The organism is Mesorhizobium sp. J8 (assembly GCF_016591715.1).
In the GTDB taxonomy this organism is placed as follows: Bacteria; Pseudomonadota; Alphaproteobacteria; order Rhizobiales; family Rhizobiaceae; genus Mesorhizobium.
Genome location: NZ_AP024109.1, coordinates 5,460,570 through 5,517,921, shown reverse-complemented (window position 1 = coordinate 5,517,921; position 57,352 = coordinate 5,460,570). Strand labels below are relative to the sequence as shown.

The window sequence follows — 57,352 nt, the reverse complement described above, 5'->3', positions numbered from 1 at the left end:
ATGAGCAGGCCCGCGGATGTCTGCCAGCCATTGCGGCTGACGGCGGCGTTGAGGGCGCAGAGCGCGAAGCCGGCAAAGGCCATGCGCACCATCACCTCGCTCGACAGCAACTGCCTGAGCCGCACGCTGATCAGCGCGCCGCCGACCGCGCCGATGCCGAAGGCGCCGAGCATGATGCCGTAGGTCAGCGCATCGCCCTTGACGACGTCGCGCGCCACCAGGGGAAGAAGCGCCAGCACCGCGCCGGCGCTGAAGCCGAAGGCCAAGCCGCGGACCAGCACCTTGGCGATGTTGGGCGACATGGCGACGTAGCGCAGGCCGGCGCCCATCGCGGCACCGAGCGACTCGCGCGGCAGGGTTTGCTCGGGCAGTGCCGGCTTCCAGCGGGCCAGCACCACGATCAGGCCGATATAGCTGATCGCGTTCGCGGCGAAGGCGGCAGCCGCACCCGCGGCGGCGACGATGACGCCGCCGATGGCCGGGCCGACGCTGCGGGTGATGTTGAAGCCGAGCGAATTGAGCGCGACCGCCGCCGGCACCTTGGCGCGCGGCACCATGTCGCCGACCGAGGCCTGCCATGACGGGCTGTTCAGCGCCGTGCCGCTGTCGATCAGGAAGGTGAAGGCCAGCAGCGTCCAGGGCGTCATCCAGCCTTGCCAGGTGAACAAGGTGAGCAGCGCCGAGACGACCAGCATGAAGGTCTGCGCCACCAGCATCACCTTGCGGCGGTTGAAGCTGTCGGCAATCGCGCCGGCGACGAGCGCGAACAGCATGATCGGCAAGGTTGTCGAGGACTGGACCAGCGCCACCTGGTAGGGCGATGTGGCGATCGTGGTCATCATCCAGGCGGCGCCGACGCCCTGGATCAGGCCGCCGAAATTCGACACCAGGCTGGCCGACCAGACGGCGCGGAAGATGCCGTGCCGGAACGGCGCCAGCGCGGAGACGCGTTCGCTTTCCGGCTCGTCGTCGATCATGGTTGCGCCTTCGTCCGCTTAGAGGCTTGCCGCGCCCGCAGGGACGGCGACTCGCCAAAGAGTGCGACCCAACAACAAGATGGCAAAGGCGAAAATGCGTCGGCGAAGCTTTAAACCAAGCATCTCGCCCGTCTGGACCAAAATTTCGCTTTTCGCAGCTTCAACGCCAGCCAGACCTGGGCCTCGCCGCTCCTGCAAAGCCCAAGCGCATGGTGACGAGGCCTCAGAAACCGTGTTCGATGCGCTCGAAGATGACGTTGGTGAAGGCCGAGATCTGGCTGCCGATGAACGGGCCGGTCAGCGCCACCACAAGCATGATGGCGACGATCTTCGGCACGAAGGTCAGCGTGATTTCCTGGATCTGGGTCAACGCCTGGATCAGCGCGATGCCGATGCCGACCACCATCGCCACGAGCACCACCGGCGCTGACGCGGTGAGGACCGTCCACACCGCGTACTGGACGATATCGAGGGCGTCGGCCTCGTTCATGGCTGCAGCTGCGCGAAACCGGTTACGCGGCCGGCTTGATCGACACGCCGGCGCCGACCGGGACCTGGGTGCCGTCCTGCAGCACGGCGATCAGGCCGCTGCTGGAGAGCGTCACCGAAGCCACCGTGCCGGTGGTCTTGCCGTCGGCCGAGGTGATCGAGCGGCCGATCAGCGCGTCGGCCTGCGACAAGGCCGAGGACTGCATGATCTGGTCGAGCTTGGTGTTGGTCTGCACCGACTGCTCGACCTGTGAGAAGGTCGCGAGCTGAGCGACGTATTGCGTCGAATCCATCGGCTTGGTCGGATCCTGGTTCTTCATCTCGGCGATCAGGAGCTTCAGGAACGACTGGTAGTCCACCGCCGTCTTCGAGGTCTGCTGGCTGGCCTGGTTGGCGCCAACCGGGATCGTTGTCGTCATGTCGACGGCCATCTTATGCTCCTACAGCCAGTGCGCGCGGCACTTCGGGAATGTCGTCATTGCCTTCGAGCGCCTTGCGCTCGAGCGGATAAAGCGCGCGGATCGCTTTCAGCGCCTCATAGATCTCGTCCTCGCCAACCATGCGGTCGATCTGCTTCAGGCTGTTGCAGATATCCTGGTTGTCGAAGCTCGCGATCAGCATCGGCAGCGAGCGGCGGAACATGTCACGCGCCTCCGCGGCCCCCGCCGGGTTGATCAGCATGATCTGCACGATGAAATAAAGCTGCCTGAGCGGCGTCGAGGCCTGGTCGGCCTGGATGACGTGGCTTTCGAGCAGGAACTGCACATCGTTCATCAGCTCGATGGTGACCTTGCGGTCGACGCGGATGACCGCGCCGTTGATGTAGATCTTCTCGTTGGGCTTCAGCGAGATCTTCAGCGTGTTGGTCATTGGATGCCATCTCGGATGATCTGGGAGACCTCGATCAATCCTTCGAAATTGTTGGTGCGACCCTGGCGGATGTCCTCCGTCTCGCGCAGCAGCCACAAGCCGATGGAGATCAGGTTGGCGCGCAGCTCCTTGGGCAGCGCGTTGTCGCTGGAGCCGAGATCCTCGACGAAGGTGGTCCAGATGCGGTTGGTGAAATGCAGCGCTTCGACCGCCTCCATCGAATCGGTGCCGACAGCGGCTGCCGCCGCCAGCATGTCGATCGAGCGGGTGAGCAGCTGCCGCTCCCGGTCCTTGGCATCGGCGACGGAGTCGGTCTGGATGTCGGCGTAGGAGAATTGATACATCGTCGGCGCTCTGGCGTTCCGGTTTGCGAGTTCAAGTCAGATAGTTGAGCAGGCTGAGCTGCTGCAGACGCGCGGTCAAGGCGAAGGACGTCTCGATATGCTGCGTCAGATCGGCGACGCGGGTCGCGGCTTCCGCCGGATCGACGCCCTCGAGATCGACGATATGCTTCTCGAAGAGGTCGACTTGGGTCTTCATCCGGTCGCTCGCATCGGACACGCGCTGCTGGGCGATGCCTGTCTCGGCCCGCAGCTGGGTGATGCCGCCGACGGCTTCGCCGACCAGCGTCTGGGCGCGGCTGACGACCGCGTTCTGCGCGGCCTCGCTGATGCTGCCGGTCATCATGCTGCTGACCATGGCGGCCGCCATGGCGAGCTTGCGGATGCCTTGCTCGTTGGCGCTGACCGAGGTCTGGGTGGTCTCGTTGAGCGAGATGCGGCTGGTGATCTGCTCGTCGGTGGCGCTCGACCAGTTGGTCTGCCAGCCGGCGCCCAGGAATTGCGGCTCGACCTTTGTGGTGATGAAGTCGTCCATCTGCGCGGCGGTGATGTTGGCTGCCGCCGGATCCGTCTGGGTAAATCCGAAATAGCTCGAAAAGGCGGCATCGAAGGCAGCCTTGGCCGGCGAGCCGGCCGCGTTGAAGTCGTCGATCGGCTTGACGTCGGTGTTGGTGCCGGCAAACAGATATTCGCCGTTGACGCTGGTGTTGAGGATGCCCGTCATCTGCTGCAGCGCCGAGGCGCCGGCGGTCTGCAGGATGCTGGTCGAGGAGTCGCCCGAAACGCCGCTGGTCAGCGCCGACAGGAAGCTCTGGGCGGTGTCGGCGATCTGGCCGAGCGAATCCTGGGTCGATGTCAGGCGCGCCGAGACGAGCGCGTTGGAATCGACGATGCCGTTCAGCCGGTCGAGATCGCGCTGGAAGGTGACGGCCTGGGTCGTGCGGCTGCCGAGCGCCAGGCCGACATCCGCGACCGTGCCGGTGTCGGATTCCTTCGTCGCCTTAACGAGCTCCGCCTGCATCTTCGCCTGCTGGTAACGCAGCGCGTTGGAAATGGCGGCCGAGGAAACGCCTGTCGCTTTCATGAATTATCCCACCGCGCTCATCAGGGCGTCCAGCATGTCGCTTACCGTCTTCATCATATGCGCCGAGGCCTGGTAGGTGTGCTCGAGGTCGAGGAGCAGGGACATCTCCTGGTCGACATTGACCCCGGTGTCATTGGACAGCGCCTCGGCCGTGCGCGCCGCGAGCGCCTGCTTGCTGTCGGCATTGGTCGAGGCCTGCTGGCGCACGCCTTCGAACCAGCCGATGGCATTGGCCGCATAGTCGGAGACGCCCGAGCTGACGGTGATGCCGGCCGAGCTGTCGAAAGCCATCGGCTGATCGAGCTTGTTGCCGTAGCCGATCAGAAGGTCGGCATAGGATGCTCCACCGCCGGTGTTGGCGACATAGGCCACGCCGTTGGCGCCGCCGTCGCGCAGCAGCGCGGGATTGCCGCCGGCGCTCGGATCGAAGGCGGCGTTGATGCTGATCGTGCCGGCGAGTCCGTCGACCAGCGTGCCGGCAGCCGGAATCGCCGGAGCGCCGGACCATGTGAACAGGCCTGTCGCATTGGGCTGCGACGACGAGGTTTCGGCAAACGCTGTAATGAGGCCGCGTGCGATCTCGTCGAGCTGGCTCTGCATGGTCGAGGCGACGCCGTCGCGCAGCTTCAGAAGGCCCGCAAGCTTGCCGTCGGCGGTGGTGTTGTCGACAGTGCCGGCCGAGACCGGCACGTTGTCGATGTAGATCGTGTTGCCGGCGGTGCCGGCCGAATAGCCGGACGACGGCGTGAAGGTAACCGAGCGCGGCACGGTCTCGAACAGCGTCGTGCCGTCCTTGGTGGTGATGACCATGTCGTTGTCGCCGCGCGTGAAGGTCGAGACCGGGACATATTCCGATATCTTCTTCAAAATAGCGTCGCGCTGATCGAGCGCGTCGGAGACGTCGGTGCCGGAACGGGTGCCCGAGATGACCGCCTTGTCGGCGTCCTGGAACTGGCTGAGAAGAGAGTTGAGATCGTCGACGGCGGTGGCGATCTGGCTGTCCGCTTGGGTGCGGAAATCCTGGATCGCCTGGGTGCCGCTGTTCAGCGAATTCACCACCTGCTTGGCGGCGTCGACGACGCTGGTGCCGAGGTTCTGGTTCGACGGCGTGGTGGCGTAGAGCTGCAAGGCTTTCTGCAGGTTGGCGATCGCGGTGGAGGGGGACGACGCATTGTCGACCCCGTTCACCGACAGATCGAGCTGATCCATGCCGTCGTAAAGCGCGCTCTGGCCGCTCCATGCCGACAGCGCCGACAGGTTCTGCCGGAACAGGAGGTCATTGGCGGCGCGCTGGATTTCCACCGCCCGGGCGCCAGGCGCCGTGCTGGTCACCACGGCGATGCGGCGGGTGTAGTCCGGGTTCGACGCATCGGCCACATTGCGCGATACGACGCTTGTTTGCTTGGACGTGGCCAGAAGCGCCGACTGGGCAATGCTTAGTGCGGAGGAAAGCGACATGCTGATCTTTCACGGGCCGCGCCCGTCGTTTATCTCTTCAGGTTGACGAGGACGTCCATCAGGTCCGAACCGGTCTGGAAGACCTTGGAATTGGCGGTGTAGCTGCGCTGCGCCGCAATCATGTTGGTCAGTTCCTCGGCGATGTCGACATTGGAGTTCTCAAGTGCGCCGGAGACGATGGAGCCGAGCTTGCCCTCGTTGGCAAAGCCGATGTGAACGGCGCCGGAGTCGGTGCTCTCCACATAGACATTGCCGGGCATGGCTGTGAGGTTGTCAGGGCTCTGAACGTCGGCGAGCGGGATCTTGTAAAGCGCCTTGGTCGAGCCGTCCGCGAACTGCGCGTAGATGACGCCGTCCTGACCGATCTGCACCTTCTGGATGGAACTCGGCGCGTTGCCGTTGACCTTGGCGTCGGCGACAGTGAAGCCGGTGCCGAGCTGGGTCACCTTGGAAAGATCGAGGTTCAGCGTCGAGCCGCCCGGCACGGTGAAGGAGATGCTGTCGGTCGCGCCGGTGAGCTTGCCGGTGGTGGTGTCGAAGGTGAGGTTCGTCGATGCGAGCGCGCCGCCGGCGTAGGGGAAGGAGGTGCCGGGCGTCGCCTTCGACTGATCGAAGACCGAGACTTCCCAGGTGCCGGCGCCGGTGTTGGTGAAATAGACGTCGAGCAGCTTCTTGTTGCCGAGATTGTCATAGGCGACCAGCGAGGTCTTGGACGTGTACTCGGCCGAAGCGCTGTTGGTGGAGGGCAGGCTGCCGGCAGCGACCGGAGTGGCGCCTGCCGGCAGGTTGCCGCTGAAGATACCTTCCGTGCTTGGCGCCGCCGTCATCTCCTGGTCGGAGATCTGCACCGGCACCAGGCCTTCGAAGCCGTTGGCGGTCGCGGCCGGATCGCCATTGGCGTAGCTGTAGGCCATGAGCTGGTAGCCGGCGGCATTGACCAGCCGACCTTGCGCATCCGGGACGAAGGAGCCGGCGCGGGTCAGATAGGGCGTGCCGCTGGCGTCCTGAACGACGAAGAAGCCATCGCCGTTGACTGCAAGATCCGACACCGAGGTGGTGTAGGTCATGACGCCTTGCGTGCTGATGGCCGAGCGGATCGTCGTCGTCACGCCGCCGGAATTATAGGCGCCGCCGGTACCGGGCATGATCAGTGACGAGAACTCGGCCGAAGAGCGCTTGTAGCCGGTGGTGTCAGAGTTGGCGATGTTGTCGGCTACCGCGGACAAGCGGTTGGCCTGCGCGTTCATACCGGAAACGCCGGTCCGCATCATTCCGTAGAGGCTCATCGATGGATCTCCGCAGTGCCTGGGTAGGAGGCCATGAAATTATGCCTCGTGTCTTGTGCGAGGCTGGCGCGGGATGTGCCTTTCGAGTCCCATCAAAACACCAGCCGGTAGCCGAGGAACCTCTTGGAATCGATCGGGTCGTGGCCGAGCTTCTCACGCAGCTTCTTGCGCAGCTTCGAGATGTGGCTCTCCACCACGTTCTCCTCGACCTCTTCGTCGAAGATGCCGTAGATGGCGTTGAAGACCTGCGTCTTGGTCACGCGCCGGCCGCGGTTGCTGGCCAGATATTCCAGAATGCGCCGCTCGCGCCGCGGCAGCGGCAGCGGTTCGCCGTCGATCTCCGGATCGCGGCCGTCCATGAAGATGCGCATCGCGCCAACCTCGGTGTAGGCGGCTTCTTCGGAGCCGCGGCGGCGGATGGCGGTGATGCGGGCGAGAATCTCGCGGATATGGACAGGCTTGCGGACGACATCGTCGACGCCGCTTTCGAACAGCCGCAACGTATGTTCGAGCGAGTGCTGTTCGCTGAGCGCGATCACCGGCGCGCCGGTGCGGTCGCGGATCTGGCGCGGTGATATCGCGCCGTCGCGGCAGTCGCCGATGAGAAAGGCCCTGACGGATCTGAGATCGGTGTCGGCGGCGGAACTCACCCATTCGCCGAATTCGCCTGGCGCGAAGCCGGCCGTGGCCACTCCCTCGCGATCGAAAAGTGAGGAGTAGCCCTCTGTCACGAGCTCTCGCTCGTCAACGATCACGATCATCGGCCCGCCCTCCGAATCAAATTCACTTGCCCCGTGCGGAAAGGGGTACCCGGCCGGGCGAATCCTGAAAAACCATCATTTCTTGTAGCTATTTTCTTGGGAGTTTTTCGGGAGGCGTAATAAAGGCGGTTGAGCAGGTGTATTCGCGCCGATCTGTCGGCTGACGATATTGGCACCGGAGCGTATGTCGGCCACGGTCGATCGGCGTTTGAGCGCGCTCAACTACTGATTGCAGAAAGCGCTGGCATTCGGCGTCCATTTACCGAAGCCGGTGGCGACCATGTTGGCGATGACGCGGCAGACATAGACCTTCTGCGCCGGGTCGTTGTCGGGGCCGGCATGATAGCGGGCGACGGCCATCGACCAGGTCATGTGCCTGGCATGCAGGCTTGCCAGGAAGCGTGCCGCGTAGTCGACATTTTGATGCGGGTCGAGCATGTCCTCGACGCTGCGGAAATGATCGCCATGATAGTGTTGGTTGATCTGCATGCAGCCGAGATCGATCAGTACCTTGCCTTCACGACGGGCATTCTCGAAGGTCGCCAGAGCCTCGTCGCGGCTATGCGGGAAGACAGCTTTCCCTTCTATGTTCAATGCGTTAGGCTGAAGGCTGCCTTTCTTTCCGGTCTCTGTCAGGCCGACCGCATAAAGAATGCCGGCCGGCACGCCGTAGCGGTCCGCGGCGCGCAGGATCTCCGGCTCGCAGGGATTGCCGGCGGCGCCGGCCGCTCCGACGGCAAGGCTAGATATACATATCGTCGTCAGCACGCTCGCGAAGAGGCGAAGCGGCGCGAGCGAATTCCTGTGCGCCATGGCCATCGTTCCTTCCCGGTTGCCGCTCGCCGCCAGCGCTGTTGCCGCCCGAGTTCCCGGGCTGGAATGAAGGCTGGTCGCGGCCAGTCGACATCGGCATGGCGCTGGTCGCGTCGGTGCGGCCGGCCGCATGTACTGCTATCGAGGGTTGCAGGATCGTCACCTTGTCGACATCGAAGCCGAGGCTGCGCATGGACTTGACGATGGCGTCGCTGTCGGCGGTGAGACGGCGGTATGCCTCGTGTGTCTCGGGCTTCATCTCAATCGAAAGTTGCTCGCCCGAGAGTCGCAGGCTGGCGGTGACCGATCCAAGCTCGGAAGGGTGGAGCTCGATCTTCAGCACATGTGTCGGAACGGCAACAGAATTGGTCGTCTGCAAGCCCGCCGAGGCGCTTGCAAAGGCCTGCTGAACACTCTTGTCGGAGGCAAGCGCTTCAATCAGCGCCGATGCCGTCTGGCCGATCGGGTTCTGCGCCGGAGCCGGGTAGCTCTGCTGGCTGACGACCTCCATGCGTGGAGCGGAAGAAGACGGCTTGGCCGGCGTCTGCTGCGTGGCCTGCGATTGTTGCGAAGCCTTGGAGGCGGAAGCCGGCCGCCAGCCTCGCGGCGCTTCCGGGCTGTCGGTCCGCGGTTCATTCCCTTGCGTCGGCACGATTTTGGTATCGCTGCGGTTCGGCATGCCGAGCGCCGCGTCGGCCCTTACCGGCTTCTGCCCGAAGTCAGGACCGCCGTTCTCAGCCGCCGCCGAACGGTCGGATCGCGGCTGCGGCTCGCCGGAACCGTCGGGCGCCGCGCGCTTGCCCGGACGCAGCGACAATTGCAGCGATCCGCGCCCGCCGGCGCCATCTTTACCGTCGGCGGCCTTGCCGTCGGCGCCCGAAGTCTGCGCGAAGTGCTTCATGTCGCTCAGCGCCATCAGGAGCGGCAAACGGTCTTGCAGCGGCGCCGAATCCCCGGTTTGCGCTGTGGTATCTTCGTCCGTCCCTGGCTTGGTGTCCGCAACCTGGGCACCGCTCCTCGCGGCCTTTCCCGCGGTCCCTTTCGACGGAGCGGTTTTCTCCCCCGGCTCCTCTTTGCCCGAGGCAGATGAGCGCTTTGCGGGATGCGCGTCCGGCCCTACCGGTCCGGCGGCATGTCTATCCCGCGGCCGACCGGGCTTTTCCGCGCCTTGCACCATCTCACCGAAATTCTGATCCTTGTCCTTGCCGCCGGCAGCGTGCTGCCGAGGCTGCGACTGGGTCGAAGCAAGGCCTTGCAGGGTCGGGTTGACGCTGGTCATTTGGGAGCTGCTCCGAGCAATTGGTCGATCTGGTCGAGCTGACGCCGCGTGCTGGTCACCGCCGCATCGATCGGGTCTTGCGCATCGGGCGTCGCCGCCGGCGCGGATGCCTGCACCATCGGGGCCGCGTCAGCCGATACTGAGGCCGGCGGCGTCTCGGCCGTTGCCTGCGCCGGCTGCGGGGCGGGTGACGGCGAAGCCGTGGGCGCGTCTTTCACCGGATCGCGCTCCGCGACCGGTGGATCGCTTGATGCGACAGCTGGCTGGTCGGGCATCGCTCCTTCCACCGGAGGCAGGTCCGCATTGGCCGGATCGGCCGCGGCCTCAGCCGCGGATTTCGGGTCGTCGCCTTGTGCGGCGGCCGGCGGCGCAGCTTTTGCCTTGGCGGCCGCTTTCACCGGAGCCACCACCTCGCCAGCGACAGCCTGCGCCGCATCAAGCAGGTCGCGGTCGCCTTGCGAAAGCTGGCTGCGGTCGATCTTGCCGAGCTTGGCGCGCACCTCGTCGACACTGGCCGATGTCATGGTGGAAAGGCCTGAATAGAGTTGAGTGCGCGGGTCATCCTGGTTGCCGTTGCCGTTGCGGCCCAGCTCCGCCTTGGCCGAGGCGAAGGCTGAGAGCTCCGTCATGCCGTCGATCGCGGCGTGGCGCGCGATCCGCAGGTAGATCACCTTCTCGCGCTCGGGATCCATCATCGAGGTGATGTCGGCGATCTTGTCCTGGCTGATCGCCATGTGGAGCGTGATGACGCCGGAAACGAAGGCATCGGCGAACTGGCTGGCGTAAGGCGAATAGAGATAGGACGCGACATACTGGGTCGAGGCCAGCGCGAAGCGGGCAGCGTCGCCCCGCGCGGCCGCGATGCCGACGGAGCGGCGCAGTGCGGCCTCCTCGACCAGCGTGCCGGGGCTGAGCAGGCGCGCTTCGTCGAGCAGCCCAAGCGCCGTTGCGGGGTCATCGGTTGCAAGCAGCGAGCCCTTGACCAGCCCTAGGAAGGCGCCGATGTCGGCGGGCACGCTCATCGGATCGATCGGCTTCAGCAAGTCGATCGCCTCGGCCGGCCGGCCGTTCAGATAGGCGACGACGCCCTTGGCGATGGCGAGGCTTTGCGGGTCGGTCACCGCGCGCGAAGCCGCCGCCGCGACCGTCACCGGATTGCCGCCGCTCATGCCGTAGACCAGCAAGGCGCGGAAATTCTTCGGCTCCTTGAAATCCTCGGCACTGGCGCTGCGCATCCGCGTGTCGATCATCTCGAGGAGCTTCGCCTGCATCGGCAGCGCGGCATGATCGCCGCCGGCAATGCGGTCCTGGATCAGCTGCAGCGAACGCACCAGCTGATAGGGCTGCAGCGCGTCCTGCGCGAAGGCCGCCGATGGCGACCCTGCCGCGAGCAATAGCAGCGCTATCGCGCCGCCGATGGCGCTCCTGCCTTTCATCCGCCGGCCGTCATCAGGATTTCGATGCGCCGGTTCGCGGCCGCCATCGGATCGGATGCGATCTTGGGCTGCCGGTCCGCGAAGCCCGCGACCTCGGTGATGCGGCTTTCGTCGACGCCGCCGCGCACCAGCATGTAGTAGGCCGAATGGGCGCGCGCGGTGGACAGCCGCCAGTTGTCGTATGTGTCGCTGCGGAACGGTCGCGCGTCAGTATGGCCGCTGATGGTGATGGTGCCCTTCCTCTCGTTGATGATGCGGCCGATCTTTTCCATCGCCAGCACCAACTCGCGGCGCGGCATGGCCGAGCCGATCTCGAACATGCCGAAATCGAGCTGGTCGGTGATCGAAATCACGACACCCTTGTCGGTGGCCTCGACCGAGACGCCGTCGGCGAGCTTCTCGCCGGGCAGGAATGCCTTGGCGAGTTCCTTCTTGATATCAGCCGCTTCCTGGAGGGCGGCTTTGCTTGGCGTCTTATCGCTCTCGGTGGTCTGCCCTTGTTCGGCCTTTTTCGCCTCCGCCGCCTCGGCCTTGGCGTCGCCGGCCGCTGCCTCGCGCTTGTCGGCTTGTGCTTTCCGATCCTGTGCCTTGTCGCTCCCGGACGCTTCGTTCGACGGCTTCTCGGCCTTGCCCGACGCTGTGTTTTGCCCGCTCCTGGCGTCGGTGCCTTCCGGGGTCGCCAGCGGCTCCAGCGGCGCGGCCGTGAGCGCAGGTGCAGCCGGAACGGCCTTCACCTTCGGCACCGCGACGGTGGCGACTTTCTCGCCGGGCTTGGCCGGATCACCGTCGATCCTGGCGCGCTCGGCGGTTGCCTCGGCGTCGGGCGCCGCCACCTGCTGCGACCAGAAATCCGGCGCGAAGGGATCGCGGTAGGATTCGCCGCCGGAGGCGCCGGTCGCCGGACCGGCCGTCTGGGCGCCGCCTTCGCCCTTGGCGCTGACATTCTGCATCACGCCCGTATCGGCGGCGATCTCCGCCAGCACCGCGTAGGGATCCGCAAACAGCTTCTCATCGGACAGTTGGGCATCCTGCGCCCCGTCCTTCGTCTGGCGGCGTTCGGAGGAACCCGCGCCGCCCTTGCCGTCGTCGCCCGCCTTGGTCGCGCCCTGCTGCGGGTTGTCCGCGGTCAGCCCGACCTTGCTCGGGCCGTCACCGAGGTCTTCCAGGCCCTTGCGGCTGGAGTTGCGGTCGATCAGCTCGACCGGATTGAAATAGCTGGCGACGGCTGCCTTGGTCTGCTCATTGGCGGCGTTGATCAGCCACATGACGAGGAAGAAGCACATCATCGCCGTCATGAAGTCCGCGAAAGCGATCTTCCACACGCCGCCATGGTGACCGTCGTCATGACCGTCGTGATTGCGCTTGACGATGATGATCTCGTGCCGGGGGTCGGCGTGGTCGACGGCGCTCATGACAGGACCTCAGACAAGGACGCCGACCACTCGGCGATACGCGTCTCGAACACAGTTTCGTCGATGGTGACGGTCAGGTCGAAGCCCGGCGCCTCGGTGAAGTCGAGATTGGCGGCGCGGGACCCGAGCGCCGCCTTCAACGGCTCGAACAGCGAGAGCGGGCCCCGGACGCCGATGCGCACGGCCTCGCTGTCGGCGACCGCGGCGCTGATGGCTTGCGAAAGGGCCTGCAGCGACCGTTGCTGCAGGTCGTCGCTGAGAAGGCCGCTGACGATGCGGGCGACGGTCGCGCCGGCAAGCTCGGCAACGCGCCGCTCCATGGCTTCGATGCGCGTCGCGACGGCGGCACCGAGATCGCCGCCGAAGCTTTCGAGGAACGCTTTCGCGGCTTCGTCATTGGCCTGGCGCTCAGCGTCGAGCGCCGCCTGGTGGGAGAGCGCAAGGCGCGCTTCGAGCGCCGCCTCCGCGTCAGCCACCGCCTCTGCGATCAGCGCGCCGATGTCGGCCTGCGGCGCCGGCGCGGCCGGAACATGTTGGACGTCGCGATCCTTCGGCGCCTGGCTGGGTGCCGAGGTCCGCGACCCGAAATCGGGCAGGAGATCGAAGAGGGCTGCGGAAGCCATTGGCCTAACCCACGGCTTCCGGGGCTGCCGCCCATTTGCGCAGGATCTGCGCGGTGCGCTCCTCGTTGAGGTCGACCATGCGGGCAAGCCGCTCCTGCGGCGCCGGCCGGATCTTCTGACGCAGGTCGTCGAGCGGGGTTGCGCCGGCGCGCGCGCCAGACTGGGCGCCGGCCGGAGCCTCGGCGGTGATCGCGGCGACTGGCGCGTCGGGCGTCGGCAACGAACGCTGCACGTCGTCGAAGCTCGGTCCGGCAATGGCCGCGGGCTTCGCCGACGCCGTCAGCGCGGCGGCCATCGGCTTCAGGCCGAAGAAGGCCACCAGGAAGACGACGACAATGAAGGCAGCGGCATTGATCAGCGTGCCGGTATAGGTGCCGATCGAGGCCAGGATACCCGGCTGTTCGATCGGCTCGCCGTCGAGGCCGTTGATGAACTCGACCGCCGACACGTCGATGACGTCGCCGCGCTTGTCGTCGAAGCCGGTCGCCGAGGCGACCATCTTCTGGATATCGGCGACGCGCTTGGCGATCTGCTCCGGGGTGGCGTCCTTGCCAAGGATGGTCTTCAGACGATCCTGGTTGACGACGACCGCGATCGACATCTTGTTGACCGTGTAGCCGTTCGAAACGGTCGCGATCTTCTTCGAGTTGATCTCGTAGTTGGTGATCTCTTCCTTGCGGTCGTTCTGCGAGGAGGATTGCGGTCCCTCGGTGGTGGTGGTCTGCGTCTCGGGCAGGTTCTGCTCGACGCTGGTCGGGGTCGAGGCCTGCTTCTGGTTGCTCGCCTCATTGGTCTTCACCGACTGCACCGAACGCTCGACGCGCGAGTTCGGATCGAAGATTGTCTCCTCGGTCTGGCGGCTGTCGGTGTTGACGTCGGCCTTGACGCTGGCGCGGAAATTGTCCGGGCCGAGATAGGGAGTGAGCGCGCGGCGGATGTTGTCGCCGATCTGCGCCTCGACCGTCTGCTCGACGCCGAGGGTGCGCGCCGCGCTGGTGTTGGACGGGTCGTCGCCGGCGGCCAAAAGATTGCCGTTGGAATCGAGCACCGTGACTTTGTCGGCCGACAGGCCCGGAACAGCCGCGGCGACGAGGTGGCGGATCGACATGGCGCTCTTTTCGGCATCGTTGCCGGCATAGCGGATGACCACCGAGGCGGAGGGCTGTTGCTCGTCGCGGCGAAAATTGGCGCGCTCGGACATGACGATGTGGACGCGCGCCGCCTTGACGCCGGAGATTGACTGGATGGTGCGCGCGATCTCGCCTTCCAGCGCACGCACGCGGGTGATCTGCTGCATGAAGGAGGTGAGGCCGAGCGAGCCGACATTGTCGAACAGCTCATAGCCGGCATTGGCGCTGGTCGGCAGGCCCTTCTCGGCAAGCAGCATGCGGGCCTGCGCGGTGGTTCCGGCCGGCACCAGCACGGAGGTGCCGTCGGAGCCGACATCGAAACCGATGCCGGCATCGGCCAGCACCAGGCCGATCTGGTTGACGTCGGAACGCTCGAGGCCGACATAGAGCGTCTCATAGGCCGGACGGTTGAGATAGACGGACGCGATGCCGATGACGGCCATGACCAGGGCCGCGATGCCGCCCATGAGCGCCAGGCGTCTCACGCCGAAGCTCTTCAAATTCGCGATGATGCCCTGGATCTGTTCCGGCACGATTCAACCGCTCCCAGCATGACTGTCCGCCGGAAGACTAGACCGCGAAGCTTGTGCGAGGATGATAGGGCGTGCCGCCGAGGGGTCTGCAAGTATCGAAAGGTTATCTTCTTGCCACCAACGCAAAAGGCCGCGCTTTGGACGCGGCCTTTCGTCGGTCGATGGTGATCGGGCGGCTTAGCCGTTCTTGAACAGCTGCAGGATCGACTGCGAGGAGCTGTTGGCGATCGACAGGGACTGGATGCCGAGCTGCTGCTGGACCTGGAGAGCCTGCAGGCGGGTGGATTCCTTGTTCATGTCGGCATCGACGAGCTGGCCGACGCCGCGATCGATGGAGTCCATCAGGCTCTGCGTGAAGGTCTTCTGCAGGTCGATCGAGCTCTTGGCGGCGCCGAGCACGGTGGCGGCGTCCGTAAGCTGGCTCATGACGTTGTCGATCTTGGTGACCATCTGCGTGATGATGTCGTCGGTCACGCCCGTCGCCGTGATGTCGAGATTGAAGGCGGAGACGTTGTCGATCTTGACCGGCGTGCCCGTCACCGCGGCTTGGCCGGCGGTGTTGGCGGCGATGTCGGTGCCGCCGGCGGCGATCGAGGCCGCGTAGGCGGCGTCGTATGCCGACTGGTCCGCGGCGGTGGCATAGATCGACGTCTGGCGATCGAGAATGCCCTGGTTCTTGACGGCGGTGGAGAGACCGGAATCGAACAGCTTGGTGCTCTCGACGTTGATGTCGATGGTTCCGAGCGAGATGGCGCCCGACGAAGAGCGGTTGAACGAGGAGACGATCTTGGCGTCCGGCTGGACGCCGTCATTGTTGGTTGCGACTTGCGTGGACGTGACCGAAAGATAATTCGAGCCAGAGAAGGTGGCCGCGTCGGCGAAGGATTTCATCTGCGCCTGCAGCGCGGTAATTTCGGTCTGCGTCTTGGCCTTGTTGGCATCCGACTGGCCCACCGCCGACAGTAGCTTGGTCTTGATCTGGCCGATCGTCGAAAGGACGTTGTTCATGCCGGTATAGGCGGTGTCGACCTTCGAGGCGCCGAGGCCGAGCGCGTCCTGCACCGTCGACAGCGCCGAGTTGTCTGAGCGCATCGTGGTGGCGATCGACCAATAGGCGGCGTTGTCGGAGGCCTCCGAGACCCGGTAGCCGGTCGAAATCCGGGCCTGCGTCTGCTCGAGCGATTTGTTGGTGGCGTTGAGACTTTGAAGTGCAGTCAACGCCGCAGCGTTCGTCATGATGCTTGCCAAGAAACTCGCTCCTTCTCAAAGGCCGGCATGCCACGCAGGCCGGGTCTCAACCTGCCCATCGGTTGCGATCGTGCCGGTCGGGCCGAGTCGGCAACCTGTCGTAAGTCATTGGTTAACCATACCTAGCGCGATATGGTTAATGGCCTGTTAAAAGCAGGCTTTCGGGAAGTTAAGAGGCGAAGGTTGCGCGGACCTTGAGCAAAGCAATTCCAGGAAAGTGTGAAACGGTTTTCCGTCCGGAATTGCTTCAAAGCAAATAGGAATGGAGCGGTTCACCGTTTCCGTGAAACGGCGAACCGCCCCAATAAAAAACCGGGCCGCGCTTTTGGCGCGGCCCGGTGCTTTGGCCTGGTCAGTATAGGGCGATCAGCCGCGGAAGAGCGACAGGATCGACTGCGACGAGCCGTTGGCGATCGACAGCGCCTGGACGCCGAGCTGCTGCTGCACCTGCAGCGCCTGGAGGCGGGTCGATTCCTTGTTCATGTCGGCATCGACGAGCTGGCCGACGCCGCGATCGATGGAGTCCATCAGGCTCGAGGTGAAGGTCTTCTGCAGGTCGATCGAGCTCTTGGCGGCGCCGAGCTTGGTGGCGGCGTTCGTCATATCCTTGAGCGCCGCGTCGACCACCTTCATCATTTCCGCGATCTGGGTATCGCTGGCTGCGGTGGTGCCGGAGAAGATCTTCATCGTGGCTACCGAATAGGTGTCGCCCGCCTGCGCTGCCGCACCCAGGGTCGGATTCTGCGCGGTAGTGGTGACAGCACCGGTCGCACCGACGCGGTCGGCGTCGAGGATGCCCTTCGATACGCCCGACGCCGTGCCGGCTTCATACAGCTTGATGCTGTCGACGTTGACGTCGATCGTCGAGATCGAAACCGCGCCGGTGGCATCGCGATTGAAGGCCGAAACGATCTTCACGTCGGCCGCGCTGGTGGCGGTAGCGCCGCTGTTGACCGACAGCATGTTGGTGCCGGAGAAGGTGGCGCCATCGGCATAGGCCTTCAACTGGTTCTGAAGAGCGGCGATTTCGACCTGGGTCTTTTCCTTCGAAGCATCCGTCTGGCCGTAGGAAGCGGTCAGCTTCTGCTGGATCTGGTTGATGGTCGAGATCGCGCTGTCCATGCCGGTGTAGGCGGTGTCGACCTTCGAGGCGCCGAGGCCGAGCGCGTCCGAAACGGTGGACATAGCCTGGTTGTCGGAGCGCATCGTGGTGGCGATCGACCAGTAAGCGGCGTTGTCGGAAGCCTGGGAGACGCGATAGCCCGTCGAGATGCGGGACTGGGTGGTGTCAAGGGCTTTCTGGGTGGCGTTCAAGCTCTGCAGAGCGGTCAACGCCGAAGCGTTGGTCATGATACTGGCCATGGTACTCGTACCTTAATTTTACACGGATTTTTTTGACATACCGGCATGTCCGGTATGACGGTGCGGCATCATGCCAATGACCGCTCAGTTGGGTCACCCGCCATCTGCGAGCGACTATGGCGGGAAGTCCCTACCAAAGACCTAAATCGGACGGTTAATCGAAAATATATTGCGAAAAATTGGAATGGGCAGGGAGTGCGCCTCAGCACTCGGCTCGGCGCCTCAGGTGAAGGATCGCACCAGGCTGCCGACCAGAAGGTTCCAGCCGTCGATCAAAACGAAGAACAGGATCTTGAACGGCAGCGATACCACCGTCGGCGGCAGCATCATCATGCCCATGGCCATGGTGACGGTGGCGACGATGAGGTCGATGACAAGGAAGGGCAGCACGATCAGGAAGCCGATCTCGAAGCCGCGCCGGATTTCCGAGATCATGAAGGCCGGCACCAGGATGCGCAGGTCGACGGTCTCGCGCGATACGGTCTGGCCGCGCTCGCGGGCGAGATCGGCGAAGAGGTCGAAATCCTTGTCGCGCACATTGTGCAGCATGAAGTCGCGGAACGGGCCGGAGATCTTCTCGAACGCCTCGGCCTGGGTGATCTGGTTGTCCATCAGCGGCTTCACGCCGGTGTTCCAGGCCTGGTCGAAGGTCGGCGCCATGACATAGAAGGTCATGAACAGCGACAGCGAGATCAGGATCAGGTTTGCCGGCGTCGATTGCAGGCCGATGCCGGCGCGCAGGATCGAGAAGGCGATGACGAAGCGGGTGAAGCTCGTCACCATGATCAAGAGGCCCGGCGCCACCGAAAGCACGGTGAGCAGGCCGAACATCTGGATCAGGTAGCCGACGGTCGTGCCGTCGGCCTTGCCGATGCCGCCAAGATCGAGCTGCTGGGCCGCGGCGACGGACGTGGTGGCGACGATGAGCGCCGTGGCTATGAGGAATTTTCTCATTCGAGCAGCATCGTCCTGACGAGAACCTGTTTGACGTGGCCGCCGCTGCGCAGCGCCGCGCGCTCCTCGAGATCGGCCTTGAGATGCTGGTAACCGCTGGCGCCTTCGATCTGGTGCAGCTTGAGCGTGCGCACGAAGGCGAGCAGATCCTGATGGATCTGCTCGGTCATTTCCGGTGGCTGGGGAGCGTCATAAAGCAGCGACGCCTCGAGCCGGATCCAGACGTCCGATGGCGAGGCGAGATTGGTGGTGATCGGCGCCAATTGCGCCAGCGTTGGCCCGGCGGCCACCTTGCCACCCTCGGCGGGTTTTTCCACGGCGCCGGCGTTTTCCGGCGCCGCAGGGACCGGCGCCGGCGTTTCGCCCTGCTTGAGATAGCCGCCGGAAAGCCAGCCCATGCCGACGGCCGCGCCCGTCATGACCAGGAGCATGGCAAGCTGGATCACCAGGGACGGTCCCTTCTTGGGCTGGACCTGCTCGACATTGGCCACGGCAGCGCTATCCCGACCCTAGAAAGGAAGAACCTGGTCGAGGACCTGCTGGCCATAGGCCGGCTGCTGGACCTCGCTCACACGGCCGCGACCGCCGTAGGAGATGCGCGCCTCGGCGATGCGCTCATAGGGGATGGTGTTCTCCGCGCCGATGTCGGACGGACGAACCATGCCGGCGATGGTCAGCACGCGAAGCTCGTAATTGACGCGGACCTCCTGCGAGCCCCTGATCATCAGATTGCCGTTGGGCAGCACCTCGGTGACGACTGCGGCGACGTTGAGGGCGATGTCTTCCGAGCGCTTGATCTCGCCGTCGGCATTGGTCTCGGTGCTGGAACTCAAGCCGGCGTCGCCCTTGCCGCTGGTGCTCCTGCCGTCCCATCCGAGCGTGATGTCGTAGCCGAGCTTGCGCGCGGCGGTGCGGCTGCGATCGTTCTGGTTCTTGAAATTGGCCCGGTCGTTGAGCCTGATGTTGACGGTAAGGATGTCGCCCGCGCGCAGCGCGCGCGGATCGGTGAAGAGCCGGCTCTGGCGGTCGTCCCACAGCGAAAACTTCTTCGGCCGCGACGCAGGCGGCTCGGGATAGCTGTAGGGGCCGGAGCCGCCTGCACCGATGCCGGAACCGACCGGCGACAAAGCGGGTTCCCTGCCGACCTCCTTGAGGTCGGTGCCGCAGCCAGCCAGGCTAGCGAGGGCGATCAGGGCGAGCAATTTCAACTTCATGACGGATCAACCCTTCGCGCCGCGCTGGCCATGATGCCGGTGAGAGTCGCCGCCGCCTTCTGGTCCATTTCATTCAGGATGACGCCGGCCTTGCGCGAATCGAGCTTCATCAGAATGGCGGCCGCGAGCTCGGCATTGACCATCGCCAGACGTTCGGCGGCGGCGTCGGGCTTCATGCCGGCATAGATCTTGACGACGCCGTCCTCGGCGCGCGCCAGGAACACTTCGCGGCGCTTCAGCCATTCTTCATATTCGGTTTTCTTAGCCTCCAGCGCCTTCATGCGCTCGTCGATGCCGGCCTGCAGCTGCTTCAATTCCTCGGCCTGCAGCGCGTAGCGGCGATCGCGCGCGGCGTCGGCGATGTTGGAGCAGAAGCGCTGGACCTCGCTTTCGTCCGGCGTCTTGCCGCCTGCGAGCGCAGCCGGCCGGGCCGGCTCCTGCTCGCGGGTAAGTTCGGCCGGTTGGGCCGGGGCCTGCCCGCCAGGCAGGACCTGCCGGACTTCCTCGGCGTGGACGGATGCGCCGCCAACCAGTGCGGCCGCTGCGGCGATCATTGTGAGCGAATGGCGTGTCTTCGAGGAAAGAAGCGCAATCATCGGCGTGCCTATTGGAGAACCAGGTCGGCCTGCAAGGCGCCGGCCGATTTGATGCCTTGCAGGATGGCGATGATGCCGTCGGGCTTCACGCCGAGGCGATTGAGGCCGGAGACGAGCGTTTCGAGATCGGGACCGTCGAGCAAAGCGACGCGCGCGTCGGGCCGACTCGCCTCGATGGCGGTGAAGGGCTCGACCGCGGTCTCGCCCTTGGAGAAGGGTTCCGGCTGGACCACCTTCGGCGCTTCGGTGATGCGTACGGTGAGCGTGCCATGGCTGATCGCCACACGCGAAATGCGGACATTGTTGCCAATGACGATAGTGCCGGTGCGCTCGTCGATGACGACGCGGGCAGGGGCGTCCGACTCCACGACGAGATTTTCGATCTCGGCATAGAAGCGCGCGGCCGAGACATTCTTCGGCCGCCTGATCTGCACGGTGCGGGCATCGCGCTCAGCGGCGACCCGCATGCCGAAGCGCTGAGAAGTGTAGTCGTTTACGGCGTCTGCGATGCGGATGGCGGTCGAGAAATCGGGATTGCGCAATTGCAGCGTCAGCACACTCTGGTCGTCGAACTCGGCCGGCACCGCGCGTTCGACGATGGCGCCGTTGGGGACGCGACCGGCGGTCGGCACGCCTTGCGTCAACTGTTCGGCCTGACCCTGGGCGGTGAAGCCGCCGATGATCACCGAGCCCTGCCCGACGGCATAGATCTCGCCATCGGCAGCCTTCAGCGGCGTCATCACCAGCGTGCCGCCCGCGAGCGAGGTGGCGTCGCCCATCGAGGAGACGTCGATGTCGATGCGGGCGCCCGACTGGACGAAGGGCGGCATGTTGGCGGTGACGATGACGGCGGCGACGTTCTTGGCGCGCGCGCTGCCGCCTTCGGTGGCGATGCCGAGATTTTCCAGCATGGCGCGGATCGACTGCTCGGTGAAGGGCGAGTTGCGCAGGCTGTCGCCGGTGCCGGCGAGGCCGATGACAAGGCCGTAGCCGACGAGCTGGTTGTCGCGCGCGCTCTGCAGCTGGGCGATGTCCTTGATACGCGCGGCGACCTGGCCGGGCGGCAGCGTGCTTGGCCCGGTGGATACACGGAACATGCGCTGGGTGGTGGCCGGATCATATTCGGGATCGTCGTAGACGCCGCCATTCCGCTGCGCCAGCTCGCGCTTGGCCTTGGGCGTCAGCCCATCGGCCAATGCCGGCTGAAGGCCGATGGCGGCGCTTAGCAGAAGGACAAAGGCACGCATCACGAAGCGCCGACCTTGATGGTGCCGTCGGCCATCACGGTGCCCGAGATAATCTTGCCGCTGTCGATGTTGCGGATCTTGATCTGGTCGCCGGCAGCGCCTGGCTGCAACGTGACCCCGGCCGCCGAAATGGTGAGTGCGCCGGCGGTGAAATAGACCTGCACGGAAGCGCCCTGCTCGACCAGCCAGGCGTCGCGAATCGCCGTGACCGGAATGTAGCGTCCAGGCAGAAGCGTGCGCTTGGCGACCTTGCCCTGAAGCTCCTCGGAGCGCGTCGCCATGCCGTCGGGCTTGTGCTTGCCGGGGATGAGCGTCACCTGCTTGAGCGAGGCGGGCTCGATGGTCTCGCCGGGATAGATGACCCGGTTGGGGATCAGCACGGCCTCGCCGGTCGCCTGGGCGGAGGCGATCTGGTTCGCCGACTGGCCGGCCGCATCCTGTGCGAAAGCCGGCGCGCCGGCGGCCACCAGGACGGTGGCCAGCGCGGTGCGACGGAGTGCGGAGGAGATCGGCCCGGCCATCATCCGTTACCTGATGTTCTTGGAGACCACCGAGGCCATGTCGTCTGCGGCCTGGATGACCTTGGAGTTCATTTCATAGGCGCGCTGCGCCGAGATCAGCTCGGTGATTTCCTTGACCGGATCGACGTTGGAGGATTCGAGGTAACCCTGCTGGATCGTGGCGAAGCCCGGATCGCCTGGCACGCCGACATTGGCCGGACCCGAGGCGGCCGTCTCCTGGAAAAGGTTGTCGCCGAGCGGCGCCAGGCCAGCCTCGTTGGCGAAGTTGGCGATCTGAAGCTGGCCGAGCAACTGCAAATTCGTCTGACCGTCCAGGCGGGCAAAGACCTGGCCGGTCTTGTTGACGATGACTTCGACGGCGTCGGTCGGCACGGTGATGGCCGGGATGACCTCGGCGCCGTCGACGGTCACCAACTGCCCGGTGGCGTTGGTATTGAAGGCGCCGGCGCGCGAATAGAGCGTGCCGCCGTCGGCTCCCTGGATCTGGAACCAGCCCCTGCCGGTCAAGGCCAGATCGAAACTGTTGCCCGTGCTGGCCAGCTCGCCCTGGGTGTGGACGTTGCGCACGGCCGTCGTCTTGACGCCGAGACCAATCGAGACGCCTTCCGGCACCAGCGAGGTGTTGGAGCGGTTGGGCACGCCCTGCGTGCGGTCGACCTGGTAGAGCAGGTCGGAGAATTCGGCCCGTGCCCGCTTGTAGCCGGTGGTGTTGATGTTGGCGATGTTGTTGGCGATGACTTCCAGGTTGGTCTGCTGGGCGTTCATGCCGGTGGCGGCGATGGCAAGGGCTTTCATGACGCGGTCCTAGATACTCATGCGACTGATTTCGAGATAGGCCGACACGACCTTGTCGCGGATGGCGATGGTGGTCTGCAGCGCCTGTTGGGCGCTCAGCACCGCATCGACCACCTGGCGGGTGTCGGCGTCGCCCTTGAGCGCCTGGATCGACATCTGCTCGGCACCCTGCAGCGTGTTGACGGTTTTCGTCGCCGCCTGGCTGAGGACTTCGGCGAAGCTGCTGCCGATGCTTTCGCCGGCCTGCGTTCCGACGCCGCCCTGCAAGAGGTTTGGTGACGCCTGCTCCGCTCCGTCAACCGCCGTCTTGAATTGTATTGCCCCGATACCGCCGATCATTACTGGTTCCTCATCAGGTCGATGGTCATGGAAATCAGATCGCGAGCCTGCTTGATGACCTGCAGGTTGGCTTCATAGGAGCGGTTTGCCTCGCTCATGTCGGCCATTTCGACCAATGTGTTGACGTTGGGCATCTTGACGTACCCTTTGGCGTCGGCGGCTTCGTTGCCGGGCTGGAATTCGATCGGGAAGTCCGAAGGATCGCGCGAGATCGCGCTGACTTCCACCAGCGAGCCGCCGGTCGCGCGGTCGACCTCGGACTGGAAGGTGATCGTCTTGCGGCGATAGGGATCGGCGCCCGGCGTGCTGCCGATCGACTGGGCGTTGGCAAGGTTTTCCGAGACCACGCGCAGGCGCTCCGACTGGGCGCCAAGGCCAGAGGCCGCGACTTTGAGGGCTGCGGTGAGGGCGTCCATGGTCAGCTCTTCACCACCATCGTCATCATCGAATGGAAGGCCTTGACGATCGCCGTGTTGAGCTCGAAGGAGCGGCGGACCTCGCCGGCCTTCATCAGCTCCTGTTCGAGAACCACGGTGTTCTTCGATGGCATGATCGCGCCGTCGGGATCCTCGGGCTTGACGTTGAAGCCGGCATTGGCCGTTTCGGCGCCGAGGTGGCCGGCCTGCGTGGCGGCAAGCGTCACGGCGGTCCGGTCGAGCACCTTTTCGAAGGGCTCGACGTCGTTGGCCGTGTAGCCCGGCGTGTTGGCATTGGCGATGTTGGAGGCAATCGCCGACTGGCGCACGGCCAGCCATTGCGACTGCCGCGTGGCGAGATCGAAAAGATTTACCGGTTCCATGGGAATCTCCCGGGCAAGTACGCACAAGACTAGGCGGCCAGTCTTGCGCGGACCTTGCGCGGGGCGGGCCACATGGCCCGGCTTAACTATTTCGAGAGCGGGATCACCTTGTCGGTGCTGGTGACGATCACCCATTTGCCGCCGCGCTGCTCGATCGCGGCGACGCGGCTGGAATCGGGCAGCACCGAGCCGCGCTGGACCAGCCACAGACCGGTATCGTCCTCGATCATGGCGCGGCCGTTGGCGACATGCACCATCTTGAATTCCGAGACGGCGGCAGGGAAGGGCTGGTCGGCGGGCGGTGGCGCGGGGTCGTCCTCGACCGTTCCGGTGGCAAAGAGGTCGATATCGGTATTGGGGACGTCCTTGGCCGTCAGCGGCCCGCTGCGTTCGGCCACGATGCCGCCGCCCTTGCGTCCGGCATTGCTGCCGCTGCCGCCGAACTTGATCGTCTGAACGCCGAACTGCTCCTGGTTGAGGAAGATGTACCAGGGAAACAACGCGCAGATCAGGCCGAGCGTGATGCCGAGCGCGGCAATGACGAAATCTGTGCGGCGGTCGGCGCTCCTGTCTGCCAGGCGCGGGAACTGGGCTTTCGGCGGCTGCGGCCACTCGGTGCGGGGAAAAAGCCCGTCGAGCACGGAATCGCGGCTGGCCTGCGCGACGTCGGCGGTCCCGACGGCGGATGTCCGCGGCGGATGCGGCCTGTCGGCTCTGGTCAGGAGAGCTGCTGTTTTCCGTGTCTTGGCATGCGCGGCCCTGTCCCTAGCGGTTCTTGCCGCGTTGGCTTCGGCCCGCTCCGCCGCCTCGGCCTCGGCAAGCATGTCGCGCAGCATGCGCTCGGTATATTGGAGCTCAGTCTCCTTGATCGCCATTCAGCTTCCCCTTGAGATGGCGGGCGAGGTCGGCGAACGGATCGGCGGATGCGCGGTCCCTCGGCGATTGCGTGAGCGCCTCGTAGATCAGCGGCACCTGGCGCACCGCATTGTCGAGCTCGGCGTCGGCGCCGCTCTGGTAGGCGCCCAAAAGACGGATGTCGCGCGTATCCTCGAAACGCGCGATCATCGATTTCAGCCTTGTCACGAGCATGCGCTGCTCGGGGCTCCAGGCCTTGTCGGCAAGGCGCGAGATCGACGACAGCGGATTGACCGGCGGATAACGGCCCTGCTCGGCAAGCGAGCGGTCGAGCACGACGTGGCCGTCGAGGATGCCGCGCACCGAATCGGCGACGGGATCATTATGGTCGTCGCCGTCGACCAGCACCGAAATGATGGCGGTAATCGATCCCTTGCCCTCAACCCCCGGACCAGCGCGTTCGAGGAGCTTCGGCAGGTCGGTGAAGACCGAGGCCGGATAGCCGCGCGCGACCGGCGGCTCGCCCGTTCCGGTCGCCACCTCGCGCAGCGCATGCGCGAAACGGGTGATGGAATCCAGCACCAGGAGCACGCGATGACCCTGGTCGCGGAAATGCTCGGCCACGCACATGGCGGTGTCGGGCGCGCGCCGGCGCATCATGGCGCTTTCGTCGCTGGTGGCGACGACGGCGACGGTCTTGGCCATGCTCTCGGCGCCGATCGTGTCCTCGAGGAATTCGCGCACCTCGCGACCGCGCTCGCCGATCAGCGCCACGACCACCGTATCGAAGGCCTCGGCGCCGGCGAGCATGGCAAGCAGCGTCGACTTGCCGACGCCGGAACCGGCGAAAATGCCGAGTCGCTGGCCGAAGCAGAGCGGGGTGAAGATGTCGATCACCCTGACGCCGGTCAGGAAGCCGGTGCCGACGCGCTGGCGCGCCAGGGCGCCGGGTGTCGCACCATGCACTGCATCCGCCGTATTCGGCCTGATCAGCGGCGGGCCGCCGTCGATGACGCGGGTCAAGGCGTCGAGGGCGCGGCCGCGCCAGGAGACATGCGGCGTGACCGCGAGAGGGCCGCGGCGAAAGACGGCGTCGCCGATGCCGGCATCGGCGCTGCGCTCGAAGGGCGCGACCACCACCTCGTCGCTGGCGATCTTGACGATCTCGCCGCGTCGCGCGCCGGCCTTGCCGCGCTGCTCGACGATGTCGCCCAGCCTAGCAATCCCGGACAGGCCGCGGACCTTGTAATGTGTCGGCGATATCTCGGCGATGCGGCCGCCGCGCGCAAGCAGCGCCTGCGGATCATCGAACCGCCGCCAGACACGTTCGAGCGCGGCCAGCCTGTCGGTCCGCCCGGTGTCCGCCGGGCTCTCGGAAGCGCGCAACAGGGACGAGCCGGTCGTCATGCCGTCACTTCGAGCCGAGCGTCTTGATCGCGTCGTCGGTGGAGGAATCGGTCTGCCGCATCAGCGCCGCCGTGTTCTCGAAAGCGCGCTGCACCTGGATCAGCCGGGTCATTTCCAGAACCGGGTTGACGTTCGATTCCTCCAGGAACCCTTGTGCGACACCGACGTCCGAACGATCGGTGACGGGCTCGGGCGTGCGCGCCGGCACGATGCCCGAATTGCCGTAGCGGACGAAATTCTCGCCGGGATCGAAATTGTAGAGGCCGATGGCGCCGACCAGCTGGTCGTTCTGCCTGAGCGAGCCATCGGCGCCTGCCTTGGGCGGGCCGTTGCGGGGATCGAGCTGGATGGGAGCGCCGCCGCTATCCAGCACCGGATAGCCTTCGATCGACATCAATTCCCCGCTGTCATTCATGGAGAAGCGGCCGTCACGCGTCATCACCGTGCCGGCTGGCGTCTCGATGGCGAACCAAGCGTCGCCCTGGATGGCGAAATCGAACGGGTTGCCGGTTTCGGTCAGCGCGCCATGCGCGCCGGAAAGATAAGTCTTGCCGGAGGAGGCGAAGGAGACCGATTTCGGCCCGGTGCCCGAGACCACGTCCTCGAACTTCACGCCGGTGGCGCGAAAGCCGATGGTCGAGGCGTTGGCGACGTTGTCGGCGATGGTGTCGAGACGACGCTCGAGCGCGATCTGAGAGGAAAGGGCGACGTAGAGGCTGTCCTGCATGATCTTCTCAGAACTTCAACTGCTGCATGGCCATCATCAGATCGGTGGAGATGCCTATGGTGGTCGGCTGCGCGAAGAGCACGCTGACCGAAGTCACCGCCGTCGAGGTGGGGTGGGCGATCTCGTACATGCTGGTGAAGCGGGTCAGGAACTTGCCTAGCTTCTCGGGATCGGTGAAGTCCTTGATGTCGAGCTTCTGCTCGAAGAGCTGCGCCTGCTTGTCGATGTCGGCGGTGGCGAAGGAATCGGGCAGTCCGAGCGCGGTGCGCACCACGCTGGCCAAAGCGGTGTCGGCGAGCACGTCGTACCAGTTGGTGATGTCGGGCGCCTTGCGCTGGAAATAGAGCGCCAGCCGCACGCCTTCATTGGTCTGGCCGGCGTCCTCCTCCAATGTCTGGCGCAGATACATGTCGACCGTCGGCTGCTGCGCCGCAACGCGGGTGGTGGTCGTATCGCCGTACTGCGCAAAGTTGAAAGCGGCGGCGAGCCCGGCATAGGCCTTGTTGGTCTGCTTGTTGGCGACGCTATCGGGATCCTTCACGCCGCCTTGGAGGACGGACTTGATCAGATCCTTGTCCTCGGTGGCCGAATCCAGGCCGAACGCGGCCAGCGCGTAGGTGTAGAGCCGGTCGTTCGACATCAGGTCGTCGATCGACTTCACCTTGGTGATGTTGGCGAGATAGTAGGTCGTCTCGCCTTTCACATAGTCCGAATCCGGATCAAGACCCGCGATCTCTGCCTGTGTGGCGTAGTTCGCCGTAACCTGCTGCTGTGTCGGGTTGTAGACCGTCGCATCGGCGCCATCGGCCGCGAAGTTGAAGGCAGCGACGAACTGGGCGTAGCGCTTGTCGGTCAGTTTGTTGGCGAAGCTGTCGGGGTCCGAGACGCCTTCCTTCAGTGCCTTGACCATGAAGGCCTTGGCGTAGTCCATGTCCTCCAGTCCGTAGGCCTTCATGGCATATTTGAACAGGCGGTCGTTGTTGACGAAATCGTCGATCGATTTCACCTTGGTGATGTTGGCCAGATAGTATTGGGTGTCGCGATCGACCGTCGGCTGCTGCTCGATGCGGGTGATAGACTTGGGGATGTCTCTGGCGATCAACTGGTAGTTGGTGTAGGTACTGAGCAAAGGGCATGCCTCCGGCCGAAGCTATCCCTCGCACAATAGCGTCACTTCCTTGCGCGAAGCTGAATCGCGTTCGCCGCCTTCGATTCAAGCCTCACACAAGGCACGCAGACTATCCCTATTCCACGACGTGACATGCGGAAGGACCTGTCGTGGGCATTCTGATCGGACTTGTGGTGACGCTCGGCTGTGTTCTCGGCGGCTTCATGGCCATGGGCGGGCATCTGCATGTGTTGCTGCAGCCGTGGGAAGCGGTGGTCATCTGCGGCGCCGCGCTCGGCACCTTCCTCGTCGCCAACCCGATGAAGACGGTCAAGGACACCGGCAAGGGCATCCTCGAAGCCTTCAAGCAGGCGGTGCCGAAGGAGCGCGACTATCTCGAGACGCTGGGCGTCTTGCACAGCCTGATGCGCGAACTGCGCTCGAAGTCGCGCAGCGAGGTCGAGGCCCATATCGACAATCCGGAAGAGTCGGCCATCTTCCAGGCCTTCCCAACCGTGCTCAAGAACCATGACCTGACGAACTTCATCTGCGACTACTGCCGCATCATCATCATCGGCAATGCCCGCTCGCATGAAATCGAAGCGCTGATGGACGAAGAGATCCAGACGATCCGCGCAGACAAGCTGAAGGCCTACCACGCGATGGTCGCGGTCGGCGACGGCCTGCCGGCGCTGGGCATCGTGGCAGCCGTGCTTGGCGTGGTGAAGGCGATGGGCGCGCTGGACCAGTCGCCGGAAATCCTGGGCGGCCTGATCGGCGCGGCGCTCGTCGGAACCTTCCTCGGCATCTTCCTGTCCTACGCGGTGGTCGGTCCGGTAGCCACCAAGATCAAGACGGTGCGCGAAAAGAAGAACCGCCTCTACATCATCGTTAAGCAGACGCTGCTTGCGTATATGAACGGCGCCCTGCCGCAGGTCGCGATCGAATTCGGTCGCAAGACCATATCCTCCTACGAGCGTCCTACGATCGATGCGGTGGAGCAGAGCACCATGAGCGCCGGCGTCGCCGAGAAGAAGGCGGCCTGAGCATGCAGCATTCGAGACAGGGCCGCCTGCCGTCATGACCAGTCCGGCCAGTCCGTCAGAAACGCGGGCCTTGATCATCGAGCGGCTCGTCGGCGACAGCGGCGAGGCGGCGCAGGTGATCGGCGCCGGCCGCGGCATGGCCGAACGGGCGCTGCCGTTGCTGCAGAAGGCGCTTGCCGCGGAGCTCGGCGCGCCGGTGACCGTCGATCTGCAAGCGGTGGAGGTCGGCCGCGTCCCCGAGGCGCGTTCACGCGCCGGCGATGCCTTCGCGCTGACCGTCGTGTCCTCGCCGACCTCGGCCGACGCCATGACGCTGGTGATGGATGCGCAGGCGGTCGCCGTCATGGTGAGCGCGCTGTTCGGCGGCGATCCCGACCAGCCGGTGGCGCCGATCGAGCGCGACCTGTCGCAGATCGAAGCCGACGTGGCGACCACCGTGTTCCAGGAGGTCGCGGCGGCTCTCAACGGATCCGGCAAACGTTCGCTTGACCTGCGCCTGCCCGTGCCGAAAGCAATGTCCGGCAACGAGGCGAGGCGGCGCGTGTTGCGCGATGGTGCCGCCGTGCGCATCGTCTATGGCCTGTCGACGCCGTCGGACAGCGGCACGCTCACGGTGACGATCCCGCAGCGCCTGCTGCTTACCTCGCGCAGCGGCGACGCCGCCGCGGGCGAGCATGGCGAGACCGACTGGCGGGCTCGCTTCTCCGAGGAGGTGATGCGCTCGACCGTCCGGTTGGAAGCGACTATGCCTCTCGCCCGGCTGACGCTCGGCGACCTCGCGGCGTTCGAGTCCGGCCAGGTGATCGAATTGGAGGAAAACGCCCAGCTCAACGCCAGGCTCAGCGCCCGCGACAGAACACTGTTTGTCTGCGAGTTCGGCAAGTTGGGGCAGAACTACACCGTCCGCATCAGCCATCCGCATGATGCCGGGCAGGATTTCATCGACGGACTGCTTCCGGGCTGAAGCCAGCCGCGGGATTCATGGAGACGACAGATGGCAAAAACCAAGGCGGAAGCCGACCCCGATCAGCCCGACGAGCAGCTCGACCGCGCCATCGAGGAATTGCGGGGCGTGCTGCGGGAAGAGGAAAAGCGCCCGGACGCCGCCCTTCGGTCGGGCGCCAATTCTTCCATCATCATGACCATTCCGGTCGATGTGCAGATCATCCTCGGCAGCACGGAGATGCCGGTCTCGGAGCTGATGGCGCTGCAGAAGGGCTCCACGGTTGCGCTCAATCGCCGTATCGGCGAGCCGGTCGACGTCGTGGTCAACGGCCGCAAGATCGCCCGCGGCGAGATCACGGTGCTGGAAAGCGATCCGACGCGCTTCGGCATCCGGCTGACCGAGATCATCGCCGCGACGAAGAGCGCCTGATAATGACCGGCGGGCGGATCAATCGGCAGCAAGGGCAACGCGCATGACGACGGCATTGGCGCTGACACGTCCGCAAAAGGCGGCAGCCATACTGGTGGCCATGGGCAAGCCCGCGGCCAGCCGCCTGCTCAAATTCTTCAAGCAGGACGAGCTGAAGGCGCTGATCGAGGGCGCGCGTCTCCTGCGCACCATTCCGCAGGCCGACCTGGAGCGCATCGTCGCCGAGTTCGAAGCCGAATTCACCGAGGGCGCGGGCCTGCTCGATTCAGCCGACCGGATGGACACGATCCTGAACGAATCGCTGTCGCCCGAGGAGATGAGCGCCATCATGGGCGAGAAGAAATTCCAGCCGGTCGTGGAAGGGCCGCCGCCGATATGGCCGGACCTCGAGAAGCTCGAGCCGTCGCGGCTCGGCAGCTTCCTTGCCGGCGAGCATCCGCAGACATCGGCCATGGTGCTGTCGAAGCTTGCGCCGCAGACAGCCGCTAACGTGCTGCTGACGATGGAAAAGCCGCTGCGCAGCCAGATCATCAAGCGCATGGTGACGATGGCCAATGTCCCGGACGCGGCGTCCAGGATCGTCGAGAACCAACTGCGCGTGAGCGTGCTGTCGCAGAAGGCCAGTCGGGACACCACGGCCGGCCAGGAGCGCGTCGCCAGCATGCTCAACGAAATGGCGAAGCCCGAACTGGACGAACTCATGCAGGACCTGGAGGAAGCCGGCACGCCCGATCTCGCCGGCGTCAAGGCGCGGCTGTTCGCCTTCGACGATCTCCCGCTGCTGCCGCAGAAAGCCCGCGTCCTGCTGTTCGACGGGCTGTCGACCGAACTCGTCACGCTGGCGCTGCGCGGCGCGCCGCCGGAACTCGCTGAAGCGGCGCTGTCGGCGATCGGCGCGCGCTCCCGCCGCATGATCGAATCCGAACTCGGACAGGGATCGGAGGGCATTGCGCTTGCCGACATCATGGCGGCGCGCAAGAGCATATCGGTCGCCGCCATCCGGCTGTCGCGCGAAGGAGCTTTCGAGCTGCCCTCGATGCAGGCCACCGCCGAAGCCGCCTGACGATGACCACCCGGTCAGAGCGCCATGGCTGAAGCGGTCGACAAGGATTCCAAAACCGAGGAAGCCACAGAAAAGAAGATCCGCGACACGATCGAACAGGGCAAGCTGCCCCATTCGCGCGAGACCGCGATCTTTGCCTCCTTCCTCGCCATACTGGTTTTCGCCGTCTTCTACGCCAAGGACGCGATCGTCGATCTCGGCATGTTCCTGTCGACCTTCCTTGAAAAGCCGGAAGCCTGGCCGATGGATACCGAGACCGACGTCATCTCGCTCTACAAGCAGGTGATGACTGAGATCGGCCGCGCCGTCGTCAGCCTGCTGGTGCTCTTGACGGTCGCCGGCGTCGGCGCCTCGGTCTTCCAGAACATGCCGCAGATCGTCGGCGAACGGATCAGACCGCAGCTGTCGCGCATCTCGATCGCCAAGGGCTGGAGCCGGATGTTCGGCATGCAGGGCTGGGTCGAGTTCCTGAAGTCGCTGGCCAAGCTCGGCTTCGCCATCGCCGTGCTGAGCTTCACGCTCTCGGAAGATCATCGCAAGCTGCTCGCCGGCATGATCACCAACCCGATCTCGTTCGGCCTCGTCATCCGCGGCATCTTCGTCGACATCCTTGCAGCGATCGTCTTTGTCATGGGGCTGATCGCGGTGGCCGACATCGTCTGGTCACGCTTCCACTGGCGTCGCGACCTTCGGATGACCAAGCAGGAGGTCAAGGACGAGTTGAAGCAGTCGGAGGGCGATCCGATCGTCAAATCGCGGCTGCGCTCGCTGGCGCGCGACCGGGCGCGCAGACGTATGATGACGGCCGTGCCGCGGGCGACGCTGGTGATCGCCAACCCGACGCACTATTCGATCGCGCTGAAGTATGTACGCGAGGAGGATTCCGCGCCGATCGTGCTGGCCAAGGGACAGGATCTGGTGGCGCTGAAGATCCGCGAGATCGCCAGGGAGAACAACATCCCGATCTTCGAGGATGTCGCGCTTGCGCGCTCCATGTACAAGCAAGTTTCGGTTGATAGCGTGATCCCGTCGCAATTCTACCAGGCGGTCGCCGAGTTGGTGCGGATCGTCTACTCGAAGAAGGCACCGCGAAAAGCAACCCAATGAACGGACGCCGTTAATCCATGGACCGGCAACCCCACGCCAATTCCCGCGAGCTGATCGTCGCCAGCGCCATCGAGGCCGTGGTGGGCGAATTGAGGCTCATCGACGTTGCCGACTATATCGCCTTCATCCGGCTCGAGCATCTCGCCTGCCTGTCGGACCTTGTGGATTCGGCGGTCGAGCTTTACTTCCGGCCGGGAACGCTGCGGCTCGGCCATGGCGCGGAGGCGCATGTCGACTGGAGCGGCAGCCCGCGCATCGTGCTCGACCTGGAGCTGCGGCCGCGCGGCGTGACGGTCTATTTCCAGCTGACGCTGACCGAGCACGCGGCATCCGTGGTGGTCAACTACGTGTCGTTCGAGAAACCTGGCGAGACGCCGGAGCACAACACGACCTTGCTCGAGGGCGCGATCGAAGAGGCCCGGATCCGGAGAACCGAGCCGCTGGCATTTCCTTGATGATTTGAGCGCAGCCGAGCCGATGTCGGCGCGGCACGTTCAGCGCCGCTGGCGTGACGTCACTCGATCAGGCCGAGCCGGAGCGCCTTGGCGACGGCTTGGTTGCGGTTGACCGCGTTGAGCTTCTGCGTCGACTGGGTGAGATACTGGTTGGCGGTATGCACCGACAGTTTGAGGAGTTTGGCGATCTCCTCGCTGGTGTTGCCGTTGGCGGTCAGTTTCAGGCATTCGAGCTCGCGCTTGGAAATCGAGCGCATCCTGCCGGTATCGCCGGGGCGGATGCGGGAGACGGCCGCGAAAAGCGCGAAGGAGCGGGCGTGGATCTCGCAAAGCGTGTCGTCGGACAGCGCGATCTCCGGGCCCAGGAAAACGACCAGTCCGCATTGACCGCGATCGGCATGCACCGGAAAGGCGATGCCGTTGGTGCCAGGCGCCAGCGGTGTGGTCGGCTCGGCCCAGGCGAGCGACTGGAAGACCTGCCGAGATCCGGCGGCGCCGTCGTCGGCCCACCAGCGCGGCGCCGTCGAGAGGCGGCTGTGGCGCACCATGTCCTCGCCATTGGCACCGGAGATGAATTTGGTCGCGACCGCGGTGCCGGGATAGTCGGAATCGAAGCACGCCACGAGACGCGGGCGCTCGGGCGAGGGGCTGACGAAATAGAGGCCGAAAGCCGAGGCGTTGATGTCGACGGCGATCCAGCGGCATCGGCGCACCGCATCGGGAATGGTGGCGGCGTGATGGGTCTCGGAGCCGAGCGAGAAGGCGCCGAAGGGGTTGCGCTGATCGTTGAAAAGGGCGGCTGCCGCCTCTCTGACCTGTGCGTGCTTCAAATGATGCCGCTCCTGATCGCCGTTGCGATCGCCATCGCGCGGTTCGAGGCCGCGAACTTCTGGATGGCGTGGGTGATGTAGCTGTTCACGGTATTCGACGAGACGCCGAGGATGACGGCGACTTCGTCGGTTGTCTTGCCTTCCGAAACCCAGAACAGGCATTCGCGCTCGCGATCCGACAGCGGATCCTGCATGGATGCCGCCGCGATCAGCTGCGGAATGCTGGAAAGCGCGTAGCAGCATTTGATCTGCGCCTTCATCAGGGCGGTGAGGTCGATCTTGCCCGCCTCTGCGGCCGAGAACAGGACGAACAGGCGCTGCCGGCCGACATTGAGCCGCAGCGAATAGATTTCGGCGTGGCCGAGCACGTCGAGCAGGCGGGCTTCCTCGCCGGTCAGCAATGCGCCGGCGTCGGGCGCGTGCGCCGCCACCAACGGCTTCGGGCGCACGCCCGGCGCCACGGTCAAGGGGCCCAGCGCCAGATTGGCAATCAGCCTTTTGCCGATGAGCTCTATGGCGTCGAAGATCCAGTTCGAGGAGACGATGCGCGCATCGTTGCGGTCCTGGTCGTGCACGATGGCGACCAGCATGTAGCTGTCGGCGCCGATATCGGCGGCAAGCTGCATGAAGAAACTGGTGAGATCGCCGCGGGACGTCAGGCGCGAGCCTGAAGCATCGGGTTGGAGAAGCGCGGCGGAACTGCTCATTTTATTTCTTGGTTCTTGCCGGAATCGATCCTTGTGCCCGGTGCTGGCAAAGCCAACGGCCGGACCGAAACGCGTCACGTTTACGAAGACACACTCGCGGGCGCGAACGGCGCCCAATCGCGCCGAATCCGTCTAGGGAACGCGAAACCGTCCGCGTCTGGTACCGGCCTGGCGCCGGAACTTGAGACTTTGGGTTGGTCGCCGCGCCCCCCGTGGACCGGCTGATTCGGGTCTAATCTACCCGTAGATGAATCCGACATCAAACGCGATTTGACAAAATCGAATTCGGTGGACTCGCTTTGCGACTCAGCAGCCGGTCCTCGCGTTGCTAGGCGGTGATTTCCAAGCTGAATTGAGCCGATGATGTCGCGGCGCGGCCGCAAAAAAATACGCCCCCGGATACAACCGGGGGCGCATCTCCATCCGGATGCGGCTCAGCGGTCCTCGAAGCCGGTCAGCACGCCGACGGCGTTGATGCCGATCTCTTCCACGGCGTAGCCGCCTTCCATGACGAACAGCGTCGGCAGGCCGAGCCTGGCGATACGGCGGCCGATCTTGGGATAGTCGACGCTCTTCAGCTTGAACTGGCTGATCGGGTCCTTCTCGAACGTGTCGACCCCGAGCGAGACGATGACGACGTCTGGGGCATAGGCCGCGAGCCTAGCGCAGGCGTCCTCCAGCGACGCGCTCCAGCCGTCCCAGTTGGTGCCGAAGGGCATCGGGTAATTGACGTTGAAACCTTCGCCTTCTCCTTCACCGCGCTCGTCGGCATGACCGAGGAAGAAGGGGTACTCGACCATCGGATCGCCATGCAGGTTGAGCACCTGGACGTCGCCGCGGCGATAGAAGATCTCCTGCGTGCCGTTGCCGTGATGGTAGTCGACATCGAGGATCGAGACGCGCTTCGCGCCCTGGTCGCGAAACCATTGCGCGACGACAGCGGCGTTGTTGATGAAGCAATAGCCGCCCATGAAGGCGGCGCCCGCATGGTGGCCTGGCGGACGGCAGAGCGCGAAGGCGGTGCGCTCGCCGCCCTTGACGAGGGCAGCCGCCGTCAGCGCCACGTCATAGGAGGACTTGATCGCCGCCCATGTGCCCTCGACGAAGGTTGCGCCGGCGTCGAAGGAGTAATAGCCGAGCAAGGCATCGATGCGCTTCGGCGGCACATCGCCGCGCAGGCCGCGCGTCGGCCAGGTGAAGCCCATGGCCGATCCCGTGAAACCGGCGGCGACCCACTCCGGCCACACCGTCGGCAGGAAGTCGATGTAGTGGGCTTCATGAACACGCTTGGCGGCGGTCAGATCATGCTCGGCCGGACCGATGATCGGGCCGAGCTTCTCGCTCTCCACCCGCGCCTTGATGAATTCGGCCCGCGACGGTTTCTCGAAACCCGGCACGATCGCCGACGTGACCAGTTCCATCTGGCCTGAATGGCCGGCGTGGAGAGGCGAAAAGACAGTTTTCATGGAATTCCCCTGGAGTGCGAAATCGGTTGGAAATGCGAAATCAGTCGAGGTTGAGATAGGGGTTCACGAGAGCCAGCCACATGGCTTCCACATCGTCCTCGATGAGGTCGAATGTCTTGCGATCCCGCTTCAGTCCGACAAGCCTGCAGGCGTGCCCGACCTCCATCATCACCAGGCCCAATCGCTTGGCGGTCTTTTCCTCGAGGGCCGGGTTTACATGCTGCAGCCAGGCTGCGTAGAGGGCGATGATCTCTTTGTCGTATTCGTCCTGAATCGGCCTCAGGTCGGCGTTGCCGGATATGGCCTCGATCACCGGCATCAGGGTCGCGTTGTCGAGATAGATCCGCGACGTGTCGATGAAGAGCTTGCGCACTTCGCGGCGAAACTCTTCGCGGTTGGTGGGCGGGGAGACTTTGATGCGCTTGGCGATCACCTCCGGAAAGGACGACAGCCAGCGCCTGCCCAGTTCGAGAAGGATGGCTTCCTTGTTGGGGAAATATTGGTAGACCGAACCGACCGACAGGCCCGCGCGCTGCGCGATGGCGAGCGTCGTCGGGGTCTTGGTTCCTTGCTCGCGGGTCAGGATCAGCGCTGCGTCGAGAATCCTGTCGACCACCCTGCTTGACCGTTGCTGCCGCGGCTGCTTGCGCGGTTCGAGCGCTATTTTGGTCTTGCGGTCGAGACTGCGCTTCACTGCTCGTTGCCCCCGTTCCCCGCTCGACCCCACCATCGGCGCGCGGTGCAGTCCACTATACATTCCAAATTCCGGCTGTTGACAAACGCGAATAAACAGTCGCATTCTTTTATCCACGCTGTCTTCAACGATAACAAGGGGAATTTCGAGGACGGCGCACCGGCATCGACTTTTGTCCCATGGCGCCGCCCGATGGAGCGGCAGCTCGTTGGACCTTGGCGCTGCCGGTCCCTCAGCAAAATGTGGAGTCGCGATGTCGGTTGCGGGCGGTGGTGCGGATCTGGTGGTCGTCAACGGCCGTGTGCTGACCATGGACGACGACAATCCCGCCGCTGAAGCTGTTGCCGTCAAGGACGGCGCCATCATCGCCATCGGCAGCCGCGCTTTCATCGAGGAGCTCAAAGGTCCGACGACAAAGGTCGTCGACGCGCAGGGCGGCTCCGTTCTGCCGGGCTTCATCGAAGCGCATATGCATCTGTTCGGCGGCGCGGCCGAGCTCGACAACCTGCATCTGGCAGGCGTGCACGGCTTCGACGCGTTGCGCGACGCGATCCAGGATTTTGCGGCCAAGCGCCCGGACGCGAGGCTGCTGATCGGCGCCGGGGTCGACTACGCCATCCTGCCGGAGCCGGTGACGCGCCACGATCTCGACCGTATCATTCCCGATCGTCCCTTCGCCATGTCGGCTTCGGACCACCATACGATGTGGGCGAACACCAAGGCGCTGGAAGAGGCCGGGCTGCTCAACGGCAGGGAGGTCGGACAAGGCAACGAGATCGTCATGGGCGCCGACGGGCTCGCCGCCGGCGAGCTGCGCGAAGGCGAGGCCTTCGGACCGCTCCTCGACCATTACGGGGCGAACCGGACGCGGCTTGGCCTGGAGGGCGCGGAGCCCGATCCGTATCCTTCGGCGAAGGAACTGGCTGCCGATCGGGACCTGATGCATCGCGGCCTCGAGTGGTGCGCCAAGCATGGCATCACCTCGATCCAGAACATGGACGGCAATCTCTACCAGCTCGAGCTGTTGGCCGGGCTCGAAAAGGAGGGGCGGCTGCTCTGCCGCACCAAGATTCCGTTCCACTTCAAGAATTTCATGAAGCTGGACATGCTGGAAAAGGCCTCGCGGATGGCCCAGACCTATAATTCCGAATGGCTGACGTCCGGCATGGTCAAGGTCTTCTATGACGGCGTGCTGGATTCCTGGACGGCGGTGATGGTTGACGACTATGCCGACCGCCCCGGTTGGCGCGGCGAGCCGCTGTTTTCACCCGAACATTTCGCCGAGGTGGCGATCGAGGCCGACAGGCGCGGCCTGCAGATCGCCGTGCATTCGATCGGCGACGGCGCCGTGCGGGCGGTGCTCGACGGCTACCAGGCGGCGCTGAAGAAGAACGGCCGGCGCGACAGCCGGCACCGCGTCGAGCATATCGAGGTGATCACGGCCTCCGACGTGCCGCGTTTCGCCGAGCTCGGCGTGCTCGCCTCGATGCAGCCGGCGCATCCGCCGGGCGCGCTGAACTTCCCGATGGAGCCGACGATCTCGCGCATCGGCCGCGACAAGTGGCCGTTGAGCTATGCATGGCGCACGCTGAAGAACGCCGGCGCGCGGGTGGTGTTCGCATCCGACTGGCCGGTCTCGCCGGTCGATCCGATCCTGTCGATCCAGGCGGCAGTGATGCGCAAACCTTGGGCAGAAGGCATGCCGGACCAGAGCTTCTCGCTGCGGGAAGCAATCGAGGGCTACACGGTCGAGGGCGCCTACGCGGAGTTCAACGAACATCGCAAGGGTCGCCTCAAGACCGGCTATCTCGCCGATATCGTCGTCTTGTCGGCTGATATCGAGGCGACCGCGCCGGAAGCGCTGCACACCCTGCACCCGGTGACCACCATCTGCGGAGGGAGGATCACCTACCAAGCCTAACGATGGCATAGGAATTGCTTAATTGAATGGGGACTCGGATCGAGTCACTGCTGCGCAGTTGCCAAGCCGACCGGCTTGTGGTGACAATCAAACAGGAACACACCTGCCGACAAGAGCAGGCGCTCTCAATGGGGTAATCGTGCCGGAACAACCGGGTAAGAACGCGATCGAAGTTCGCGGTGTTCGCAAGGTCTTCGGAACCGGCGAAAACCAGGTAGCCGCCCTCGACACGGTGTCGGTGTCGATCCGCGAGAACGAGTTTTTCACATTGCTCGGCCCCTCCGGATGCGGAAAGACGACACTGCTGAGGTTGATTGCCGGCTTCGATTTCCCAACCGCCGGCGAGATATTGCTGCACGGCAAGGACATCGCGCCGCTGCCGCCCTACAAACGCCCGGTCAACACCGTCTTCCAGAGCTACGCGCTCTTCCCGCACATGACGGTGGCGCAGAATATCGGCTTCGGACTGGAGATGCTCGGCAAGCCGAAAGCCGAGATCGAGGCGCGCGTCGCGCAGATGCTGAAGCTGGTCAAGATGGAAGCGCTCAAGGCGCGCCGCACCAGCCAGATTTCGGGCGGCCAGCAGCAGCGCGTGGCGCTGGCCCGGGCGCTGGCGCCGCAGCCGAAAGTGCTCCTGCTCGACGAGCCGCTTTCAGCGCTGGACTACAAGCTACGCAAGGAAATGCAGATCGAGCTGAAGCGGCTGCAGAACGAGACCGGCATCACCTTCATCTTCGTCACCCACGACCAGGAGGAAGCGCTGACCATGTCCGACCGCATCGCGGTGATGTCGGCCGGCAAGATCCTGCAGGTGGGCACGCCGCGCGACATCTACGACAGGCCGGCCGAACGCTTCGTCGCCGACTTCATCGGTGAAACCAATTTCCTGCCTGGCACGGTGGTGTCGAAGCAGGCCGGTGTGGCGACGGTCAAGTTTGCCAGCAGCGCCACGATCAGCGCCGGCTATCCGGAAGGCTTCAATCCGACCGGCGAGGTGACGCTGGTGGTGCGTCCCGAGCATGCCGATCTGGTGCCTGATCCGGCCAAGGGCACGATCACCGGCACGCTCTCGAATATCGTCTATTTCGGCACTGACACGCATTACCACGTCAAGCTCGACGGCGGCGGCGAGAATTTCATCGTGCGCCACCAGAACAGCCGTTCGAGCGCTGTGACCTACGAAACCGGCGCCAAGGTCGGCATCCAGTTCGAGGAGGACGCCGCACGCGTCCTGAAAGACTGATGACCACAGCCGCCCTCTCCTCAGCCCCGCTCTCCAAGGCCGCTTTGTTCGAAGCCCAGGCGGTGAAAACCAGCGCGCGGCGCAACCGGCTCTTGTCGCTGCCGGCGCTGATCATCATCGGCGTTTTCGGCGTGCTGCCGCTGATCATCATCTGCGTCTACTCATTGCTCGTCGCCGCGCCTTATGGCGGCGTGCAGTGGCAGTTCTCGACCGATGCCTATCTGAACTTCCTGTTCCAGCGCGACATTTTCGACGACACGCTGCAGTTCACGCCGGACTTCCTGATCATCTACCTGCGCTCCTTCCTGTTCGCGGTGGTGACGACGGTCATCTGCCTGCTGCTCGGTTTCCCGACCGCCTATTTCATGGCGACGCGGCCGCCGGCGCAACGCAACTGGTGGGTGCTTCTGATCACCATCCCGTTCTGGTCGAACCTTCTGGTCCGCACGCTGGCGATCATGTTCATCATCCGCGACGAGGGGCTGATCAACAACGCGCTCCTGGCGCTCGGCGTGATCGATAAGCCGATCACCATGCTCTACACCAACTTCGCCATACAGCTCGGCCTGCTCTACGCTTTCCTGCCCTTCATGGTGCTGCCACTCTATTCGAGCCTGGAGAAGCTCGACTTCCGCCTGGTCGAGGCAGCTTACGATCTTTATGCGACGCGCCGGCAGGTGCTGTGGCGGGTGATCATTCCGCTGTCCAAGCCCGGCATCATCGCCGGCTGCCTGCTCGTCTTCATCCCGGCGCTCGGGGCCTATGTGACGCCGCTGATCCTGGGCGGCGGCGTGCACCTGATGATCGGCGATCTCATCGCGCAGCAATTCGGTTCGGGCCGCAACTGGCCGCTCGGTTGCGCGCAGGCGCTGATCCTGATGGCGGCGGTGCTGGTGGCGCTGTTCTTCTATGTCCGCAACACGTCGGGCAAGGTGCAGCATGGCTGAGCCCCGCGTCATGGACATCAAGGACCAGCCGGGCTTCCGCTCGATCGCCGTCATCTGTCTGCTGGTGCTCTATATACCGGTGCTGATCCTGATGATCTTCTCATTGAACAGCGGATCGCTGGTCACGCATTGGGAAGGCGTCACGCTCAACTGGTACGGCAGCGCGCTGCTCAACGAGGAGTTCCACAGCGCCGCGAAGAACACCCTGATCATCTCGGTGACGGCGACGATCGTGTCGACCATCTGCGCGACGCTGGCCGCGATCGGCATGACGCGGGTGAAGCCGTGGCGCGGGCTCGCCGCAGCCTTCATGATCATCAACCTGCCGCTGATGGTGCCGGAGATCATCACGGCGGTCGCCACGCTTTCCTTCTTCGCGCTGATCGCCGGCACGCTCGGGCTGAATTTCGGCATCGGCAATCTGATCCTCGCCCACACCGTTTTCTGCATCCCCTTCGCCTATATGCCGATCAGGGCGCGGCTCGAGGACATGGACCTGACGCTGGAATACGCGGCGGCGGACCTCTACGCGACGCCGTGGAACGCCTTCAAGCGCATCACGCTGCCGCTTTTGGTGCCCGGCATCATGTCGGGGGCGGCGCTGGCCTTCATCGTCTCCTTCGACGATTTCACCATCACGCAGCTCGTCGCCGGCCCCGGCCAGACGACGCTGCCCCTCTATATCTGGAACCAGATCCGGCGGCCGATGACACCGGAGATCAACGCCATCTCGACCATCCTGCTCCTGGTGTCGATCCTGTTCGTCTCAGTCTCGTTCCTGATCGCGCGCCGGCGCGCAAAATGATCCGCGAGCTCCAACACAACAATGGGAAGGCAAGGAGAACATAAAATGTCTGGAAAACTGATGGCGGCCGTTTCCGCGGCCGTTCTGCTGTGGGCGGTGCCGGCGCTCGCCGACGGCGAACTGCACATCTACAATTGGGGCGACTACACCAACCCCAAGCTCATCGACAAGTTCGAGAAGCAGTACAACGTCAAGGTGACGCTGGACGACTATGATTCCAACGAAACCATGCTGTCCAAGGTGCGCGCCGGCAATTCCGGCTACGACATCGTCGTGCCGTCCGACTACACGGTGAAGATCATGGTCGAAGAGGGCCTGCTCGAGAAGACCGAGCCCAACGCGATGCCGAACGGCAAGAACATCGATCCGCGCTTCGTCGACGTTTATTGGGATGCCGGCCGCCACTACACCGCTCCCTGGCAGTTCGGCACGACCGCATTCTCTGTCAACACGGACAAGTTCAAGGGCGACATCAACACGCTGGCCATCCTGTTCAATCCGCCCGATGAACTGAAGGGCCAGATCAACATGCTCGACGACGTCAACACCGTCATGCATGCGGCCGAGCGCTATGCAGGCGTGCCGCGCTGCGGCGCCGACAAGGCCAATCTGAAGAAGATCAACGACATCCTCATGGCCGCCAAGCCGTCGTGGAAGACCTTCAGCTACGACACCATCACCAAGATCACCTCCGGCGACGTCATCGTTTCGGAGCAGTGGAACGGCGCCAGCTACCGTTCGCGGCAGAAGATCCCGGCGATCAAATATGCCTACCCGAAGGAAGGCATCGAAGGCTGGATGGACAATGTCGCGGTGCTGAAGGGCGCCAAGAACCTCGAGAACGCCAAGCTGTTCCAGGATTTCGTCATGGCTCCGGAAAACGCGGCGCTGATCTCGGAATTCGCCGGCTATGACAACGGCATCGCAGGCAGCCATAAATTCCTGGCGCCGGAGTTCGCCAACTCGCCGGAAATCAGCCCTCCGGCCGGCTCGCCGACGCCGGAATTCGTGCCACCATGCCCGCCGGACGTGGTGGAGATCTACAACAAGATCTGGACCAACCTGCGCAAATAATGCAGCGCGACGCATGAAGGAGGGGAGGCACCGGCCTCCCTTTCTTGTGAATGTTACTGTGCATATCGCTCTACCCTTTGAGCGATATGCCCCGGGAGGAAGCCTTGTCGTCCTATCGCAACTCGGATCCGCGGCCGCCGATCATGCAGGGCTCGCCGCCGAAGCTGGTGCCGCCGAAGCTCGACTGGGACAGGCCGCCCTGGAACCGCTGGGCCTTCCAGCACATCCGCGAATTCCTGCCGACGGTCGAAGTGTGGCGCGGCAACGGCCACCGCCGTCGCCTCGAGCGGGCGGAAGTCGATCTCGACAACCTGCCGGTGACCGACAGCAACGGAGCGCCGACCACGCTCGCCGGCTTGCTCGACGAAACCTATGCCGACGGCTTCCTCGTGCTGAAGGACGGCGAGATTGCCTATGAGCGCTATTTCAACGGCATGGACGAGCGCACGCTGCATTTGTCGCAGTCGATGGCGAAATCGGTCACCGGATCGGTGTGCGGCATCCTTGTCGGGCGCGGCCTGATCGATCCTGGCAGACAGGTGACCGACTATCTGCCGGAGCTCGGCGAGACCGGCTGGGCCGGCGCCACGGTCCAGCACGTGCTCGACATGACGACCGGCGTGCGCTTTTCCGAGGAATACACCGACCGCTATTCCGAGATCGGCCAGGTCGATGTCGCCACGGGCTGGAAGCCGATCCCGCCAGGCAGCGATCCGGACTTTCAATGGCCCTCGCACCTGTTCGAGCTGATCCTGCGGCTCAAGGACCAAGTGCGCCCGCATGGCGAGGCGTTCGAATACCGCTCGATCGAGACCGACGTGCTCGCCTTCATCATGGAGCGGGTGAGCGGCAAGCGCCTGGCGCAGCTCGTCTCGGAAGAGCTCTGGCAAAAGCTCGGCGCCGACGAGAGCGCCTGCTTCACCGTCGACAGCGCCGGCTATGCACTGGCCGATGGCGGCTTCAACGCGACGCTCCGCGACTATGGCCGCTTCGGGCAGTTGATCCTCGACAATGGCGGCGGCGTCATCCCGGCCGACTGGATCGAGGCGACACGCAGCGGCAAGCACGGGCCGAATTTCAGCCCGAGCCTTCCGGACGGCAGCTACCGCAACCAGTTCTGGATCGAGGATTCGCGCTCGCGCTCTTTGATGTGCCGGGGCGTATTCGGCCAATTGATCCATATGAGCTGGGAACACAGGATGGTCGTGGTGAAGCTTTCGACCTATCCGGATTTCCTCAACTTAGCCTATTCGGTGGCGACGCAGAAGGCGGTGCATGCCATCGCCGCCGCGCTGGCCTGAAGCCGCAAACAGATTCGGAGAATGTCGTGACCGGCAAGAGTGCCTTCGAGGCCAGATACGGCTTTGCCCGCAAGGATGTGCGGCTCGAAACCTGGCGGCTTTCGCCGTTCAACCGATGGTCGTTCCAGAATGTCGGCGAGCTGGTGCCGAGCGCGCATGTGGCGGCGGCGCCCGGCGGCGAGAGCCAAGCGAAATCGCTCGGCACGTTGCTCGACGAGAAAGTCGCTCTGGGTGGAGGGGCTGAAACTGTCGAGGCCTTCCTCAACCGTTCTAATACCGACGGACTGACGATCCTGAAGGCCGGCAAGCTTGTCGGCGACTGGTCGGCTCCGCATATGCCGTTCGGCTCCCGCCACATCATCTTTTCGATCAGCAAGTCGGTGACGGCGATCCTCGCAGGCATATTGGAAGGCGAGGGCGTGTTCGATCCCGACGCGCCGGTTACGAAGTATATCCCCGAGGCCAAGGGCTCGGCCTATGGCGATGCCAGCGTGCGCAACGTGCTCGACATGACGGTGAGTCTCGATTTCGAAGAGGCCTATCTCGATCCGGAAAGCGCGTTTGCCCGCTACCGCCGCTCGACGTTGTGGAATCCCGGTGGCGGCTCGGAGAGCCTCACGGCTTTCCTGATGACGATCCAGCGGCTTTCCGAGCCGCATGGCCAGACCTACCGCTACCGGTCGCCCAATTCCGACGTGCTCGGCATTCTGGTCGAGCGGGCGTCGGGCATGCGCGTGACCGAACTGCTCCGCGAAAAACTGTGGTTGCCGCTCGGCGCCGCGAGCGACATGTCGGTGACGGTCGACATGGAAGGCACGGCGCGTACGGCCGGCGGCATGTCGATGACGCCGCGCGACCTTGCCCGCATCGGCGAGATGATGCGGCAGGGCGGCACGGCGAACGGCCGCCGCATCGTCCCGGAAGCCTGGGTGCGCGACACGGTCGCCACCGGCGGCAGCCGTGAAGCCTGGCAGCGCGGCACGATGGTGTTCCTTTTCCCGAAGGGCCGCTACCGCAACAAATGGTACCAGACCGGCCGCGACAGTGGCGCGTTTTGTGGCATCGGCATTCACGGCCAGTGGCTCTACGTCAATCCGAAGGCGGAAGTGGTCATCGCCAAGATGTCGTCGCAGCCGGAGCCGGTGGACGACAAGCTGGACGAGGACATCGTGGCGTTCCTGGAGGCCCTGAGCGGCATGGTCTAAGCCGACCCGAGATTGGTTCAAGGCGGTTTTCTGTGGACCTTCGGCTCATGACGAAACCGTTGCCGTTGGCGTAGCGGCCATCCCGGCCTATGGTCGCCGCTCTTTTCTGCAGGGACCAGCATGGCATCGGACATCAAGCGCATCGCAGCAATCATCGCAGCCGAGATCGGAGCGCGGCCGGAACAGGCCGCGGCGGCAATCGGACTGCTGGACGAGGGCGCGACGGTGCCTTTCGTGGCGCGTTACCGCAAGGAAGTCACCGGCGGGCTCGACGATACGCAGCTGCGCGACCTTTCCGAGCGGCTCGCCTATCTGCGTGAGCTCGATACGCGGCGCGAGATCATCGTCAGCTCCATCCGCGAGCAGGGCAAGCTGACCGAGGAGTTGGAAGCCAAGATCGCGGCGGCCGCCACAAAGGCGGAGCTCGAGGACATCTACCTGCCCTATAAGCCGAAGCGGCGCACCAAGGCCGAGATCGCCAAGGAGCGCGGGCTGGGGCCGCTCGCCGAGGCGATCCTGGCCGATCGCTCGAAAGTGCCCGCGGAACTGGCGCTCGCCTATGTCAGGGAAGAGGTGGCCGACGCCAAGGCGGCGCTCGAAGGCGCGCGCGACATCCTGTCGGAGCAGTTCGCCGAGAATGCCGATCTGGTCGGCAGGCTGCGCGCCTATATGAAGGAACGTGCCTTCCTGCGGTCAAAAGTCGTCGACGGCAAGCAGGAGGCCGGCGCGAAATTCTCCGACTATTTCGACCATGTCGAGCGCTGGTCGGGCGTGCCAAGCCACCGTGCCTTGGCCATGCTGCGCGGCCGCAACGAAGAGGTGCTGTCGCTCGATATCGAGGTGGATGCCGACGATCAGTCGCCGGTGAAGCCGGTCGAGCGGATGATCGCCAATGCCTATGCGATCGGCGCGACGCTGCCCGGCGATAAATGGCTGATGGAGGTGGCGGGCTGGACGTGGCGGATCAAACTGTCGCTGCATCTGACGCTCGACCTGATGCGCGATCTGCGCGAGCGGGCTGAGGAAGAGGCGATCCACGTCTTTGCGCGCAATTTGAAGGATCTGCTGCTGGCCGCGCCCGCCGGTTCCAGGCCGACCATGGGGCTAGACCCCGGCATTCGCACCGGCGTCAAGGTCGCTGTGGTCGATGGCACCGGCAAGCTGGTGGCGACGACGACCGTCTATCCGTTTCCGCCGAAGAACGACGTGCGCGGCACGCAGTCGGAACTCGCGGCGCTCATCCGCCAGCACAAGGTCGAGCTGATCTCGATCGGCAACGGCACCGGCAGCCGCGAGACCGAGAAATTGGTGGCCGACATGCTGTCCGACCTGCCGGGCGGCGCCGGGCCGAAGCCCCTCAAGGTTATCGTCAGCGAGGCTGGTGCCTCAGTCTATTCCGCGTCGGCGACGGCAGCGGCCGAATTCCCAGGCCTCGATGTCTCGCTGCGCGGGGCGGTGTCGATCGCCAGGCGCCTGCAGGATCCGCTGGCTGAGTTGGTCAAGATCGAACCGAAGTCGATCGGCGTCGGCCAGTACCAGCACGATGTCGATCAGTACCGGCTCGGCCGTTCGCTCGAAGCGGTAGTCGAGGATGCGGTGAACGCCGTCGGTGTCGACCTCAACACGGCCTCTGCGCCGCTCTTGGCGCGGGTTTCGGGACTCGGGCCGTCGCTCGCCGAAGCGATCGTCGCGCATCGCGACGCGGCCGGGCCGTTTGCCAGCCGCAAGGACCTGCTCAAGGTGGCGCGGCTCGGGCCGCGCGCCTTCGAGCAGAGCGCCGGTTTCCTGCGCATCCCGAACGGGACAGAGCCGCTGGATGCGTCCTCGGTGCATCCGGAAGCCTATGGCGTCGCGAAGAAGATCGTTGCCGCTTGCGGCCGCGACGTGCGCGCGCTGATGGGCGACAGCGCCGCGCTCAAGGCGCTGGATCCACGCGTCTTCGTCGACGAGCGTTTCGGCCTGCCGACGGTGCGCGACATCATCGCCGAGTTGGAAAAGCCGGGACGCGACCCGCGCCCCGGCTTCAAGACCGCGACTTTTGCGGAAGGGATCGACGACATCAAGGATTTGAAGCCCGGCATGCTGCTCGAGGGTACTGTCACCAATGTCGCCGCCTTCGGCGCCTTCGTCGACATCGGCGTGCACCAGGACGGGCTGGTGCATGTCTCGCAACTCGCCGACCGTTTCGTGAAGGACGCGCATGAGGTGGTGAAGGCCGGCGACGTGGTGAAGGTGCGGGTCGTCGACGTCGACATCAAACGCAAGCGCATAGGCTTGTCGATGCGCAAGGATGGCGGCGAGGGCGGGGCGCCTCGCGGCGGCCAGCGCGATCACGGCGGCAAGCCGGCGTCGCGCTCGCCGGCGCCGCAGCGCCAGCCGGAGCGGCCGTCGCAAGGTGCGTTCGGCGCGGCTTTGGCCGAGGCGATGAAGCGGAAGTAGCTACCAGGCCAGGACGGACGGCTCCTTGCCGATCTGGCCGAGCAGCCAGTCGCGAAAGCTGGCGACGGGCGGATGGCTCCGTTTGTCGTGCGGCACGACCAGATAATAGGCGCTTCGGCTTTGCATCGGTTCGCCGGGCGCCGGCACCAACTGGCCGCGCCGCAATTCGCCGGCAATCAGGATTTCCGGCAGCAGCGCCACGCCGAGCCCCGCCATGCAGGCCTGCGCGACCGTCCCGAATTGTTCGAACTGCATGCCTGGGCCGGTCGGCGCCTCGAGCCCCTGATGCTCGAACCATTCGCTCCAGGCGCCGGGGCGGGTCGCCATATGCAGCAACGGCAGACGACTGATATCGGATGCCGCGACGATGGCGCGGGCGGCGAGGAACTCGGGTGAAACCACCGGCATCACTGTCTCGCGCATCAAGAGCGTGCAGTCCGCCTCCGGCCAGTCGGGCATGCCGTGATGGATGGCGGCGTCGAGCCGCTCGCGGGCGAAGTCGAAGCGGCCGATGCGGGTGGCGAAGTTGATGGTGATGTCGGGATGACGGGCGACGAAATCCGGGATCAGCGGCATCAGCCAGCGTGTGCCGAAGGTCGGCAGGATGGCAAGGTTGAGCACGCCGCTATGCCGGTTGCTCATCAATCCAAGGGCTGCGTCGCGCAACTGGCCAAGCGCCGAGCGCACCGCTTCGGCGTAAATCTCCCCGGCCGCCGACAGCCGGACATTGCGGCTGTCGCGTTCGAATAGCCGCCGGCCGAACTGTTCCTCAAGCAGGCTGATCTGCCGACTTATGGCGCCCTGGGTCAGATCGAGCTCGCGCGCAGCGGCGGTGAAGGAGCCGAGGCGCGCCACCGCTTCGAAGGCCGCAAGGGCGGCGGTGTTCGGCAGAAGACGACGCTGGACGCTCATGATCCATTACTAACGCTCATTGATCTGCGATGCAATTTCGTTTGATTTTTTCCGTGCGGAGGCCGATAAGCCGGGCACCTCAAAATATGCTGGGAGAGCGGGCCATGGCCGACGAGAAGAATGCCTTCGTGTGGAACGATCCTTTCCTGATCGAGGACCAGCTTTCCGAGGATGAGCGCATGGTGCGCGACGGCGCGGCCGCTTTCGCCGCCGACAAGCTCGCGCCGCGCATCGAGGAAGCCTATGCCGACGAGAAGACCGACCCGTCGATCTTCCGGGAAATGGGCGAGGCGGGCCTGCTCGGTATCACCATTCCGGAAGAATATGGCGGGCTCGGCGCCGGATATGTGACCTATGGCCTGGTGGCTCGGGAAGTCGAGCGCATCGATTCCGGCTACCGCTCGATGATGAGCGTGCAGTCCTCGCTGGTGATGTATCCGATCCACGCCTATGGCTCGGAAGCGCAGCGCAAAAAATACCTGCCGAAGCTCGCTTCGGGCGAGTGGATCGGCTGCTTCGGCCTGACCGAGCCGGATGCCGGCTCCGATCCGGGTGGCATGAAGACGCGCGCCGAGAAGACGGCGAACGGCTATAAGCTCTCCGGCTCCAAGATGTGGATCTCGAACGCGCCGATCGCCGACGTCTTCGTCGTCTGGGCGAAGTCGGCAGCGCATGACAACCAGATCCGCGGCTTCGTGCTGGAAAAGGGCATGAAGGGGCTTTCGGCGCCGAAAATCGGCGGCAAGCTCAGCCTCCGCGCCTCGATCACCGGCGAAGTGGTGATGGAAGGCGTCGAGGTCGGCGAGGACGCGCTGCTGCCCAATGTCTCGGGCCTGAAAGGCCCGTTCGGCTGCCTCAACCGCGCGCGTTACGGCATCTCCTGGGGCGCCATGGGCGCGGCCGAGGATTGCTGGCACCGGGCGCGGCAATACGGCCTCGACAGGAAGCAGTTCGGCAAGCCGCTTGCCGGCACGCAGTTGTTCCAGAAGAAGCTCGCCGACATGCAGACCGAGATCGCGCTCGGACTGCAGGGCTCGTTGCGCGTCGGCCGGCTGATGGACGAAGGCAAGATGGCGCCGGAGATGATCTCGATCGTCAAGCGCAACAATTGCGGCAAGGCGCTCGATATCGCCCGCCAGGCCCGCGACATGCATGGCGGCAACGGCATCCAGATCGGCTACCACGTCATGCGCCATGCGCAGAACCTGGAAACGGTCAACACCTACGAAGGCACGCATGACGTGCATGCGCTGATCCTCGGAAGGGCGCAGACGGGGCTGCAGGCGTTCTTCTAGGCGGCAAGGCTGCTTAAATTAGGTGCAGCGCAACATCTCTGCTTGGAGAATGCCCAGGACTTGTGTCAGGGTCCGGCGGTAAAACGCCATTCTCCGGGGCACCATGGCAATTCTGGCAGCTGTCCATCACCTGACCCACTACAAATATGACCGGCCGGTGGTGCTCGGTCCCCAGGTGGTCAGGCTGCAGCCGGCACCGCATTCGCGCACCAAGGTGCTCAGCCACTCGCTGAAGGTCGAGCCGACAAACCATTTCGTCAACCTGCAGCAGGACCCCTACGGCAACTTCCTCGCCCGCTTCGTCTTTCCGGATCCGGTGACGGAACTGAAGATCGAAGTCGACCTCGTCGCCGACATGACGGTCTACAATCCGTTCGACTTCTTCGTCGAGGAGAGCGCCGAGAATTTTCCGTTCGATTACCCGGAAGAGATCCGGGAGGACCTCGCCATCTACCGGCAACCCGAGCCGGCCGGGCCGCTGTTGTCGAAATTCCTGGAAAGTATCGACCGCAGCCGGACGAATACCGTCAATTTCCTGGTCGGCCTCAATGCGAGGCTGCAGCGCGAGATCGCCTATATCGTGCGCATGGAGACCGGCGTCTATTCGCCGGAAGAGACGCTTGCCGCCGGCAAGGGGTCGTGCCGGGACTCCAGCTGGCTCCTGGTGCAGATCCTGCGCAATCTGGGCGTCGCCGCGCGCTTCGTCTCCGGTTATCTGATCCAGCTTAAACCCGATCTTGTCTCGCTCGACGGACCGCCAGGGACGGCGGTCGACTTCACCGACCTGCATGCCTGGTGCGAGGTCTACATTCCGGGCGCCGGCTGGATCGGTTTCGACCCGACCTCCGGCCTGCTCACCGGCGAGAGCCATGTGCCGCTGGCCGCGACACCGCACTACCGCAATGCCGCGCCCATCTCCGGCATGGCAAGCTTCGCCAATGTCGATTTCGGCTTCGACATGCGGGTCGACCGGATCGCCGAGCATCCGCGCATCACCAAGCCGTTTTCGGATGAAAGCTGGGAGGCGCTCGACCAACTGGGCGAAAAAGTCGATGCGGCGCTGAGGGATGGGGACGTGCGGCTCACCATGGGCGGCGAGCCGACCTTCGTGTCGATCGACGATTTCGAAGCTGCGGAATGGAACACCGCAGCCGTCGGTCCGACCAAGCGCGACAAGGCCGACCAGCTTATCCGCCGGTTGCGCGAACGCTTCGCGCCAGGCGGTTTTCTCCATTATGGCCAGGGCAAGTGGTATCCGGGCGAGAGCCTGCCGCGCTGGACCTTCTCGCTCTACTGGCGCACCGACGGCGAGCCGGTCTGGCGCGATCCGTCGCTGATCGCGAGGGAAAACGGCAATGCCGCGGTCGGACCAGAGCAGGCCGAAAGCCTGCTCAAGGCGGTCGCTGGCGAGCTCGGCATCGACAAGGCGATGGTGAGCGAGGCCTATGAGGATCCGGGCGAGTGGCTGCTCAAAGAAGGCAAGCTGCCCGACAATGTCGATCCCTCCAACTCGAAGCTGGAAGACCCGGAAGAGCGCAGCCGCATGGCGCGCGTCTTCGAGCGCGGGCTGACCAAACCGTCAGGCTATGTGCTGCCGGTGCAGCGCTGGAACAGCCAGGCCGCCGGACAGCGCTGGCGCTCGGAGAAATGGAAGACGCGGCGCGGCCGCCTATTCCTGGTGCCCGGCGACTCTCCGGTCGGCTACCGCCTGCCGCTCGGCGCGCTGCCTTACGTGCCGCCGGCGCAGTTCCCTTATATCGTGCCGGTCGATCCGTCCGTGCCGCGCGGCGCGCTGCCGGCGCGCGATGCCATCCTGCCGGAATTTCCGGCCGGCGGCGCCGACGAAATGGCGCGGCAACAGGCCGAGGCGTCCTTCACGGCGGCCACGGCCCAGCAGGACCGGGTCGAGCAGCAACTGACAGAGATCGGCGGCGCGGTGCGCACCGCGCTCACCGTCGAGCCGCGCGACGGGCGGCTTTGCGTGTTCATGCCGCCGGTCGAGGCGCTGGAGGATTATCTCGAACTGGTGGCGGCGACGGAGAATGCTGCCAAGGCGATCGGCCTGCCGGTGCATGTCGAGGGCTATGCGCCGCCGCACGATCCGCGCCTCAACGTCATCCGCGTGGCGCCGGATCCTGGCGTCATCGAGGTCAATATCCATCCGGCGGCCAATTGGCGGGAATGCGTCGCCACGACGAGCGCGATCTATGAGGAGGCGCGGCAATCGCGGCTCGGCACCGACAAATTCATGATCGACGGCCGCCACACCGGCACCGGCGGCGGCAACCATGTCGTGGTCGGCGGCGCGACGCCCAATGACAGCCCGTTCCTGCGCCGGCCCGACCTGTTGAAGAGCCTGGTGCTGCAATGGCAGCGGCATCCGTCCCTGTCCTATCTGTTTTCCGGTCTGTTCATCGGCCCGACCAGCCAGGCGCCGCGCATCGACGAGGCGCGGCACGATTCCCTTTACGAACTGGAGATCGCGCTGGCGCAGGTGCCGCATCCGGACAATGGCGAGGCGCCCTTGCCGTGGCTGGTCGACCGGCTGTTCCGCAATCTCCTGACCGACGTGACCGGCAACACGCATCGTTCGGAAATCTGCATCGACAAATTGTTCTCGCCCGATGGCCCGACCGGCCGGCTTGGGCTGGTCGAATTCCGCGGTTTCGAGATGCCGCCCAATGCGCGCATGTCGCTTGCGCAGCAATTGCTGGTCCGTGCGATCATCGCGCGCGCCTGGAAGAACCCGCTCGAGGGTCGCTTCGTGCGCTGGGGCACCTCGCTGCACGACCGCTTCATGCTACCGCATTATGTCTGGGCGGATTTCCTGGACGTGCTGGAGGACCTGAAGCTCAACGGCTTCGACTTCCGCCCCGAGTGGTTCGCCGCCCAGCTCGAATTCCGCTTCCCCTTCTGCGGAGAGGTTAGCCAAGCCGGCGTGAAGCTGGAGCTCAGGCAGGCACTGGAGCCTTGGCATGTGATGGGTGAGCAGGGCGCGATCGGCGGCACGGTCCGGTTTGTGGACTCCTCGGTCGAGCGGCTGCAGGTGCGCACCGAAGGGCTCAATCCGGAACGTCACGCCATCGTCTGCAATGGCCGCATCGTGCCGATGAAGGTTACCGACAATCGCGAGGTCGCGGTGGCGGGCGTGCGCTTCAAGGCCTGGCAACCAGCCTCCGGCCTGCATCCGGCACTGCCGGTCAACACGCCGCTGGTCTTCGACATCTACGATCGCTGGTCGGGTCGCTCGGTCGGCGGCTGCGTCTACCATGTCGCGCATCCCGGCGGCCGCAACTACGATACCTTCCCGGTCAACGGCAACGAGGCCGAGGCGCGACGGCTTGCCCGGTTCGAGCCGCGCGGCCACACGCCGGGCGGCTATGTGCTGCGCGACGAAGAAGTTTCTGAAGAGTTTCCCATGACCCTTGACCTGAGGCGGCCGGCGAGATTCTGATCGACAATGGCCAAGGGGAATCAGAGATGGGCGGGCGGCAGGCCGCGGGCGCAGGGCCTGCTGGAACGCTACCGGCCGATCGAAGGTGTCGCCGACGAGATGGTCGACGCGTCGGGCAGTCCGCGTCCGGCCTGGCGCTTCTTCATCGACGCGCTCGACGAACTGGGGGCTGAGCGGCTGGGCCAACGGTTCGCCCGCGCCGACCAATATCTGCGCGATGCCGGCGTCTATTACCGCGTCTATGAGCAAGCCGGCGCCAATGAGCGGGAATGGCCGCTTGCGCATGTTCCGCTGCTGATCGACGAGAAGGAATGGGCCGAGATCAGCGCAGGACTCACCCAGCGCGCCGATCTGTTCGAGGCGCTCCTGGCCGACATCTATGGGCCGAACCGGCTGATCGAGAAGGGCATCCTGCCGGCCGGGCTGATCGCGGCGAGCCCGGAATATCTGCGCCCCGTCGCCGGCGCCAGGCCGGCCAGCGGGCATTTCCTGCACATGGTCGCCTTCGAGCTCGGCCGTGGCCCGGACGGGCGCTGGTGGGTGCTGGGCGATCGTGCGCAGGCGCCGTCCGGCGCCGGCTTCGCGCTGGAGAACCGCGTCGCCACCACGCGCGCGCTGTCGGACGTCTATGGCGAGATGCATGTGCATCGGCTCGCCGGCTTCTTCCGCCGATTCCGCGACGCGCTGAACGGCATGGCCAAGGAATCCGGCGGGCGTGTCGCCATCCTGACGCCGGGGCCGCTCAACGAAACCTATTACGAGCACGCCTACATCGCCCGCTATCTCGGCATCATGCTGCTCGAGGGCGAAGACCTGACCGTTTCCGGCGGCAGGCTGATGGTGCGCACGGTTTCCGGCCTGATGCCGATCGGCGTCTTGTGGCGACGGCTCGACGCCGCCTTCGCCGATCCGCTGGAGTTGAGACCGGACTCGCAAATCGGCACGCCGGGCCTGGTCGAGGCAATCAGGCGCGGCACGGTCTCGGCGGTCAACGCGCTTGGCTCCGGCCTGATCGAGACACGGGCCTTGCTGTCGTTCCTGCCCAGGATCGCGCGGGAACTGCAAGGCGACGATCTCAAGCTGCCGAGCATCGCCACGTGGTGGTGCGGTCAGGAGGCCGAGCGCGCCCATGTGCTCGCCAATATCGACCGCATGGTGATCGGCCCGGCCCTGTCGACCCGACTCGCCTTCGAGGACGACGGCGCGACCCGGCTCGGATCGTTCCTTTCGGCCGGAGAGCGAGCCGAGCTCGTCGGTCGCATCGAGGCGGACGGCGCGGGTTTCGTCGGCCAGGAAGCGGTGACGCTGTCGACCACGCCGGTGTTCGTCGGGGGCGTGCTCGAGCCTCGGCCCGCCAGCCTGCGTGTCTATCTGGCGCGCACGCCGGAAGGCTGGGCGGTGATGCCCGGCGGCTTCGCGCGCGTCGGCTTCTCGCTCGACCCGACGGCGATCGCCATGCAGCGCGGCGGCCAGGCGGCGGATGTCTGGGTGGTCAGCGACCGGCCGGTCGAGCGCGAGACGCTGCTGCCGCAGGAGCAAGACGGCTTCACCCGCACCATGCCGGGCAGCCTGCCCAGCCGCGCGGCGGAGAACCTGACCTGGCTCGGGCGCTATATCGAGCGCTCCGAAGACACGGTGCGCGTGCTGCGCGCCTATCACGTGCGGCTTGCCGAGACGTCCGATCCGGATATGCCGTTGCTTGCCGATATCAGGGACTATCTGGAACCGTTCGGCATCGAGGTCGAAACGGCGATACCCCGGGGGCTGATCGGCACCCTGGACAGCGCGGTCTACAGTGCCGGCCAGATTCGCGACCGTTTCTCTCCCGATGGCTGGCTGGCGCTGAAGGATCTGTCGAAGACCATCCACAAATTCGCCGAGACGGTCGCGCCCGGAGACGATGCGACGCGGGCAATGACGGTGATGCTGCGCAAGCTCGCCGGCTTTTCAGGCCTGCTGCATGAGAACATGTATCGCTTCACCGGCTGGCGCTTTCTGGAGATCGGCCGGAGGCTGGAGCGCGGCATCCAGACTGCCCGCACGCTGGCCCGGCTGACAAAGGCAGGCGCGCCCGAGGGCGCGCTCGACATGATGCTGGAGATCGGCGACAGCGTCATGACCCATCGCCGGCAATATCCGGTGCAGGCCGGGCGGCGCACGGTGATCGACCTGCTCGCGCTCGACCCGCTCAATCCGCGCTCCATCCTGTTCCAGCTCGAGCGGCTGAAGGCCGAGATCGGCATGCTGCCTTCGGTCGGCGGCGAGGGGCATATGTCGCCCGCCGCCAAGGAAATCCTGCAGCTCAATACGGCAATCGCCGTCATGGAGCCGTCCGACATGAGCGCCCAAGTGCTCGACGACCTCGCCGGCCAGATCGGCGATCTCTACAACAGCCTTGCCCGGGCCTATTTCGGTTAGAGCACTTCCAGCGAAAAGGATCGCGTCCATGCTCTATCTCTTTGTTTTTGCGCAATTCCGGACGCAAAGCCGCCGCGCGCTTTCGCTGGAATTGCCTTAATGCTCTACGACATCAAACTCCATCTGCATTACGACTATGCCGCCGCCGCGGGCGGCGGACGGCACCAGGTGCGCGTGATGCCGCAGACGATCGCCGGAGTGCAGCGCGTGATCGCCGCCTCATTGTCCTTCCAGCCGCCGCCGGCCGAACGTGCCGATTTTTCCGATTTCTTCGGCAACAATGTCACCTCGATCGCCTTTCGCGACGCGCATGAGACGCTCGACATCCGGATGAGCGCGCGCGTTTCGGTCTCACGGCCGGATCCAGGCCTCGATGTCTCGCCCGACATCGGCGGGTTGAGGGCGGAGCTCGAACTGGTGCGGTCGCTATCGCCGTCCGCACCGCATCATTTCCTTGCAGCCAGCGATCATGTCGGCATCGATGCGGCGATCACCGCCTATGCGCGAGAGAGCCTTGCCGGCTCGGCGGTGGCCACGGCGGTCGATCTCTGCAACCGTATCCATCGCGATTTCACCTATGACGGCAAGGCGACGACGGTGCAGACGCGGGCCGGCGACGCCTTTGCGCTGAAGCGCGGGGTCTGCCAGGATTTCTCGCATATCATGATCGCCGGCCTGCGTGGGCTTGGCATTCCGGCCGGCTACGTCAGCGGTTTCCTGCGCACGATCCCGCCCAAGGGCAAGCCTCGGCTCGAAGGCGCGGATGCCATGCATGCCTGGGTCAAGGCCTGGTGCGGGCGCGATGCCGGCTGGCAGGAGTTCGACCCGACCAACGGCATGCGGGCGAGCAACGACCATATCACGGTCGGCTACGGCCGCGACTATTCCGACGTTGCGCCAATCGTCGGCGTGCTGAAGACGACAGGCGGCCAAGTCGGCGAGCAGGCCGTCGACGTCATTCCGGTCGCGGTCGAAAAAGTGTGACAGCAAGCCGGTCACCTGCGGACGCTTCTCAAGGACAGGTGTCCCCGGTATCTTGAGCATCGGGGTTTGGCTGCTCTCGGATCAGATAGCGGCGCGGAGGCGGATTTGGAAGCGGTAAGCGTCATCATACCGGCACATGATGCGGCCCGGACGATTGTCCGGACGCTCGCTTCGCTGGTGTCGGAAAGAGAAGCTATCGGCGAGGTGCTGCTGGTCGACGATTCATCGTCCGACGCCACTGCGGCCGTCGCTACGGAGGCGGCGTTGCGGCTTGCCTTGCCGTTGCGCGTCATCAAATCAAGCTGTCGTGACGCCGGTGGTTCCAGGAATCGAGCACTGGAGGAAGCTCGTTTTCCCTGGATATATCTGATTGATGCCGACGACATTCACCTGGAAGGCGGCCTGCGCGCGCTGCTGGCCAAGGCCGAAGCGGATCCTGGCGCCGACATGGTGGTCGGCGCCTACTGCCGACAGGTCGACGGCGAGGAACGGTCGACCAAGCTGCCGGGCGGCTACACGGCAAGCGCACCAGCCAACGCCTGCGCCTATCTCGAAGGGCGGATACGGTCGATCGCCGTCGGCAGCGCGCTGGTGTCGCGGCGGCTTGTCGGCGACACGAGGTTCCCGACCGGGCTCGGCTATGACGAGGACACGCTGTTTTGGGCGCGCCTGATGGCCAAAGCCTCGCTAGCAGTCCTGACACGACCGATCTTCATCTATTTCGTGTCGGCGGAGCGCTCCGACGATCGTTTCACCGTCAGGCCTGCCGCGCGCTTTCTCGAATGGCGGCTGGCGCTGCGCCGGCTTCGGTCCAGCGGCATCGCGGAGCAGTCGCTCAAGACCAGGGAAGGCCTCGTGGCTTTGAAGATCGCGCGCGTTCACTATGCGCGCGGCGATTTCGAGACGGCGGCAAGATTCCTCGGCGTCGCCGAAGCCGCGCCACGGGC

55 protein-coding genes (2 of these 55 only partly in view) are annotated in these 57,352 nt (G+C 64.9%); 19 read left to right on the top strand and 36 right to left on the bottom strand.

What is annotated here, in order from left to right:
• The 31 genes from MJ8_RS26465 to MJ8_RS26315 all read right to left on the bottom strand — a co-directional run.
• Positions 1-977: the 5' portion of an MFS transporter gene (locus MJ8_RS26465; RefSeq protein WP_201411569.1), read on the bottom strand. Its footprint begins 667 nt before the window's first position; the window shows 977 of its 1,644 coding nt (coding positions 1-977); its start codon is at positions 975-977; the stop codon falls past the left edge of the window.
• Positions 978-1,200: 223 nt separating this feature from the next.
• Positions 1,201-1,467, bottom strand: coding sequence for a flagellar biosynthesis protein FliQ (fliQ, locus tag MJ8_RS26460; RefSeq protein ID WP_040989996.1), 267 nt, complete (start codon positions 1,465-1,467; stop codon positions 1,201-1,203).
• Positions 1,468-1,489: 22 nt separating this feature from the next.
• Complete coding sequence (flgD, locus tag MJ8_RS26455) at positions 1,490-1,897, bottom strand: flagellar hook assembly protein FlgD (protein WP_027165132.1); 408 nt, start codon at positions 1,895-1,897, stop codon at positions 1,490-1,492.
• Position 1,898: 1 nt separating this feature from the next.
• Entirely contained in the window at positions 1,899-2,336 is a 438-nt protein-coding gene (flbT, locus tag MJ8_RS26450; protein ID WP_201411568.1) for a flagellar biosynthesis repressor FlbT, read from the bottom strand.
• A complete protein-coding gene (gene flaF / locus MJ8_RS26445; protein ID WP_042640513.1) occupies positions 2,333-2,680 on the bottom strand; it encodes a flagellar biosynthesis regulator FlaF in 348 nt (115 codons plus the stop codon). Before flaF ends, flbT begins: the two co-directional genes overlap by 4 nt.
• 31 nt (positions 2,681-2,711) lie before the next feature.
• Positions 2,712-3,761 (bottom strand): flagellar hook-associated family protein, encoded by a 1,050-nt coding sequence (locus MJ8_RS26440; RefSeq protein WP_201411567.1) that lies wholly within the window; start codon positions 3,759-3,761, stop codon positions 2,712-2,714.
• Positions 3,762-3,764: 3 nt separating this feature from the next.
• Positions 3,765-5,219, bottom strand: coding sequence for a flagellar hook-associated protein FlgK (gene flgK, locus MJ8_RS26435; RefSeq protein ID WP_201411566.1), 1,455 nt, complete (start codon positions 5,217-5,219; stop codon positions 3,765-3,767).
• A 29-nt stretch (positions 5,220-5,248) separates the two neighbouring features.
• Positions 5,249-6,505 (bottom strand): flagellar hook protein FlgE, encoded by a 1,257-nt coding sequence (locus MJ8_RS26430; protein ID WP_201411565.1) that lies wholly within the window; start codon positions 6,503-6,505, stop codon positions 5,249-5,251.
• A 92-nt stretch (positions 6,506-6,597) separates the two neighbouring features.
• Positions 6,598-7,266 (bottom strand): response regulator transcription factor, encoded by a 669-nt coding sequence (locus MJ8_RS26425; protein WP_140746473.1) that lies wholly within the window; start codon positions 7,264-7,266, stop codon positions 6,598-6,600.
• 222 nt (positions 7,267-7,488) lie between these two features.
• Positions 7,489-8,079, bottom strand: a complete 591-nt coding sequence (locus MJ8_RS26420; protein ID WP_225248051.1) for a transglycosylase SLT domain-containing protein — start codon at positions 8,077-8,079, stop codon at positions 7,489-7,491.
• Positions 8,009-9,007: a flagellar hook-length control protein FliK gene (locus MJ8_RS26415; RefSeq protein WP_210345614.1), complete on the bottom strand. Its 999-nt coding sequence runs from the start codon at positions 9,005-9,007 to the stop codon at positions 8,009-8,011. The genes MJ8_RS26420 and MJ8_RS26415 overlap by 71 nt, the downstream gene beginning before the upstream one ends.
• Positions 9,008-9,354: 347 nt before the next feature.
• Entirely contained in the window at positions 9,355-10,794 is a 1,440-nt protein-coding gene (locus MJ8_RS26410) for a chemotaxis protein MotC (protein WP_201411563.1), read from the bottom strand.
• Complete coding sequence (locus tag MJ8_RS26405; protein WP_201411562.1) at positions 10,791-12,206, bottom strand: MotB family protein; 1,416 nt, start codon at positions 12,204-12,206, stop codon at positions 10,791-10,793. The genes MJ8_RS26410 and MJ8_RS26405 overlap by 4 nt, the downstream gene beginning before the upstream one ends.
• Positions 12,203-12,829, bottom strand: a complete 627-nt coding sequence (locus MJ8_RS26400) for a hypothetical protein (protein WP_201411561.1) — start codon at positions 12,827-12,829, stop codon at positions 12,203-12,205. Before MJ8_RS26400 ends, MJ8_RS26405 begins: the two co-directional genes overlap by 4 nt.
• A gap of 4 nt (positions 12,830-12,833) precedes the next feature.
• Positions 12,834-14,492, bottom strand: a complete 1,659-nt coding sequence (fliF, locus tag MJ8_RS26395; protein WP_201411560.1) for a flagellar basal-body MS-ring/collar protein FliF — start codon at positions 14,490-14,492, stop codon at positions 12,834-12,836.
• Between the two features lie 177 nt (positions 14,493-14,669).
• Complete coding sequence (locus tag MJ8_RS26390) at positions 14,670-15,740, bottom strand: flagellin (protein WP_201411559.1); 1,071 nt, start codon at positions 15,738-15,740, stop codon at positions 14,670-14,672.
• A gap of 366 nt (positions 15,741-16,106) precedes the next feature.
• Positions 16,107-17,102: a flagellin gene (locus tag MJ8_RS26385; RefSeq protein ID WP_201411558.1), complete on the bottom strand. Its 996-nt coding sequence runs from the start codon at positions 17,100-17,102 to the stop codon at positions 16,107-16,109.
• 222 nt (positions 17,103-17,324) lie between these two features.
• Positions 17,325-18,056, bottom strand: a complete 732-nt coding sequence (gene fliP, locus MJ8_RS26380; protein WP_201411557.1) for a flagellar type III secretion system pore protein FliP — start codon at positions 18,054-18,056, stop codon at positions 17,325-17,327.
• On the bottom strand, positions 18,053-18,547 hold the full coding sequence (fliL, locus tag MJ8_RS26375) for a flagellar basal body-associated protein FliL (protein WP_201411556.1): 495 nt from the start codon (positions 18,545-18,547) through the stop codon (positions 18,053-18,055). The genes fliP and fliL overlap by 4 nt, the downstream gene beginning before the upstream one ends.
• 18 nt (positions 18,548-18,565) lie before the next feature.
• Complete coding sequence (gene flgH, locus MJ8_RS26370) at positions 18,566-19,270, bottom strand: flagellar basal body L-ring protein FlgH (protein ID WP_201411555.1); 705 nt, start codon at positions 19,268-19,270, stop codon at positions 18,566-18,568.
• The gene (locus MJ8_RS26365) at positions 19,267-19,866 is read right to left on the bottom strand and encodes a MotE family protein (RefSeq protein WP_201411554.1); all 600 of its coding nucleotides are present in this window, start codon (positions 19,864-19,866) and stop codon (positions 19,267-19,269) included. The genes flgH and MJ8_RS26365 overlap by 4 nt, the downstream gene beginning before the upstream one ends.
• Positions 19,867-19,874: 8 nt before the next feature.
• Positions 19,875-21,116, bottom strand: a complete 1,242-nt coding sequence (locus MJ8_RS26360) for a flagellar basal body P-ring protein FlgI (RefSeq protein ID WP_201411553.1) — start codon at positions 21,114-21,116, stop codon at positions 19,875-19,877.
• Complete coding sequence (gene flgA, locus MJ8_RS26355; protein WP_201411552.1) at positions 21,113-21,634, bottom strand: flagellar basal body P-ring formation chaperone FlgA; 522 nt, start codon at positions 21,632-21,634, stop codon at positions 21,113-21,115. Before flgA ends, MJ8_RS26360 begins: the two co-directional genes overlap by 4 nt.
• Before the next feature lie 6 nt (positions 21,635-21,640).
• The gene (gene flgG, locus MJ8_RS26350; protein ID WP_040997112.1) at positions 21,641-22,429 is read right to left on the bottom strand and encodes a flagellar basal-body rod protein FlgG; all 789 of its coding nucleotides are present in this window, start codon (positions 22,427-22,429) and stop codon (positions 21,641-21,643) included.
• A 9-nt stretch (positions 22,430-22,438) separates the two neighbouring features.
• Positions 22,439-22,768, bottom strand: coding sequence for a flagellar hook-basal body complex protein FliE (locus MJ8_RS26345; RefSeq protein WP_201411551.1), 330 nt, complete (start codon positions 22,766-22,768; stop codon positions 22,439-22,441).
• Positions 22,768-23,184 carry a flagellar basal body rod protein FlgC gene (gene flgC, locus MJ8_RS26340; protein WP_201411550.1) on the bottom strand — a complete coding sequence of 139 codons (417 nt, stop codon included), beginning with the start codon at positions 23,182-23,184 and terminating at the stop codon, positions 22,768-22,770. Before flgC ends, MJ8_RS26345 begins: the two co-directional genes overlap by 1 nt.
• A gap of 2 nt (positions 23,185-23,186) precedes the next feature.
• Positions 23,187-23,567, bottom strand: a complete 381-nt coding sequence (flgB, locus tag MJ8_RS26335) for a flagellar basal body rod protein FlgB (RefSeq protein WP_201411549.1) — start codon at positions 23,565-23,567, stop codon at positions 23,187-23,189.
• A gap of 86 nt (positions 23,568-23,653) precedes the next feature.
• Entirely contained in the window at positions 23,654-24,442 is a 789-nt protein-coding gene (locus MJ8_RS26330) for a hypothetical protein (RefSeq protein ID WP_201411548.1), read from the bottom strand.
• Positions 24,423-25,829 carry a flagellar protein export ATPase FliI gene (gene fliI, locus MJ8_RS26325; RefSeq protein ID WP_201411547.1) on the bottom strand — a complete coding sequence of 469 codons (1,407 nt, stop codon included), beginning with the start codon at positions 25,827-25,829 and terminating at the stop codon, positions 24,423-24,425. The genes MJ8_RS26330 and fliI overlap by 20 nt, the downstream gene beginning before the upstream one ends.
• A 4-nt stretch (positions 25,830-25,833) precedes the next feature.
• Positions 25,834-26,556, bottom strand: coding sequence for a flagellar basal-body rod protein FlgF (flgF, locus tag MJ8_RS26320; RefSeq protein ID WP_201411546.1), 723 nt, complete (start codon positions 26,554-26,556; stop codon positions 25,834-25,836).
• Positions 26,557-26,563: 7 nt separating this feature from the next.
• Positions 26,564-27,685 (bottom strand): DUF1217 domain-containing protein, encoded by a 1,122-nt coding sequence (locus MJ8_RS26315; protein WP_201411545.1) that lies wholly within the window; start codon positions 27,683-27,685, stop codon positions 26,564-26,566.
• A gap of 149 nt (positions 27,686-27,834) precedes the next feature.
• Between MJ8_RS26315 and motA the strand changes: the two genes are divergently transcribed.
• The 6 genes from motA to MJ8_RS26285 are packed head-to-tail and all read left to right on the top strand — an operon-like array spanning position 27,835 to position 32,710.
• Positions 27,835-28,710, top strand: coding sequence for a flagellar motor stator protein MotA (gene motA, locus MJ8_RS26310; RefSeq protein ID WP_201411544.1), 876 nt, complete (start codon positions 27,835-27,837; stop codon positions 28,708-28,710).
• A 34-nt stretch (positions 28,711-28,744) separates the two neighbouring features.
• Positions 28,745-29,674 (top strand): FliM/FliN family flagellar motor switch protein, encoded by a 930-nt coding sequence (locus tag MJ8_RS26305; protein ID WP_201411543.1) that lies wholly within the window; start codon positions 28,745-28,747, stop codon positions 29,672-29,674.
• Between the two features lie 30 nt (positions 29,675-29,704).
• Complete coding sequence (gene fliN / locus MJ8_RS26300) at positions 29,705-30,085, top strand: flagellar motor switch protein FliN (RefSeq protein ID WP_201411542.1); 381 nt, start codon at positions 29,705-29,707, stop codon at positions 30,083-30,085.
• Positions 30,086-30,128: 43 nt separating this feature from the next.
• Positions 30,129-31,148, top strand: a complete 1,020-nt coding sequence (locus MJ8_RS26295) for a flagellar motor switch protein FliG (protein ID WP_201411541.1) — start codon at positions 30,129-30,131, stop codon at positions 31,146-31,148.
• A gap of 24 nt (positions 31,149-31,172) precedes the next feature.
• On the top strand, positions 31,173-32,255 hold the full coding sequence (gene flhB, locus MJ8_RS26290) for a flagellar biosynthesis protein FlhB (protein ID WP_201411540.1): 1,083 nt from the start codon (positions 31,173-31,175) through the stop codon (positions 32,253-32,255).
• A 17-nt stretch (positions 32,256-32,272) separates the two neighbouring features.
• The gene (locus MJ8_RS26285) at positions 32,273-32,710 is read left to right on the top strand and encodes a hypothetical protein (RefSeq protein ID WP_140746396.1); all 438 of its coding nucleotides are present in this window, start codon (positions 32,273-32,275) and stop codon (positions 32,708-32,710) included.
• A gap of 59 nt (positions 32,711-32,769) precedes the next feature.
• Here MJ8_RS26285 and MJ8_RS26280 read toward each other — a convergent pair whose 3' ends face one another.
• The 4 genes from MJ8_RS26280 to MJ8_RS26265 all read right to left on the bottom strand — a co-directional run bounded on the left by MJ8_RS26280 (position 32,770) and on the right by MJ8_RS26265 (position 36,524).
• Entirely contained in the window at positions 32,770-33,540 is a 771-nt protein-coding gene (locus MJ8_RS26280) for a helix-turn-helix transcriptional regulator (protein ID WP_201411539.1), read from the bottom strand.
• A complete protein-coding gene (locus tag MJ8_RS26275; protein WP_201411538.1) occupies positions 33,537-34,247 on the bottom strand; it encodes a helix-turn-helix transcriptional regulator in 711 nt (236 codons plus the stop codon). Before MJ8_RS26275 ends, MJ8_RS26280 begins: the two co-directional genes overlap by 4 nt.
• A gap of 434 nt (positions 34,248-34,681) precedes the next feature.
• Positions 34,682-35,713: a histone deacetylase family protein gene (locus MJ8_RS26270; protein WP_201411537.1), complete on the bottom strand. Its 1,032-nt coding sequence runs from the start codon at positions 35,711-35,713 to the stop codon at positions 34,682-34,684.
• A 40-nt stretch (positions 35,714-35,753) separates the two neighbouring features.
• A complete protein-coding gene (locus tag MJ8_RS26265) occupies positions 35,754-36,524 on the bottom strand; it encodes a TetR/AcrR family transcriptional regulator (RefSeq protein ID WP_225248049.1) in 771 nt (256 codons plus the stop codon).
• Positions 36,525-36,660: 136 nt separating this feature from the next.
• On the opposite strand from MJ8_RS26265, the gene MJ8_RS26260 reads away from it, so the two are divergent.
• The 8 genes from MJ8_RS26260 to MJ8_RS26225 all read left to right on the top strand — a co-directional run bounded on the left by MJ8_RS26260 (position 36,661) and on the right by MJ8_RS26225 (position 47,342).
• Positions 36,661-38,328, top strand: a complete 1,668-nt coding sequence (locus tag MJ8_RS26260; protein WP_201411536.1) for an amidohydrolase — start codon at positions 36,661-36,663, stop codon at positions 38,326-38,328.
• A 139-nt stretch (positions 38,329-38,467) separates the two neighbouring features.
• A complete protein-coding gene (locus tag MJ8_RS26255) occupies positions 38,468-39,571 on the top strand; it encodes an ABC transporter ATP-binding protein (RefSeq protein WP_201411535.1) in 1,104 nt (367 codons plus the stop codon).
• Positions 39,571-40,518, top strand: coding sequence for an ABC transporter permease (locus tag MJ8_RS26250; protein ID WP_225248048.1), 948 nt, complete (start codon positions 39,571-39,573; stop codon positions 40,516-40,518). The genes MJ8_RS26255 and MJ8_RS26250 overlap by 1 nt, the downstream gene beginning before the upstream one ends.
• Entirely contained in the window at positions 40,511-41,323 is an 813-nt protein-coding gene (locus tag MJ8_RS26245) for an ABC transporter permease (protein ID WP_073988089.1), read from the top strand. The genes MJ8_RS26250 and MJ8_RS26245 overlap by 8 nt, the downstream gene beginning before the upstream one ends.
• A 45-nt stretch (positions 41,324-41,368) precedes the next feature.
• Entirely contained in the window at positions 41,369-42,397 is a 1,029-nt protein-coding gene (locus MJ8_RS26240) for an extracellular solute-binding protein (protein WP_201411534.1), read from the top strand.
• 104 nt (positions 42,398-42,501) lie between these two features.
• Positions 42,502-43,698: a serine hydrolase domain-containing protein gene (locus tag MJ8_RS26235; protein ID WP_201411533.1), complete on the top strand. Its 1,197-nt coding sequence runs from the start codon at positions 42,502-42,504 to the stop codon at positions 43,696-43,698.
• Between the two features lie 26 nt (positions 43,699-43,724).
• Positions 43,725-44,903, top strand: a complete 1,179-nt coding sequence (locus tag MJ8_RS26230) for a serine hydrolase domain-containing protein (protein WP_201411532.1) — start codon at positions 43,725-43,727, stop codon at positions 44,901-44,903.
• Between the two features lie 120 nt (positions 44,904-45,023).
• Positions 45,024-47,342 (top strand): Tex family protein, encoded by a 2,319-nt coding sequence (locus MJ8_RS26225; RefSeq protein ID WP_201411531.1) that lies wholly within the window; start codon positions 45,024-45,026, stop codon positions 47,340-47,342.
• Here MJ8_RS26225 and MJ8_RS26220 read toward each other — a convergent pair whose 3' ends face one another.
• Positions 47,343-48,254: a LysR family transcriptional regulator gene (locus MJ8_RS26220; RefSeq protein WP_201411530.1), complete on the bottom strand. Its 912-nt coding sequence runs from the start codon at positions 48,252-48,254 to the stop codon at positions 47,343-47,345.
• 104 nt (positions 48,255-48,358) lie between these two features.
• Here MJ8_RS26220 and MJ8_RS26215 point away from each other — a divergent pair, with 104 nt between their 5' ends.
• The 5 genes from MJ8_RS26215 to MJ8_RS26195 all read left to right on the top strand — a co-directional run.
• Entirely contained in the window at positions 48,359-49,549 is a 1,191-nt protein-coding gene (locus MJ8_RS26215) for an acyl-CoA dehydrogenase (protein WP_201411529.1), read from the top strand.
• 103 nt (positions 49,550-49,652) lie between these two features.
• Positions 49,653-53,003 (top strand): DUF2126 domain-containing protein, encoded by a 3,351-nt coding sequence (locus MJ8_RS26210; protein ID WP_201411528.1) that lies wholly within the window; start codon positions 49,653-49,655, stop codon positions 53,001-53,003.
• 6 nt (positions 53,004-53,009) lie between these two features.
• Positions 53,010-55,421, top strand: a complete 2,412-nt coding sequence (locus tag MJ8_RS26205; RefSeq protein WP_201411527.1) for a circularly permuted type 2 ATP-grasp protein — start codon at positions 53,010-53,012, stop codon at positions 55,419-55,421.
• Between the two features lie 99 nt (positions 55,422-55,520).
• Positions 55,521-56,405, top strand: a complete 885-nt coding sequence (locus MJ8_RS26200; protein ID WP_201411526.1) for a transglutaminase family protein — start codon at positions 55,521-55,523, stop codon at positions 56,403-56,405.
• 105 nt (positions 56,406-56,510) lie between these two features.
• Positions 56,511-57,352, top strand: partial view of a glycosyltransferase family 2 protein gene (locus MJ8_RS26195; RefSeq protein ID WP_201411525.1) — the 5' portion only. The gene runs 94 nt beyond the window's last position; only the first 842 of its 936 coding nucleotides appear in the window; the start codon lies at positions 56,511-56,513; its stop codon lies off the right edge, out of view.

Excerpts from the sequence above, each read along its gene's own strand:
- MJ8_RS26200 (WP_201411526.1), top strand. The coding sequence starts at position 55,521 with ATGCTCTACGACATCAAACTCCATCTGCATTACGACTATGCCGCCGCC.
- fliI (WP_201411547.1), bottom strand. The coding sequence starts at position 25,829 with ATGACGACCGGCTCGTCCCTGTTGCGCGCTTCCGAGAGCCCGGCGGAC.
- flgC (WP_201411550.1), bottom strand. The coding sequence starts at position 23,184 with ATGGACGCCCTCACCGCAGCCCTCAAAGTCGCGGCCTCTGGCCTTGGC.
- flgF (WP_201411546.1), bottom strand. The coding sequence starts at position 26,556 with ATGCAGGACAGCCTCTACGTCGCCCTTTCCTCTCAGATCGCGCTCGAG.
- MJ8_RS26215 (WP_201411529.1), top strand. The coding sequence starts at position 48,359 with ATGGCCGACGAGAAGAATGCCTTCGTGTGGAACGATCCTTTCCTGATC.
- MJ8_RS26440 (WP_201411567.1), bottom strand. The coding sequence starts at position 3,761 with ATGAAAGCGACAGGCGTTTCCTCGGCCGCCATTTCCAACGCGCTGCGT.
- MJ8_RS26225 (WP_201411531.1), top strand. The coding sequence starts at position 45,024 with ATGGCATCGGACATCAAGCGCATCGCAGCAATCATCGCAGCCGAGATC.
- MJ8_RS26405 (WP_201411562.1), bottom strand. The coding sequence starts at position 12,206 with ATGAGCGCCGTCGACCACGCCGACCCCCGGCACGAGATCATCATCGTC.
- MJ8_RS26220 (WP_201411530.1), bottom strand. The coding sequence starts at position 48,254 with ATGAGCGTCCAGCGTCGTCTTCTGCCGAACACCGCCGCCCTTGCGGCC.
- MJ8_RS26260 (WP_201411536.1), top strand. The coding sequence starts at position 36,661 with ATGTCGGTTGCGGGCGGTGGTGCGGATCTGGTGGTCGTCAACGGCCGT.
- MJ8_RS26250 (WP_225248048.1), top strand. The coding sequence starts at position 39,571 with ATGACCACAGCCGCCCTCTCCTCAGCCCCGCTCTCCAAGGCCGCTTTG.
- MJ8_RS26400 (WP_201411561.1), bottom strand. The coding sequence starts at position 12,829 with ATGGCTTCCGCAGCCCTCTTCGATCTCCTGCCCGATTTCGGGTCGCGG.
- MJ8_RS26430 (WP_201411565.1), bottom strand. The coding sequence starts at position 6,505 with ATGAGCCTCTACGGAATGATGCGGACCGGCGTTTCCGGTATGAACGCG.
- flgD (WP_027165132.1), bottom strand. The coding sequence starts at position 1,897 with ATGGCCGTCGACATGACGACAACGATCCCGGTTGGCGCCAACCAGGCC.
- MJ8_RS26385 (WP_201411558.1), bottom strand. The coding sequence starts at position 17,102 with ATGGCCAGTATCATGACCAACGCTTCGGCGTTGACCGCTCTGCAGAGC.
- fliQ (WP_040989996.1), bottom strand. The coding sequence starts at position 1,467 with ATGAACGAGGCCGACGCCCTCGATATCGTCCAGTACGCGGTGTGGACG.
- flbT (WP_201411568.1), bottom strand. The coding sequence starts at position 2,336 with ATGACCAACACGCTGAAGATCTCGCTGAAGCCCAACGAGAAGATCTAC.
- flaF (WP_042640513.1), bottom strand. The coding sequence starts at position 2,680 with ATGTATCAATTCTCCTACGCCGACATCCAGACCGACTCCGTCGCCGAT.
- MJ8_RS26305 (WP_201411543.1), top strand. The coding sequence starts at position 28,745 with ATGACCAGTCCGGCCAGTCCGTCAGAAACGCGGGCCTTGATCATCGAG.
- MJ8_RS26425 (WP_140746473.1), bottom strand. The coding sequence starts at position 7,266 with ATGATCGTGATCGTTGACGAGCGAGAGCTCGTGACAGAGGGCTACTCC.
- MJ8_RS26210 (WP_201411528.1), top strand. The coding sequence starts at position 49,653 with ATGGCAATTCTGGCAGCTGTCCATCACCTGACCCACTACAAATATGAC.
- MJ8_RS26410 (WP_201411563.1), bottom strand. The coding sequence starts at position 10,794 with ATGAAAGGCAGGAGCGCCATCGGCGGCGCGATAGCGCTGCTATTGCTC.
- MJ8_RS26245 (WP_073988089.1), top strand. The coding sequence starts at position 40,511 with ATGGCTGAGCCCCGCGTCATGGACATCAAGGACCAGCCGGGCTTCCGC.
- flgG (WP_040997112.1), bottom strand. The coding sequence starts at position 22,429 with ATGAAAGCCCTTGCCATCGCCGCCACCGGCATGAACGCCCAGCAGACC.
- MJ8_RS26330 (WP_201411548.1), bottom strand. The coding sequence starts at position 24,442 with ATGGCGATCAAGGAGACTGAGCTCCAATATACCGAGCGCATGCTGCGC.
- MJ8_RS26295 (WP_201411541.1), top strand. The coding sequence starts at position 30,129 with ATGACGACGGCATTGGCGCTGACACGTCCGCAAAAGGCGGCAGCCATA.
- fliP (WP_201411557.1), bottom strand. The coding sequence starts at position 18,056 with ATGAGAAAATTCCTCATAGCCACGGCGCTCATCGTCGCCACCACGTCC.
- flgK (WP_201411566.1), bottom strand. The coding sequence starts at position 5,219 with ATGTCGCTTTCCTCCGCACTAAGCATTGCCCAGTCGGCGCTTCTGGCC.
- MJ8_RS26270 (WP_201411537.1), bottom strand. The coding sequence starts at position 35,713 with ATGAAAACTGTCTTTTCGCCTCTCCACGCCGGCCATTCAGGCCAGATG.
- flgA (WP_201411552.1), bottom strand. The coding sequence starts at position 21,634 with ATGGCCGGGCCGATCTCCTCCGCACTCCGTCGCACCGCGCTGGCCACC.
- MJ8_RS26345 (WP_201411551.1), bottom strand. The coding sequence starts at position 22,768 with ATGATCGGCGGTATCGGGGCAATACAATTCAAGACGGCGGTTGACGGA.
- MJ8_RS26240 (WP_201411534.1), top strand. The coding sequence starts at position 41,369 with ATGTCTGGAAAACTGATGGCGGCCGTTTCCGCGGCCGTTCTGCTGTGG.
- flgH (WP_201411555.1), bottom strand. The coding sequence starts at position 19,270 with ATGAAGTTGAAATTGCTCGCCCTGATCGCCCTCGCTAGCCTGGCTGGC.
- MJ8_RS26420 (WP_225248051.1), bottom strand. The coding sequence starts at position 8,079 with ATGGCGCACAGGAATTCGCTCGCGCCGCTTCGCCTCTTCGCGAGCGTG.
- fliN (WP_201411542.1), top strand. The coding sequence starts at position 29,705 with ATGGCAAAAACCAAGGCGGAAGCCGACCCCGATCAGCCCGACGAGCAG.
- MJ8_RS26285 (WP_140746396.1), top strand. The coding sequence starts at position 32,273 with ATGGACCGGCAACCCCACGCCAATTCCCGCGAGCTGATCGTCGCCAGC.
- MJ8_RS26365 (WP_201411554.1), bottom strand. The coding sequence starts at position 19,866 with ATGATTGCGCTTCTTTCCTCGAAGACACGCCATTCGCTCACAATGATC.
- MJ8_RS26205 (WP_201411527.1), top strand. The coding sequence starts at position 53,010 with ATGGCCAAGGGGAATCAGAGATGGGCGGGCGGCAGGCCGCGGGCGCAG.
- MJ8_RS26275 (WP_201411538.1), bottom strand. The coding sequence starts at position 34,247 with ATGAGCAGTTCCGCCGCGCTTCTCCAACCCGATGCTTCAGGCTCGCGC.
- flgB (WP_201411549.1), bottom strand. The coding sequence starts at position 23,567 with ATGGAACCGGTAAATCTTTTCGATCTCGCCACGCGGCAGTCGCAATGG.
- flhB (WP_201411540.1), top strand. The coding sequence starts at position 31,173 with ATGGCTGAAGCGGTCGACAAGGATTCCAAAACCGAGGAAGCCACAGAA.